This window comes from Shewanella sp. UCD-KL12 (assembly GCF_001957125.1).
GTDB lineage: Bacteria > Pseudomonadota > Gammaproteobacteria > Enterobacterales > Shewanellaceae > Shewanella.
This window is the reverse complement of sequence record NZ_MPHJ01000012.1, coordinates 1-57,671: the sequence shown is the minus strand read 5'-3', so window position 1 is coordinate 57,671 and position 57,671 is coordinate 1. Positions and strand designations below refer to the sequence as shown.

At 42.1% G+C, this 57,671-nt stretch carries 48 protein-coding genes and 1 pseudogene (1 of these 49 running past the window's edge); 27 read left to right on the top strand and 22 right to left on the bottom strand.

The window, feature by feature from the left end; all coding sequences use genetic code 11:
• The 5 genes from BM736_RS18110 to BM736_RS18090 form a co-directional block, all read left to right on the top strand.
• Nucleotides 1-92 carry the 3' portion of a NuoM family protein gene (locus tag BM736_RS18110; RefSeq protein WP_076414767.1) on the top strand. It extends 1,435 nt beyond the left edge of the window, so the window shows 92 of its 1,527 coding nt (coding positions 1,436-1,527); the start codon falls outside the window, past its left edge; it ends in the stop codon at nt 90-92.
• A complete protein-coding gene (locus BM736_RS18105) occupies nt 92-1,555 on the top strand; it encodes an NADH-quinone oxidoreductase subunit N (protein WP_076414763.1) in 1,464 nt (487 codons plus the stop codon). Before BM736_RS18110 ends, BM736_RS18105 begins: the two co-directional genes overlap by 1 nt.
• A gap of 151 nt (nt 1,556-1,706) precedes the next feature.
• Complete coding sequence (locus BM736_RS18100; RefSeq protein WP_076414761.1) at nt 1,707-2,783, top strand: class I SAM-dependent methyltransferase; 1,077 nt, start codon at nt 1,707-1,709, stop codon at nt 2,781-2,783.
• 124 nt (nt 2,784-2,907) lie between these two features.
• On the top strand, nt 2,908-3,882 hold the full coding sequence (locus tag BM736_RS18095) for a TDT family transporter (protein ID WP_076414759.1): 975 nt from the start codon (nt 2,908-2,910) through the stop codon (nt 3,880-3,882).
• A 651-nt stretch (nt 3,883-4,533) separates the two neighbouring features.
• Entirely contained in the window at nt 4,534-7,236 is a 2,703-nt protein-coding gene (locus BM736_RS18090; RefSeq protein WP_076414757.1) for a TonB-dependent receptor domain-containing protein, read from the top strand.
• A gap of 494 nt (nt 7,237-7,730) precedes the next feature.
• On the opposite strand, the gene yfcC is transcribed toward BM736_RS18090, so the two are convergent.
• On the bottom strand, nt 7,731-9,269 hold the full coding sequence (yfcC, locus tag BM736_RS18085) for a putative basic amino acid antiporter YfcC (RefSeq protein WP_076414755.1): 1,539 nt from the start codon (nt 9,267-9,269) through the stop codon (nt 7,731-7,733).
• Between the two features lie 718 nt (nt 9,270-9,987).
• On the opposite strand from yfcC, the gene focA reads away from it, so the two are divergent.
• The 3 genes from focA to pflA all read left to right on the top strand — a co-directional run bounded on the left by focA (nt 9,988) and on the right by pflA (nt 14,026).
• Nucleotides 9,988-10,866: a formate transporter FocA gene (gene focA, locus BM736_RS18080; RefSeq protein ID WP_076414753.1), complete on the top strand. Its 879-nt coding sequence runs from the start codon at nt 9,988-9,990 to the stop codon at nt 10,864-10,866.
• A 30-nt stretch (nt 10,867-10,896) separates the two neighbouring features.
• A complete protein-coding gene (gene pflB, locus BM736_RS18075; RefSeq protein WP_076414751.1) occupies nt 10,897-13,179 on the top strand; it encodes a formate C-acetyltransferase in 2,283 nt (760 codons plus the stop codon).
• Nucleotides 13,180-13,285: 106 nt separating this feature from the next.
• Complete coding sequence (pflA, locus tag BM736_RS18070) at nt 13,286-14,026, top strand: pyruvate formate lyase 1-activating protein (RefSeq protein WP_076414749.1); 741 nt, start codon at nt 13,286-13,288, stop codon at nt 14,024-14,026.
• Nucleotides 14,027-14,077: 51 nt separating this feature from the next.
• Here the strand turns inward: pflA and yfbV are convergent, their stop codons facing one another.
• Entirely contained in the window at nt 14,078-14,521 is a 444-nt protein-coding gene (gene yfbV, locus BM736_RS18065; protein ID WP_076414747.1) for a terminus macrodomain insulation protein YfbV, read from the bottom strand.
• Nucleotides 14,522-14,700: 179 nt separating this feature from the next.
• On the opposite strand from yfbV, the gene ackA reads away from it, so the two are divergent.
• From ackA to BM736_RS18040, 4 genes are all read left to right on the top strand, one after another.
• Entirely contained in the window at nt 14,701-15,897 is a 1,197-nt protein-coding gene (gene ackA, locus BM736_RS18060) for an acetate kinase (RefSeq protein ID WP_076414745.1), read from the top strand.
• Nucleotides 15,898-16,023: 126 nt separating this feature from the next.
• Nucleotides 16,024-18,165, top strand: coding sequence for a phosphate acetyltransferase (pta, locus tag BM736_RS18055; protein ID WP_076414743.1), 2,142 nt, complete (start codon nt 16,024-16,026; stop codon nt 18,163-18,165).
• Nucleotides 18,166-18,955: 790 nt separating this feature from the next.
• Nucleotides 18,956-19,387 (top strand): hypothetical protein, encoded by a 432-nt coding sequence (locus BM736_RS18045; protein WP_076414741.1) that lies wholly within the window; start codon nt 18,956-18,958, stop codon nt 19,385-19,387.
• Nucleotides 19,388-19,975: 588 nt separating this feature from the next.
• Nucleotides 19,976-20,200: a hypothetical protein gene (locus tag BM736_RS18040; protein ID WP_076414739.1), complete on the top strand. Its 225-nt coding sequence runs from the start codon at nt 19,976-19,978 to the stop codon at nt 20,198-20,200.
• Between the two features lie 73 nt (nt 20,201-20,273).
• On the opposite strand, the gene BM736_RS18035 is transcribed toward BM736_RS18040, so the two are convergent.
• Nucleotides 20,274-21,185 (bottom strand): class I SAM-dependent methyltransferase, encoded by a 912-nt coding sequence (locus tag BM736_RS18035; RefSeq protein ID WP_076414737.1) that lies wholly within the window; start codon nt 21,183-21,185, stop codon nt 20,274-20,276.
• An 82-nt stretch (nt 21,186-21,267) separates the two neighbouring features.
• The gene (locus tag BM736_RS18030) at nt 21,268-22,344 is read right to left on the bottom strand and encodes an AI-2E family transporter (RefSeq protein WP_076414735.1); all 1,077 of its coding nucleotides are present in this window, start codon (nt 22,342-22,344) and stop codon (nt 21,268-21,270) included.
• A gap of 104 nt (nt 22,345-22,448) precedes the next feature.
• On the opposite strand from BM736_RS18030, the gene folX reads away from it, so the two are divergent.
• A complete protein-coding gene (gene folX / locus BM736_RS18025; RefSeq protein ID WP_076414733.1) occupies nt 22,449-22,823 on the top strand; it encodes a dihydroneopterin triphosphate 2'-epimerase in 375 nt (124 codons plus the stop codon).
• Between the two features lie 117 nt (nt 22,824-22,940).
• A complete protein-coding gene (locus BM736_RS18020; RefSeq protein WP_076414731.1) occupies nt 22,941-23,855 on the top strand; it encodes a TIGR01777 family oxidoreductase in 915 nt (304 codons plus the stop codon).
• Between the two features lie 4 nt (nt 23,856-23,859).
• Here the strand turns inward: BM736_RS18020 and BM736_RS18015 are convergent, their stop codons facing one another.
• The 3 genes from BM736_RS18015 to BM736_RS18005 all read right to left on the bottom strand — a co-directional run bounded on the left by BM736_RS18015 (nt 23,860) and on the right by BM736_RS18005 (nt 27,919).
• Nucleotides 23,860-24,540 (bottom strand): START domain-containing protein, encoded by a 681-nt coding sequence (locus tag BM736_RS18015; protein WP_256717964.1) that lies wholly within the window; start codon nt 24,538-24,540, stop codon nt 23,860-23,862.
• Nucleotides 24,541-24,722: 182 nt separating this feature from the next.
• On the bottom strand, nt 24,723-27,173 hold the full coding sequence (locus tag BM736_RS18010) for an ABC transporter permease (protein ID WP_076414729.1): 2,451 nt from the start codon (nt 27,171-27,173) through the stop codon (nt 24,723-24,725).
• Nucleotides 27,173-27,919 (bottom strand): ABC transporter ATP-binding protein, encoded by a 747-nt coding sequence (locus BM736_RS18005; protein WP_076414864.1) that lies wholly within the window; start codon nt 27,917-27,919, stop codon nt 27,173-27,175. The genes BM736_RS18010 and BM736_RS18005 overlap by 1 nt, the downstream gene beginning before the upstream one ends.
• A gap of 58 nt (nt 27,920-27,977) precedes the next feature.
• On the opposite strand from BM736_RS18005, the gene BM736_RS18000 reads away from it, so the two are divergent.
• The 5 genes from BM736_RS18000 to BM736_RS17980 all read left to right on the top strand — a co-directional run bounded on the left by BM736_RS18000 (nt 27,978) and on the right by BM736_RS17980 (nt 36,089).
• Nucleotides 27,978-28,580, top strand: coding sequence for an arylesterase (locus BM736_RS18000; protein ID WP_076414727.1), 603 nt, complete (start codon nt 27,978-27,980; stop codon nt 28,578-28,580).
• Between the two features lie 201 nt (nt 28,581-28,781).
• Nucleotides 28,782-29,900: a YdiY family protein gene (locus tag BM736_RS17995; protein WP_076414725.1), complete on the top strand. Its 1,119-nt coding sequence runs from the start codon at nt 28,782-28,784 to the stop codon at nt 29,898-29,900.
• 243 nt (nt 29,901-30,143) lie between these two features.
• On the top strand, nt 30,144-31,925 hold the full coding sequence (locus BM736_RS17990) for an EAL domain-containing protein (RefSeq protein ID WP_076414723.1): 1,782 nt from the start codon (nt 30,144-30,146) through the stop codon (nt 31,923-31,925).
• Between the two features lie 268 nt (nt 31,926-32,193).
• Nucleotides 32,194-34,845 carry a parallel beta-helix domain-containing protein gene (locus BM736_RS17985; protein ID WP_076414721.1) on the top strand — a complete coding sequence of 884 codons (2,652 nt, stop codon included), beginning with the start codon at nt 32,194-32,196 and terminating at the stop codon, nt 34,843-34,845.
• 80 nt (nt 34,846-34,925) lie between these two features.
• Nucleotides 34,926-36,089 carry an SO2930 family diheme c-type cytochrome gene (locus BM736_RS17980; protein ID WP_076414719.1) on the top strand — a complete coding sequence of 388 codons (1,164 nt, stop codon included), beginning with the start codon at nt 34,926-34,928 and terminating at the stop codon, nt 36,087-36,089.
• A gap of 97 nt (nt 36,090-36,186) precedes the next feature.
• On the opposite strand, the gene BM736_RS17975 is transcribed toward BM736_RS17980, so the two are convergent.
• The 13 genes from BM736_RS17975 to trmJ form a co-directional block, all read right to left on the bottom strand.
• A complete protein-coding gene (locus BM736_RS17975) occupies nt 36,187-37,206 on the bottom strand; it encodes a helix-turn-helix domain-containing protein (protein WP_076414717.1) in 1,020 nt (339 codons plus the stop codon).
• A 198-nt stretch (nt 37,207-37,404) separates the two neighbouring features.
• Entirely contained in the window at nt 37,405-40,098 is a 2,694-nt protein-coding gene (locus BM736_RS17970) for a TonB-dependent receptor (RefSeq protein ID WP_076414715.1), read from the bottom strand.
• A gap of 1,475 nt (nt 40,099-41,573) precedes the next feature.
• Complete coding sequence (ndk, locus tag BM736_RS17965; RefSeq protein ID WP_076414713.1) at nt 41,574-42,005, bottom strand: nucleoside-diphosphate kinase; 432 nt, start codon at nt 42,003-42,005, stop codon at nt 41,574-41,576.
• Nucleotides 42,006-42,158: 153 nt separating this feature from the next.
• Nucleotides 42,159-42,356 (bottom strand): Fe-S cluster assembly protein IscX, encoded by a 198-nt coding sequence (iscX, locus tag BM736_RS17960; protein WP_076414711.1) that lies wholly within the window; start codon nt 42,354-42,356, stop codon nt 42,159-42,161.
• 144 nt (nt 42,357-42,500) lie between these two features.
• On the bottom strand, nt 42,501-42,836 hold the full coding sequence (gene fdx / locus BM736_RS17955; protein ID WP_076414709.1) for an ISC system 2Fe-2S type ferredoxin: 336 nt from the start codon (nt 42,834-42,836) through the stop codon (nt 42,501-42,503).
• Nucleotides 42,837-42,853: 17 nt separating this feature from the next.
• Nucleotides 42,854-44,716 (bottom strand): Fe-S protein assembly chaperone HscA, encoded by a 1,863-nt coding sequence (hscA, locus tag BM736_RS17950; RefSeq protein ID WP_076414707.1) that lies wholly within the window; start codon nt 44,714-44,716, stop codon nt 42,854-42,856.
• Between the two features lie 77 nt (nt 44,717-44,793).
• Complete coding sequence (gene hscB, locus BM736_RS17945) at nt 44,794-45,318, bottom strand: co-chaperone HscB (protein ID WP_076414705.1); 525 nt, start codon at nt 45,316-45,318, stop codon at nt 44,794-44,796.
• Between the two features lie 18 nt (nt 45,319-45,336).
• Nucleotides 45,337-45,660: an iron-sulfur cluster assembly protein IscA gene (iscA, locus tag BM736_RS17940; protein ID WP_076414703.1), complete on the bottom strand. Its 324-nt coding sequence runs from the start codon at nt 45,658-45,660 to the stop codon at nt 45,337-45,339.
• A 14-nt stretch (nt 45,661-45,674) separates the two neighbouring features.
• A complete protein-coding gene (gene iscU, locus BM736_RS17935) occupies nt 45,675-46,058 on the bottom strand; it encodes a Fe-S cluster assembly scaffold IscU (protein WP_076414701.1) in 384 nt (127 codons plus the stop codon).
• A gap of 37 nt (nt 46,059-46,095) precedes the next feature.
• On the bottom strand, nt 46,096-47,310 hold the full coding sequence (locus BM736_RS17930; protein ID WP_076414699.1) for an IscS subfamily cysteine desulfurase: 1,215 nt from the start codon (nt 47,308-47,310) through the stop codon (nt 46,096-46,098).
• A 72-nt stretch (nt 47,311-47,382) separates the two neighbouring features.
• The gene (gene iscR, locus BM736_RS17925; protein WP_076414863.1) at nt 47,383-47,844 is read right to left on the bottom strand and encodes a Fe-S cluster assembly transcriptional regulator IscR; all 462 of its coding nucleotides are present in this window, start codon (nt 47,842-47,844) and stop codon (nt 47,383-47,385) included.
• Between the two features lie 196 nt (nt 47,845-48,040).
• A complete protein-coding gene (gene cysE, locus BM736_RS17920) occupies nt 48,041-48,862 on the bottom strand; it encodes a serine O-acetyltransferase (protein WP_076414697.1) in 822 nt (273 codons plus the stop codon).
• 14 nt (nt 48,863-48,876) lie between these two features.
• Nucleotides 48,877-49,641 carry a tRNA (cytosine(32)/uridine(32)-2'-O)-methyltransferase TrmJ gene (gene trmJ, locus BM736_RS17915; protein ID WP_076414861.1) on the bottom strand — a complete coding sequence of 255 codons (765 nt, stop codon included), beginning with the start codon at nt 49,639-49,641 and terminating at the stop codon, nt 48,877-48,879.
• 155 nt (nt 49,642-49,796) lie between these two features.
• Between trmJ and suhB the strand changes: the two genes are divergently transcribed.
• From suhB to BM736_RS17890, 5 genes are all read left to right on the top strand, one after another.
• On the top strand, nt 49,797-50,600 hold the full coding sequence (suhB, locus tag BM736_RS17910; protein ID WP_076414859.1) for an inositol-1-monophosphatase: 804 nt from the start codon (nt 49,797-49,799) through the stop codon (nt 50,598-50,600).
• Nucleotides 50,601-50,824: 224 nt separating this feature from the next.
• The gene (locus BM736_RS17905) at nt 50,825-51,229 is read left to right on the top strand and encodes a phosphate-starvation-inducible protein PsiE (RefSeq protein ID WP_076414695.1); all 405 of its coding nucleotides are present in this window, start codon (nt 50,825-50,827) and stop codon (nt 51,227-51,229) included.
• A gap of 237 nt (nt 51,230-51,466) precedes the next feature.
• Nucleotides 51,467-51,778 (top strand): PilZ domain-containing protein, encoded by a 312-nt coding sequence (locus BM736_RS17900; protein ID WP_076414693.1) that lies wholly within the window; start codon nt 51,467-51,469, stop codon nt 51,776-51,778.
• A 113-nt stretch (nt 51,779-51,891) separates the two neighbouring features.
• On the top strand, nt 51,892-52,560 hold the full coding sequence (locus tag BM736_RS17895) for an AAA family ATPase (protein WP_076414691.1): 669 nt from the start codon (nt 51,892-51,894) through the stop codon (nt 52,558-52,560).
• Nucleotides 52,547-52,894 carry a replication protein RepA gene (locus BM736_RS17890; protein WP_076414689.1) on the top strand — a complete coding sequence of 116 codons (348 nt, stop codon included), beginning with the start codon at nt 52,547-52,549 and terminating at the stop codon, nt 52,892-52,894. Before BM736_RS17895 ends, BM736_RS17890 begins: the two co-directional genes overlap by 14 nt.
• Before the next feature lie 62 nt (nt 52,895-52,956).
• Here BM736_RS17890 and BM736_RS17885 read toward each other — a convergent pair whose 3' ends face one another.
• Nucleotides 52,957-53,199, bottom strand: a complete 243-nt coding sequence (locus tag BM736_RS17885) for a YecH family metal-binding protein (protein WP_076414687.1) — start codon at nt 53,197-53,199, stop codon at nt 52,957-52,959.
• Between the two features lie 169 nt (nt 53,200-53,368).
• On the opposite strand from BM736_RS17885, the gene BM736_RS17880 reads away from it, so the two are divergent.
• From BM736_RS17880 to BM736_RS17870, 3 genes are all read left to right on the top strand, one after another.
• Nucleotides 53,369-55,045, top strand: coding sequence for a sensor histidine kinase (locus BM736_RS17880; RefSeq protein ID WP_076414685.1), 1,677 nt, complete (start codon nt 53,369-53,371; stop codon nt 55,043-55,045).
• Complete coding sequence (gene btsR / locus BM736_RS17875; protein WP_076414683.1) at nt 55,042-55,752, top strand: two-component system response regulator BtsR; 711 nt, start codon at nt 55,042-55,044, stop codon at nt 55,750-55,752. Before BM736_RS17880 ends, btsR begins: the two co-directional genes overlap by 4 nt.
• A gap of 141 nt (nt 55,753-55,893) precedes the next feature.
• Nucleotides 55,894-57,330, top strand: a complete 1,437-nt coding sequence (locus BM736_RS17870) for a carbon starvation protein A (protein WP_076414858.1) — start codon at nt 55,894-55,896, stop codon at nt 57,328-57,330.
• A gap of 58 nt (nt 57,331-57,388) precedes the next feature.
• Here the strand turns inward: BM736_RS17870 and BM736_RS17865 are convergent.
• Nucleotides 57,389-57,671: pseudogene (locus BM736_RS17865) on the bottom strand (IS4 family transposase); the annotation flags it as partial.

The following is a 57,671-nucleotide window of genomic DNA, read 5'->3' as shown; positions in this document are numbered from 1 at the left end:
TAATTGGCATATATCCGCAGCCAATTCTGGATCTGTTACAGCAACCTTTAATGCAAATATTAGCGGTAACGCGTATTGAAGGGGTGACATAATGACTAGCCATTATCTTCCTACACTTATCTTACTGACTGCCATACTTACCTTATTGATAAGCATTGCATTGAAGCGAAACCATCAACACGCATTTTGGATATCTGGTCTGGCATTGATTGGGGCTGCTTTAGTTCAATGTTATTTAATTGATGCTGCAACCCTTTCCCTGCCACTATTTATTTTTAACTCTGTAAATGCCTTTATCTCAACCAGTATTTTAATTTTTATAATAGCATTATGGAGTCAGCTCTATCAGTGGCTAAAGCTCAATAGCAACAGCAATGAAGAATTTTACTTGCTGGTTTTAACACTTGCTATAGGCGCTACCTCACTGACTTCTAGCCAACACTTCGCAAGTTTTTTCATATCACTAGAGATAATGAGCCTCTCATTTGTAGGCATGATTGCTTACTCTAAAACAGATAGTAGTAATCATGAGGCGGGGGTAAAGTATCTTGTGTTGTCGGCTGTGGCCTCAGCGTTAATCTTGATGGGAATGGCCCTCATATATTTACAAACAGGCAGCTTATCATTTGAAACCGTATTCACAGGTAACATCCATCAAACAAACATAGCGAGCTTAAGCCCAACCACTCTGATGGCCTTTGAGGGTGGTCAGCTTCTCTTACCGATTGGCGGTACTTTCATCTTTATTGGTCTCTGCTTTAAACTTTCACTGGTGCCTTGTCATCTTTGGGTTGCGGACATATTTGAAGGAGCTCCACTCCCTAGTACAGCCCTGCTAGCGATTATCTCGAAATTTGCTGCATTTATCGTTTTATGGCGACTCTTTAGCTTCGCACAATGGCAGCAATACCACACTCTTGTCGACAGCATTACCCTTGTAGCTGTGTGCTCTATGCTGATGGGTAACCTACTCGCATTACAGCAACAGAGGATAATGCGGATCTTGGCTTTTTCTTCAATTTCCCATTTCGGCTATCTATTGATAATTTTACTGCTGGTCAATCATGACGTTAATTTGCTGAATGATGATATTTTCACTACTGAAGCTATGCTGTTTTATCTATTGGCCTACCTCATCACACTGACAGGCACTTTCCTCATTTTGATGCAACTGGGTGCTAAATCCTCAATCTCGCAATTAACCGGCCTTTTTTGGTTGCAACCTTTGCAGGCTAGTTGTTTAAGTCTCCTAATGCTATCCCTAGCCGGTATTCCATTAACGGTGGGATTTATGGGCAAGTTTTATCTTATTACTGCAGCAATTGCTGGCGAGATCTGGTGGCCATTGAGCATGTTGGTTGTTGCGAGTGTAATTGGGCTCTACTTTTACCTCAGAGTTGTTGTGATCATGTTTTATCAACCTAGCGCTTCAGCACATTTGAGCCCGCTAATCCTTAAAGATAAGCTCACCTCTTGGATGATCATCGCCACAATTGTGGGTATTGGAACATTCCCAGGAGCATTTGCAGAGGTACTCAAGCGAGTGACACATTAGGTACCATCAAGATATCCCTCTCAACTAAAGTCCGAGTTCATCACAAGTTTTCATAATAGAATCCTAAAAACAATTATTTCATACCGTTCTTTCTGCTCATCATGATAGAGTAAGTTGCGTTTTTACTTATATATATGAGCCTTTTTTCATTATGCCTTTTTACCAATCTCCACAGGATGTCAGTGCTTTCGATGCAAAATTTGAAGCACAAAAGATTGCTTTTGCTCCAATTACCTTTCAGGTTGCTCGCTGCCTATTAAAGTTTGGTATTTTAGAACTGATAGATGCCGCCGGTGAAGAAGGTTGCTCACTGGAGCAAGTTAAGGATAAAACCTCACTTTCAGAATACGCTATAAGCGTACTGATCGACATGGGACTCAGCATGGGTCTTTTATGGCAAAACGATTCACAATACCGTCTCGATAAAATTGGCTACTTTTTACTCCATGATGATATGGCAAAAGTGAACCTTAACTTTGTTCATGACGTTTGCTATCAAGGCATGTTTGAATTGGAGTCTTCGCTACTAGAGGGCAAACCAAATGGTCTGAAAGTCTTTGGTGATTGGGAAACCATATATCCGACCCTTAGCGAGCTTCCTGAACAGGTAAAACAGAGTTGGTTTGAGTTCGACCACTACTATTCAGATCATGCTTTTGGTCAGCTATTACCACTTATTTTCAAAAGTGACCCTCAACATATCATCGATGTTGGTGGTAATACTGGAAAATGGGCACTTGCTTGCACTGGCTACAATACTGACGTCAAGATAACCATTATGGATCTACCTGGACAACTCAAGGTGGCGTTAAAAAATGCACAGGAAAAAGGCGTTGGTCAACGAGTTAATGGCTTTCCCTGCGATCTACTCGATGAAAGCCAGTCATTTTGCAACGGTGGCGATCTCTATTGGATGAGCCAATTTTTAGATTGCTTTTCAAAACCACAAATATTGAGCATTTTAAAGCGAACAGCTAAAAGTATGACTTCAGCGAGTGAGCTCTGCATTTTAGAAACTTACTGGGACAGACAGCCCTTTGAGGCTGGGGCTTATTGTGTTAATGCAACATCTATCTATTTCACCGCTATGGCAAATGGCGACAGTAGAATGTATCACTCGAAAGATATGCTAAGCCTCATCTCTGAAGCGGGCTTATATGTTGATGAAGATATAGATGAAATTGGATTAGGGCATACTTTATTACGCTGCAAACTCAAACCCATTTAAGCAAACTTTATCTGAACTACTCAATTGTTAAATTTAATTTAACTATTGAGTAAGTACAATCAAATATTCTTACTCACTCTACTCCCTTAACATAGTGATATCACTTATTACCTAGGGAGTAGAGATGAAATCTACCTTTCAGCACCTTTCACATAGAGCTTCACGTTTACCCAGTCCAATGGCTGGTTTAGCACTTGCTATTGCAAGCTTAGGCTGGGCTTGGGAGAGTATGTTGCCTAGTATGAATGGCCTCGGACAGATGTTTAGTGCAGGTATAGCGGCTGTAATGCTAAGTACGCTTGTCATTAAATTTGCGCTTCATCCGAATATACTCAAAGATGAGTTAACCCACCCTGTCGTTGGCAGTGTTATACCTACATTTGCCATGGCCCTTATGGTCGTTTCCAATGCGATTGGAAGTATATATGCACTGACAGGCCAAATTATCTGGGTCGTTGCTATTATAATCCACCTAGTTTTTCTCAGTATGTTTGTGTACTTCAGGGCAATTGATTTTAAACTGGAACATATGGTACCGAGCTGGTTCGTTCCTCCAATTGGCATTATTGTCGCTGCAGTAAGCTTTCCATCAAACCAATTAGATCTTCAATGGATAGCGCAAGCGACACTTAACTTTGGTATGGCATGTTACTTAGTGATGTTACCCATTATGTTATACCGCTTAATATTTTGTGCCCCTATTCCAGACGCGGCAAAACCAACAATTGCAATTATGGCAGCGCCGGCAAGCCTATCTTTGGCAGGTTACTTGACGATAAGTAACCACCCTTCGGTAGTCATAGTGGCACTATTACTAAGTATTGCCATCCTAATGACGAGTGTTATCTATCTCGCCTTCTTTCACTTAATGAGACTGCCCTTTTCACCAGGCTACGCAGCGTTTACTTTCCCTATGGTGATAGGAGCTACAGCATTAACGAAAACATATTACTGGCTTACTGAGGTATATGGGTCAAGTGATCTTAGCCACTTAATACAACAAGCTGCTGCTGGCGAACTCTTCATAGCGACATTAGTTGTGCTTTATGTCACCTATCGATACTTGACGCACTATACTCTCGGAGCAAAAGCGGCATAAAGTTAACTCGCTTACGGTTAAATGTAAAAACTAGAGCTTACTGTTCGATAATACCTTAGCCACTGTAACTCAGTGGCTAAGATCTATTACTTAACTCCCTATCATTCTCTCCTCTCATAATCCAATTAGTTAAACTTGATATTTACAATCAAATCCAACTTGTAAACAGCGGTCATTTTTTAAACTCTTTAGATATATTCTTAGTTTTAAAACTAATGATCTAAATCACGTTTCTATCAATTTTGTTTCGAAGTTACATATTTATATAAAAAAACTTATTGCTCAGTTGTTATCAATGTTAATAGATTTAAACATACAAAAACAGTTGAACGCACAATAAAACATCAAATATTAACATTTAACTGAAATGCATATTCCCACAACAAACCTAACCCCATGATTAACAATCTCGCAACCAATGAAACATTAAAACTTATGAGCAACTTGGTTGCAAAAAAGTTAACTTGAATTCATTTCCTCTAACAATACAAGCTATTGCAGATGTTATCACTACGTGCTTATATCCCCACCCTAGCGATTTTAATTAATAAGCACCAATGGTTTTTAACAACTGTGTAGATGTTTATATTTTTGCTATGAATATAAAAATTAATTATTAAAAAATCATAATAAGTGTCAGGGAGAAACAAAATGCTGCCAAGTTCAAAAATGGCTAACGCTGTGCGTTTTGCATTAATAAGTGGTGCTGCTACTGCAGCTCTAGCGGCTCCAGCCGTATTTGCTGCAAATGAAGATGAGTCTGTTGAAAGAATTGAAGTTACCGGTTCGCGTATTAAACGTACTGATATGGAAACAGCTACGCCTGTTACAGTATTAAGTGCTGATGATATGGCTAAGCAAGGTTTTACCAACATTCAAGATGCACTACAAAGCCTAACATCAACCACTAGCGCTATGACCACTCAGTCAGTGCATGGTTTCACACCAGCAGCATCTTCTATCAGTTTACGTAATGCAGGGGCTAACCGTACTCTGACATTAATCGACGGTAAACGTCTTAATCAATACCCTAAGCCTTCTGGCGGTACTGATAACTTCGTCGATACAGCGAACCTTCCAATGGAAGCTGTGGCGAGAATCGAAGTATTAAAATCTGGTGGTTCAGCAATTTATGGTGCTGATGCTGTTGGTGGTGTAATTAACATCATCCTAAAGAAAGATTTTGAAGGCGTTGCACTTAAATATCGCCACGGTAACACCACTGAAGGTGGTGGCGCGAGTAACCGCGTAGCACTTTCTCTTGGCGCATCATCTGATCGCGGTAACGTATCTACATTTATCGAATTTACTGATAATGAACAGTTAAAAGCCACTGATCGTGAGAACTTTGGTCTTCATACCGATAAAGTACCTCATAGCGAATTCTCTCAATACAGCTCTTACGGCGCTCGTATAGCAAATGCAAGTTCAGGTGCAAGTGGTGCTCGTGCACTAACTCCTGAAGAGTGTACTGCTGGTGGTTTCTTCTGGGATGCTGCTCGTAGTATCTGTGGATTTGATCGCTCACAATGGCGTGATCTACAGCCAGAAAGCACACGCTTTATCAGCTCAACAAACTTTAATTATGAACTCGCTGATGATGTTACCTTTGTCGGTCGTTTAGATTTTGCAGAAGCTAAATCTACAACTCGCATCGAGCCTATGGCAATCAATGATTACGACATCAATGTCGATGGTAGCAATGTTACGGTTTCAGGTGGCGGTCTAAGCAAAACATTTAACGACAAGTCTACTGCACTTGGTGGCGATTTTGCCAATGCAACCGATGGCGACTACTACTATGTTCGCCGTCTGCATGAGTTTGGCAACCGCATGGGTGAAACTAAAACCCGTAACTACTTCTTCACTGCTGGCCTTGAAGGTGTTGTTTTTGAAGATTACAACTGGGACGCGTCTGTAAATTACGGCCGTACAAACGTTGATGTTTTCCGTGGTGGTTATGCAACTGTTGGTGGCATGTTTGATTACATCACTGCAGGTGAAAATGGTAACTCACTACTCAAAAATATGAATGCTGCTGATGTTGAAGCTGCTTCATACACACCATTTGAGCAAGCTCAATCTACTCAGAAAAACGTACAAGCTAATATCTCTGGTGACGCATTCGAAATGCCAGCTGGTGCAGCTATGTTCGCTTTCGGTGCTGAATACACTGAGCAAGGATATCAGTCTGAGTCTGATTCTGAATCAGCTAAAGGCAACATTCTAACCACTGGTGGTTCATCAGGTGCTGGCGAGCGTTCATACTGGGCAACTTATGCTGAACTTAGCATGCCTGTACTTGAAGAGCTGACAGTTGATGTCGCTTTACGTTACGATGATTACAGTGATTTTGGTGGTAACGTATCTCCACAAATTACTGTTCAATACCGTCCAATGGCTGAACTACTTGTTCGAGCATCTGCGACAAGTGTATTCCGTGCACCAGATATGCACCGCGTATATGGTGATGCTACTGAAGGCTTTAACCAAGTTATTGACTTCAAGCAGTGCCAATCTATGGGTGGAACACCAGGTCAGCCACACTCTGATCCAAAGATCCATGAAGTTTGTAACGAACTGCATATTGATACAACAACAGGTGCTAACGAAGATCTACAAGCTGAAACAGGTTACACAGCTAACATAGGCGCGGTATGGGGCGGTGACTCACTTAACGCTTCATTCGATCTATGGGAGTGGAAACTTGATGATATGGTCAGCGATATCAGCGCTGATAAAGCAGCTCGTGAATATGATACATATGAAGATATGATCACACGTGATGCTGACGGTACTATTACACATATCAACGCAGTCGCTATGAACCTTGCTTACCAGAAAGTTCGTGGTATCGATATGACAGCAGGATACGGCTGGGATCTAAACGATCTTGGTGAGTTAAAGCTTAACTTCAGCGGTACTTACATCCTACTGTCTGAAGGACAAACAGATCCAACCGCTTCTGTAGATGATGATATCGATGATGGCGGACTACCTCAGTACCGTGCAAACTTAGTATTGGGTTACTACATCGAAGATTTCGAAACAACACTTGGTGCTTACCACACTGCACGTATGCATGGTATGTCTTACAAGTCATTCAAGAAGTCAGCTGAAGATGCTGGTGAAGCTTTTGATGAAAGTGCACATGAAGTTGCTTCTCAAACAAAGTGGAACCTAACTGCAGGTTACAACATCACTGATGCAATCAAGATTCAAGCTGGTGTTATGAACTTATTTGATGCGGGTCCTAACTTCGATCCAACTGCAACTTCTTGGCCTCATTACCAGCGTTCAGTCTATGACGCACGCGGACGTGAATACTTCCTAGAAGGTGAAGTGAAGTTCTAAATCTCTAACTTAGTTAAGTGGATTAAAAACCTAAACAACGGCATCTGATGATGCCGTTTTTTTATCTCCAAATAACATTAAAACCAGTACACCTTAGGTTCACTGAAGCTGTTATTGTTTGGTGGCACTACGACCAAGTCAGCATAACAAATTATAGATAGCACACCTCCCACAAACCAACATGACTAATATCAAAGGCTCTCATCAAAGGCTGTTAACAAAAGCAGTTAACAAAAGTTCTGATGTAGGTTATTAAGTACTTAACTCTCTCCCAAACTCAAAGCCAATACAGGTGCTTACCTCATCATCCTGTAATCATGATCTAATCACCCTCGAATCACTATGAGCACAGCTATATCACCGATTAGCGGATCTATTTTGAGCCATTTAATCTTATGGATGAAGTGATGTTTTGTTCTTTTCCCTGTTATGCAAAACAAAAAGCGGCATCATTTGATGCCGCTTTTTAATTCATTCCAAACACGATATAACGCTTAACTAAACCCTAAATAATGCGCACTCACCACGACAATACTAGAGATAACAAACAGAGCGACCATAAAGCGCCAGATGAACTTAAGCCAATCCCCCCAATCAACTCGGCAAACACCTAAGGTTGCCATCAGTGATGCCGATGTCGGTACCAAAATGTTAGTGAAACCGTCACCCAGCTGAAAAGCTAAAACAGCCACCTGCCGAGTCACACCGACAATGTCCGCTAGCGGCGCCATCAATGGCATAGTCAGCGCCGCTTGACCTGAGCCTGAGGTCACAAAGAAGTTAAACACTGATTGAAACAGCAACATAAACCAGGCAGAAAGCGCATTAGGAAGCTGGCCAATCACATTGCCAGCACTGTTTAAGATGGAGTTAAGAACACTAGGCTCTGTCGGCCCACCTCCCCCAAGCAAAATGAGAATACCTGAAGCACAACCAACTAAAACCGCAGGCTCTAACATAGTAGCCGCCCCCTGCTTGAAACTGGTCGCCACCTTGTTAACCGTCATTCCATTAAGCTTAAACACAACACCAATTGCGCCAATGACAATTCCCATGGTAAAAAACTGGCTAGCTATTTCTGGAATAAACCATGCGCGAGTCACAACTCCCCAGATCACCCAAGCAATAGTGGCAACAATACTGGTTAACACTAATATATCACCGAGGTTGAAACGGCTATCAAGGCTAGCTTTACTTTGATTTTCTCTAAAGTAAGCATCAGAGTGAAAGCTATAGGAAAGTGAGGGAGTGCGCTTCACCTTATTGGCATAACGCATGGTAAAGGCAAGACCGATTAACGTAAAACCTAGCCACATAACGACCCTTACACCAGAGCCAGATAATACTGGCACTCCTGCTATCCCCTGCGCTATCGCAACACTAAAGGGATTCATCCAGGAGCTAGCAAAGCCGACTTGCGTGGCTACATAGGTGACCATCACAGTCGTGATCCCATCATAACCAAGCCTTATCATCAAAGGACAGATGATAATGGCGAATGCGATGGCCTCCTCGCCCATACCAAATACAGCTCCCCCTAATGAAAACAGCGAGAAGATGACTGGAATAAATAACACCTCATTCCCTCGGGTTTTATCAATCAGGCGTAAAATGCCATTATCTATGGTCCCTGTTGCCATAACGACACCAAATGAGCCACCGATCACCAGCATAAACATGATGACACCAATGGCGCTGCCCCATTTAGAGCCTGACACCAATCCTTCAAAAGCAAAATTAAAAAAACCTGCTCCGCCATCCCCTTCAAACAGTGCTACTGGCTGTAATTTAGGCGTACCATCTACGTCATATTGATACTCGAAAGAGCTTGGGTCGACAACAACACGCGACTTTTCAATGCCATCAGATACATAGCTGACCTCTTGAGTCTCGAATGCACCGATGGGAATAAAATAGGTCATAATCGCCGCAGCTAAAGCGACAAAAAAAATAATGACTAAAGTGTCTGGCATCTGCCAACTTGATGATTGTGTTGATGCTAAGGTTTTATTGTCTGACGTACTGATTTCCATTACGGCTGCCATAGTTCTTATAATATGGGCGCAAATATAAACTAATTTTACACTTCACTCAAAGTAACAACATAAACTCACACTTAAGATCGATTTCAACTCATTTCTAACCCTGCCTTATGTCAGTCAAATTCTCAGTCAATATTGATTTATATTTAACCAAACCTTTTTATCCTCTGCTAAATTTTATTTTATATCTGACAAACGCTGAATCTATCGCTAAGACAATGACTAACAACAGAGAGGTTAATTGACTGAACTATCAGCAATTATATTTTGATTCTTATGGTTAACTCCTGATTCTCATTTATATATATAAATGAGATAAAAATACAACAGCAATTTACATGCCTAAAGTTTCCCTTAATTAGAGTTAGCTATACAATTGTTATCTTGCTCCCAAAGTTCGTATGTTCCTCAGTGACAGCCTGATGATCATGTGCCGATAAATTCAGATTGTGTTAATATTATTACGGTAAATTGGTCTTACCAATTTAGATGTTCAACAATTGGAAACCTTTGGAGTATAGATTCTGCAAGTTTATTACAGAACACTTAGCTTTAAGACAGTAAATTGACTAAGATCACGTAATTTTATTACAATGTTTTTATACTAGCTTTATAGTGAACCCATTTACACAGATTAAGGTTCCTTTAACTGCTAATCGAATTTATATTGGTGCTTATCACCAGCAGCAAAGGTAAATAAAGGTCATAAATGAAAAACACAGCTAGCCTAGTTGATGCTAATACGCCCTTAGCCACCGCATTGAAAGTAGAAGATGCTGCAGTAGTTAAGGTCAACAGAGATACGCTATCGACATTGATACTCGCGACCACTGCCGGTGTATTTATTGGTTTAGCCTTTATTTTTTACATTGTTGTCACTGCTGGCGGTAATGTTCTGCCTTACGGATTAAATAAACTGATTGGCGGTTTATGCTTTAGCTTAGGGTTGATGTTAGTAGTAATTTTAGGTGGCGAGTTATTTACCTCTACCGTTTTAACGATTACAGCCAGAGCAAGTAAACGAATCACAACCCAAGCATTGCTGAAGAACTGGGGTTTAGTTTATTTAGGTAACTTTATCGGCGCTATGCTTTTAGTTGGTATCATGATTATGGCAAAGCACTATGAAGGTGCCCACGGTTTACTCGGGCTAGGCTATATGCAAACAGCTCAAGCCAAACTACAACATACATTCGGGCAGGCCTTTGCTTTAGGCATCATGTGTAACATCATGGTCTGTCTCGCAGTATGGATGGCTTATGCTGGTCGCACTGTGGTTGATAAATTGCTCGCCGTCATCTTACCCGTCGCCATGTTTGTTGCTGCCGGATTTGAACACTGTATTGCCAATATGTTCCTTATTCCAATGGCTATTATCACTAAACATGTTGCACCCTCAGAATTTTGGGCAAATGCGGGCATAGCGCCTAGCCAGTTTGCCGATCTTACTTGGAGTCAATTCCTACTTAATAACCTCGTTCCAGTTACCTTAGGTAACATTGTTGGCGGCGCTATTTTTGTAGGACTCACTTATTGGTTTGTTTATCGTCGTCCGCAGCTTAACAGCGCAAACAACGATAACCAGTAACCCTATTTTTTAACAAAAGGTATTTGTGCTATGACCGAAAAAACTGAACAATTTTCCTCTGCGTGGGAAGGTTTTATCGCCGGTGATTGGAAAACAGAAGTCAATGTTCGTGACTTTATCCAAGCAAACTACACCCCTTATGAAGGTGATGAGTCATTTTTAGCAGAAGCAACCGAAGCAACCACTACGCTTTGGGATAAAGTGATGGTTGGTATCAAGCAGGAAAACAGCACTCACGCACCTGTTGATTTCGATACTAAAAAAGTATCTACCATTACATCTCACGAAGCGGGTTACATAGAGCAAGAACTTGAGACTATTGTTGGCCTACAAACCGAAGCACCACTAAAACGCGCTATGCTACCAAATGGTGGTGTGCGTATGGTTGAAGGCTCATGTAAAGCCTATGGCCGTGAACTGGATGCTGATGTTAAATATGTCTATTCAGAACTTCGCAAAACCCATAACCAAGGTGTATTCGATATCTATACCCCTGAGATTATGCGTTGTCGTAAGTCTGGCATATTGACTGGTTTACCAGATGCTTATGGCCGTGGCCGTATTATTGGTGATTACCGTCGTATCGCTCTGTATGGTATCGATTATCTGATGGCAGATAAGTTTGCTCAGTTTGGCTCACTTCAAGCCGATTTTGAAACGGGTAATGATCTGTCATACACCATGCAACTTCGTGAAGAGATTGCAGAGCAGCATCGTGCGCTTGGTCAAATGAAAGAGATGGCTGCAAGTTATGGCTTCGATATCTCTAAGCCTGCAACTAATGCAAAAGAAGCGATTCAATGGACCTACTTCGGTTACCTAGCCGCAGTTAAGAGCCAAAATGGCGCAGCAATGTCCCTTGGCCGTACATCAAGCTTTATCGATATCTTTATCGAAAGAGATATTCAAGCTGGCGTACTCACTGAGCAGCAAGCTCAGGAGATGGTTGATCATTTCGTGATGAAACTACGTATGGTTCGTTTCCTACGTACGCCTGAATATGATGAGCTTTTCTCTGGCGACCCAATTTGGGCGACTGAGTCTATCGCAGGTATGGGTGTAGATGGCAGAACGTTGGTTACTAAGTCTAGCTTCCGTTTCTTACACACTCTATACAACATGGGCCCGAGCCCTGAGCCAAACATCACTGTGTTATGGTCTGAAAAACTACCATTAGCATTTAAAAAGTACTGTGCAAAAGTATCAATTGATACAAGCTCAATCCAGTACGAAAATGATGACCTAATGCGTCCTGATTTTGAATCTGACGATTACGCCATCGCATGTTGTGTCAGCCCAATGGTTGTCGGTAAGCACATGCAGTTCTTTGGTGCTCGCGCTAACTTAGCTAAAACCATGCTATACGCCATCAACGGCGGTGTTGATGAGAAACTGAAGACTCAAATGGGTCCAAAGATCGCACCGATCACATCTGAAGTGCTTGACTTTGATGATGTCATGGGTCACCTAGACACTATGATGGACTGGTTAGCAACACAATATGTGACTGCACTTAACTCCATTCATTACATGCATGACAAGTACTCATATGAAGCGGCACTTATGGCCCTTCATGACCGTGATGTGCGTCGTACTATGGCGTGTGGTATTGCAGGTCTATCGATTGCGGCTGATTCTCTATCTGCAATCAAATTCGCAACCGTGAAGCCAATTCGTGATGAAAATGGTATTGCTGTAGATTTCGATATCGAAGGTGATTACCCTAAATTTGGTAATAACGATGCCCGTGTTGATGACCTAGCAACTGAACTTGTTGAGCGCTTCATGGCTAAGATCCGTACCCTGAAGATGTACCGCAATGCGATACCGACTCAGTCTATTCTTACTATTACCTCTAACGTGGTTTACGGTAAGAAAACAGGTACTACACCAGATGGTCGTCCAGCTGGCGCACCGTTTGCTCCAGGTGCTAACCCGATGCACGGACGTGATGAAAAAGGTGCTGTGGCTTCGTTAACCTCTGTCGCCAAGCTGCCATTTGCTCATGCACAGGACGGTATCTCATATACCTTCTCTATCGTACCAAATGCATTGGGTAAAGATGAAAACGGTAGACGTGCAAACTTAGCGGCACTCATGGATGGCTATTTCGCGCATAATGATTCTCGAGAAGGTGGTCAGCACTTGAACGTGAACGTGATGAATCGCGAAATGCTTGAAGATGCGATAGTTAACCCGGATAAGTACCCACAACTTACTATTCGTGTTTCGGGCTATGCAGTACGTTTCAACGCACTGACTCCTGAACAGCAGCAAGATGTGATCACACGTACTTTTACTCAAGGTATGTAACTCAACCATTAATCTCAAGCTTTGGGATTAATTAGAGCATTTAAAGTGATAAAGTTAGACTTGCTACTCAGCTAACAAGTCTAACTTTGAAAAATTTGGAGCGATAATGACAGTAAAAGGCCGGATCCACTCCTTGGAATCCTTTGGAACCGTAGATGGTCCAGGCATAAGGTTTATTACTTTTATGCAGGGGTGCTTGATGCGTTGCCAGTACTGTCATAATCGCGATACTTGGGATCTGCATGGTGGTCGTGAAGTTGAAGTTAACGAACTCATGGAGCAGATCATCAGTTATCGCCCATTTTTAGAAGCCAGTGGCGGTGGCGTTACAGCAAGTGGTGGTGAAGCCATTTTGCAAGCTGATTTTGTCTCCGCACTATTTGCCGCATGTAAAAAAGAGGGAATACACACTTGCCTCGATACCAACGGCTTTGTACGTAAATATACCCCTATCATAGATGAGCTAATAGATAACACAGATCTTGTACTACTCGATATAAAGCATATCGATGACCAACAGCATATTGACCTCACTCAGGTCAGCAATCACCGCACCTTAGATTTTGCCAAGTACCTGCATAAGAAACAACAAAAAACATGGATACGCTATGTCGTTGTGGGTGGTTTTACAGATGATGTTGATTCAGCAAAACGCTTAGCTGAATTTGTAAAGCCGATGACTAATGTCGAGAAAATAGAGCTGCTTCCCTACCATGAGTTAGGTAAGCACAAGTGGGAAGCGATGGGCGAAGAGTATCAACTCAATAAAATATCTCCGCCATCAAGTGAAACAATGGAACAGATTAAACAAGTTTTTCTAGAGGCGGGACTGAACGCTATCTACTAAGTTTGATAATGCTGCTTGGTGAAAGAGTCGCTGCTAGAATAACTAAAACAATTATAGCTCTTCCCAATAAGTATTATCTAACTGCTCGAAAGCGGCCTTTAAGATGAGAGCCATATCGAGATAACAGGCTTTTGGGCCCAGCGGACGACAGTTGATCCCCATGCTGCTCAATTTGGTGGTGAGCTGTTCGCACCACTCAAATAGCGATAAAGGTAATGGGTGTCGAGCCCGCCAACCTAACCAAAGCAGACCTTGAACAGGCAAGCTAATAAAAAACAAAGCAATTGTGATCGCTTGAGGCAAAAAGTTCCAGCCATGAATTTGCAATTGGCTCACCGCGGCAAGTAAAGCAAGAAGCGGCATGACGGGTATAGCGATTTGAGTCGCACGAATAACGCGATACTCAGGAAAAAAGAGACTAAGTTGTCTGACCATAGGCCAGGTCTTCATATAACGACGACCATCACCTAACGTTTTGAGAACTTGTATACTCAATTACAACACCTATTTTTACGGATACTGCTTTTACAATAGCACATGCAGCAGCCCTGCTGGTGCTTAATTTGCGGTTCCAGCTCTAATATAGAGCAGCTCTCACGGCTTCGACAGCAAACAGTCATGAAGTTAATATTGTTCAGTGATAAATAGTCACTACATTTTAAAAGGTTTTAAACATGTCAAACAAACTGGTATTGGTACTGAATTGTGGTAGTTCTTCACTCAAGTTTGCGATTATCGACGCCGTAACGGGTGATGACCAGATCTCTGGACTTGCTGAATGTTTTGGACTGGAAGATGCTCGAATCAAATGGAAAGTAAACGGCCAAAAAAGTGAAGCGAGCTTAGGAGCATTTACCGCTCACCGTGAAGCAGTTGAATACATAGTTACCTCTATCTTGGGCGATCATCCGCTTATTGCTGAGCAGATCCAAGCTATAGGACATCGTGTTGTACATGGCGGAGAGAAGTTTACTCACTCAGTGGTTATTGACGAGACTGTTGTACAGGGAATTGAAGATTGTGCCGCACTCGCACCTCTACATAACCCAGCGCACCTTATCGGTATTAGAGCTGCACAAGCCGCCTTTCCAGCGCTTCCACAAGTTGCGGTATTCGACACAGCCTTTCATCAGACAATGCCAGAAAAAGCATTCATCTACGCCCTGCCTTACAAGTTGTATCGTGAGAACAGTATCCGTCGCTATGGCATGCATGGTACGAGTCACCTTTTTGTTAGCCGAGAAGCCGCTAAAGCTATCGGTAAAGATATTGAAGAGACCAATGTTATCTGTGCCCATTTAGGTAATGGCGCGTCAGTGACAGCGATAAAAGGTGGCAAGAGCGTAGATACCTCAATGGGTTTAACACCTCTTGAAGGACTCGTAATGGGCACTCGTTGTGGTGATCTTGACCCATCAATCATTCATCACCTGGTTAGCCGTCTTGGTTATACACTTGATGAGGTGAATAACCTGATGAACAAGCAAAGTGGCTTACTTGGTATTTCTGAATTAACGAATGATTGCCGTGGTATTGAAGAAGGTTATGAGAATGGCCATAAAGGTGCAACTTTAGCATTAGATATTTTCTGCTACCGTCTCGCTAAGTATATCGCTTCTTACACGGTTCCTCTCGGCCGCTTAGATGCCTTAGTATTCACTGGCGGTATCGGTGAAAACTCTGATCTTATTCGTGCAAAAGTGCTTAATATGCTAGAGATATTCAATTTCGAAGTTGATAGTGAACGTAATGCAGCAGCACGCTTTGGTAAGCAAGGTCAGATCACTACTGATAACGGCCCTATCGCTTTAGTCATTCCAACTAACGAAGAGTGGGTTATTGCCGAAGATGCAATGGCGCTTATCAAGTAACCCCCTATTAGATTCTTAGTGGCTTGAAGTAACATTCAAGCCACTGCTCAACCATTGAGTAAGCTTATTTTTTGGTATAAGTGCTTATCGTCACAATATCAAGCAAAGCACCACAAAGAGGTTTTTATGTCTCGCAATATTATGTTAATCCCTATTGGTACAGGTGTAGGCCTTACCTCTATCAGCTTGGGCCTAGTACGCGCCTTCGAGCACCACGGTGTTAAAGTTCGCTTTTTTAAACCTATTGCTCAGCAGCGCCCACAAGACACTGGGCCTGAACGTTCAACTACCATCTTGAGTAAGTCACCGACTGTCAATCCTCTAGAACCCTTTGAGATGGAGCATGCCGAGAATTTAATTCGCGCTGAAAAAACTGACGTGTTGATGGAGCAGATCATTGCTCGTGTCACTGAATTTGCAAGTAATACTGAAACATTGGTCGTTGAAGGTCTAGTTCAAACACGCAATCACCCGTTCTCTAGCGACATTAACTATGCGATTGCTAAAGCACTCGATGCAGATATCATTTTTGTCGCAACACCTGGCAATGAAACAGCCACAGCCTTGATGAATAGACTCGAGATCGCTCATAAATCATGGGGTGGAACCAAGAATAAACGCATCATAGGCGCCATTATCAACAAAATTGGTGCGCCAGTTGATAATGAAGGCCGTGCTCGTCCTGATCTATCTGAAGTATTTGACCATCAAGATATCCAACGTCCTGATGCCGCCAATATGTTCCAACTTCCAGGCAAGAGCTCTCTGCGAATTCTAGGTAGCGTGCCGTATAATTTAGATCTAGTTGCACCTAGAGCCTCAGATCTTGCTAAACACCTCAGTGCAAAAATCATTAATGCTGGCGAGATGAATGTACGACGTCTTCGTAAAGTGACGTTCTGTGCCCGCAGTATTCCAAATATGGTTACCCATATAAAGACTGACTCTTTGCTAGTGACCTCAGGTGATCGCTCTGATGTTATTGTCTCAGCTTGTTTAGCTGCGATGAATGGTGTGAAGGTCGGCGCCCTGTTATTAACAGGAAGCTATGAACCTGAGCCAGAGATTATGACGCTTTGTGAACAAGCTTTTGAAACTGGTCTACCTGTATTTCTCATTGATACTAACACTTGGCAAACCTCGTTAAATATCCAACGATTCGATCATGAAGTGCCTGTCGATGATGCAGTACGCATTGAGGAAGTTCAGGAGTTTGTTGCTAGCCATATCGATCAACACTGGATTGAGAATGTCACTAAAAATTCTCCTCGTGAACACCGTCTATCGCCTCCAGCATTTAGATATAAGCTGACAGAGCTCGCTCGTGCAGCTCATAAACGAGTAGTACTGCCTGAAGGTAATGAGCCTAGAACCATCGAAGCTGCTAGCATCTGTGCTGAACGCGGTATCGCAAATTGTGTGCTAATTGGTAACAGAGAAGAGATTGAGCGCATTGCAATTCAGCAAGGTGTGGTATTAGGCGAAGGCGTTGAGATTGTCGATCCTATCGCAGCTCGAGACCGATATGTTGAGCCTATGCTAGAGCTAAGACGCCACAAAGGGCTAACTGAGGTTGTCGCACGCGAGCAGCTAGAAGATAACATGGTGCTCGGTACTATGATGGTTGCTCAAGGTGAAGTCGACGGTATCGTATCTGGTGCAGTTAACACCACAGCCAATACCATTCGTCCTCCGCTTCAGTTAATAAAAACTGCACCAGGTTCAAGCCTAGTATCGTCAATTTTCTTCATGTTGATGCCAGATCAGGTGCTTGTATATGGTGACTGTGCCATCAACCCAGATCCTAATGCAGAACAGCTAGCCGATATTGCAATTCAGTCGGCAGAGTCTGCAGCCGCTTTTGGTATTGAGCCTAAAGTTGCGATGATTAGCTATTCAACAGGAAGCTCAGGTACTGGTTCAGATGTTGATAAAGTCCGTGAAGCCACACGTATCGCCAAAGAGAAACGTCCAGATTTAATTATTGATGGACCGCTGCAATACGATGCTGCTGTAATGCCAAATGTCGCTCAATCTAAAGCGCCAAACAGCCCTGTAGCGGGTCAAGCGACGGTATTTGTATTCCCAGACCTAAACACAGGTAATACGACCTACAAAGCTGTTCAACGAAGTGCAGATTTGATCAGCATAGGTCCAATGCTGCAGGGAATGCGTAAACCAGTGAATGATCTTTCACGTGGTGCGCTAGTTGATGATATTGTTTACACAATCGCATTGACGGCTATTCAAGCCTCTCAAAATGGCTAAGTTCGATTGAACCACACAAAACCTCTGCTATTTCAGCGGAGGTTTTTTTTGCCTTTAATTTTTCATTGCACACGATTTACCAGGCTTTCTTAACATTCTCTAAAGTTATAATACCAATCGGTATAAGAAAGTGGTCAGTTCAGAGTTATTTTTGGCAGCATAATTCAAGGCGAATGAGTGAGGGAATGGTGATCCCTTTTGAACTTATTTAACACAGAAGTAGGCAGCCAAAAACACTCCTTTTAGGCGAGTTTTAGCGCTTCTGATACGGCGTTAACGAGCTTAAACGTAGAATAACTATGTTTCTCACTCGTTGCAAAGAACATGGATGTTCTGAATGTCGTTAATGCAGGAGCAATTAATGACCTTGTTTCACAATCGCTAAACTCTCGCTGAATGGCCACACCTTTATACCGATTGGTGTAATGTCGAAAGCTGAAGTGGATAACTATTTATAAAAGCTAACAATCAGGAGAAAGGGTGAAGAGATCTGTGATAATAGGCTAAGTTAGCTGAATGGATGCTGTAAAAACAACGGAAAAACACAAGCTGTCACTTTTTAACCACCAATTTAAATGCATAATAAACAGCAAGTTAAAAGTTATGCATCTAGTCTTCAACATACTTGTCCACAGATTCTGTGGATAACAGTTAAAAGTTATTCATTCAGATATGCCCTATTTTATGCTTTAGGTCAAGTGATAATAATCATTTTGTGCTATCTGTCTTGCCAAGCGCTAGCATAATAGGGATACTGAACAAATACATACCTCACCCTAAAAAATATTATATGAGAATACTGATTTTGATCAGTTTGGCCTTTTTGGTTGCATGTAGCCCCGATGGCTCAAATAGTGAAGCAACTCGCACACCAGAGCAGGTTTCTCTTGGTTTTTTTAACGCAATCTATGTTGACCGTGACGTAGAAAAAGCCAAGCAGTTTGTCAGCGAGCCCATGCAAGAGGTATTAGCCCATTACTACATTGCCTCAGCCGTACAGAGACACGTCCTCAACTTATCCATGACACAGGTTACGATGGAGATTGAAGAGATTGATATCGATTTTTTCAGAAAGTTTACTGATGATGTCACAGTGATCATTAAAATGCATGGGTTGAAAGGTGGACAACCTTGGATTGACGATAGAACAATAAGATTACATAAAGACGGCCCACGTTGGGTCATTGTTGAAGTTTTACCAGAGAAAGGTAATTTGAACTAATCCCTTTTTAAAGACCCCTTTTGAATGATTCTTGACACAAAAAAGAGCAACATAATGTTGCTCTTTTTTATTCTGGGTTCGACCCAGTTTAACTCATGAATTGAGGATTATTCCCTAATCCAAAAACGCCTCTTCATCCTTCTCTACAGGTAAAGACTCAATAACTTCATCTTGTACTTGGTAGTATGCGCTTTCGTATTCTTGAACTTCCATAACAACTCCGAATTACTTGTTTGTAAGGTCTGAGGCATGTCATTACATAGATGACATTTTGCCAAGATAGGAAGTGGCAGATGTTCTACTAACTTCTTAGGGTTGATTATATCAGCAACAAACCAAAAGTTACACAAAACTTTCAGTTTAGTTTCACTCGAAACTTAAAATCGGCCTAAAACCGCCTAACCCACCAATCAAACTGTAACCAAAACAGAAAGAGTTACATAACATTATTCATATTGATGACTAAAAACTATTTTTTGCTACCAAATAATCTAGGTTTCAGCCATTGAGCTGCTATCAATTAAGGTAGCCATCAAAAAAATGGTCATTTGGGGCAGTTCGTCAAAGTGATACGCGGAGGACACTGATATGAATGCGCTTGTAGAATTTGAAGCTGGAAGGCTTGTGGATCTGTTTGGAGAAGGAGATACCCTTAATATCTTTATGTTTATGGATATGATGAATATGCCCATCGATGTACAAGATAGACTCTTTAATGAAATTTCAGCACTGAAGTATATCGATAGAGCTAAAGTTGAGCATATTATTGAGTCCCACGGGCAATCAACAATACATGAACGTCTGGGATACTAACGAAAACATCTGACCTATCACCTATAAAACCAGATACCAACTTCAGTCAGTATCGGCTTTATCATGGGTAACACTAATCAGTACGTCTATACCTTAGTACTTTTAGCGATTTATCAGGACTTATATCTGCAAAAATAGCAGGGTTAGCCAGTCGATCAACAAACGTTAGCTTAGGGCTATACTCATTGACCTGTTCCATCAGAAAGTCTACGCTCAGCTCTGGAGCATTCAGGCATAAAAGCACCTCACCTTGAGGTGCTAACAGCTCAGGTAAACGCTTTAAAAGTCGTGAGTAATCTTTTGTGGCAACAAAGCTACCTTTCTGATTACTTGGCGGATCGGCGATAATCATTTCGTAGGGGCCAAGCTTGGTCAGTTTCCCCCAAGACTTAAAAATATCATGGCCGAAAAAGCGAGCACCTGTTGAAAAGCCATTGAGCAGATGATTCTGTTTGCCAATAGATAAAGCCCCTTTGCTCATATCTATATTAACCACACTGTCTGCACCGCCCTGAAGAGCGGCAACGGAAAATCCACAGGTATAAGAGAACAGGTTGAGTATCTTTTTATTGACTGCATTTTCTCTTACCCATTGACGGCCATTTTTCATATCAAGGAATAAGCCATGATTCTGACCTTTGAGCAGATGAACCTGATAGGTTGCCCCATTTTCTCTTACGGTGTGCTTTTCAGGCACAGCCCCCTCAAGGAGTTCCGTTTGAGTTTGGCCACCACTGCGATATTGAAAAACAAGGTTCAAGGTTTGTTCACCATTAAGCGCTTGCCACCTTTGTTTAATATTTTCAACTGATAGCGCCAGCTCATCGGCTGCTAATGGCTTAAAACTGGTTAACAATAACACGGGAGGAAACCAATCAAGGCTGATATGCTCTGCGCCTTGATATAAGCCACCACGACCATGGAAGAGTCGACTAACCTCCCCCCCTAATGTGACTTTCCCTAACTCATCAAAAAATAACTGCATTTCACCTACTTGTTGCAAATTCACAATAAAAACAACAAAACCACATCAGGTGTGGTTTTGTTCAATAATCCATAAAGCGCTGTTATGCCGCTTGGGTGGTATCATCCTCTTCACTTTTAGGTCCCACGTCATCGACATCGTCAGCAAGTAATATTGCCAACCAACTTCCGCCTTTGCTTGACTCTAACGCAATTTTCACGATCATAGTGAGCGGCACTGATAATAACATGCCTACAGAGCCTAGTAGCCAGCCCCAAAATATTAATGATAAAAACACAACTAAGGTCGATAAACCTAAGCCTTTGCCCATATATCTTGGCTCAACAACATTCCCCATAACCATATTCGTTCCCAAGTAGAGTAATGCTGTCCCACCAGCAGCTGCAGGGCCGAGCTGGATGAACGCTAACAAGACCGAAGGTATTGCCGCGATGATTGAGCCAATGTTAGGGATATAGTTAAACAGAAAGGCAATCACTCCCCAAAGTAAGGCGTAATCAACACCAATAATAAACAAGCCAGTACTGACAATTAACCCTGTTGCTAAACTGACTAATGTCTTGATCACCATGTACTGATTGACTGAGTGCAGAAACTTATCAATCTGCTGCATTCTCATATCAGGATCATCGAGGGCAAAGTGAAGCTTCTTTGGCAAAGATTGGGACTCAAATAACATAAAGACAACAGTCAAAATGATAAGAAACAGGTTAGCCATCACGCCGCCAACACCTGTCAGCATGTTCGTTGTCATGGATAATGCTATACCAGGATCAAAATAAGCCAGTATCTGCTCTTTAGTAATAATAATATTAAATGCCTGCAGCTTTTCCACAATCCAACCAAACTGATCTATCAGTTGATCACGATAATGGGGTAACTGAGTCGAAAACTCATTAATTGAGCTTCCCACAATTTGTGCTAACCACAGGCCCATCATAACAATAAACACCATCAGCAAGAGTACCGCTAGCCCCCGTGGGACTTTAAAGCGAGTCATTCCGCCAATAACTGGATTACAGATCACTGCGATAAAAGCCGAAAGCACAAATGGGACGACTATAGGGCTAGCAGCCTTTATTCCCGCTAAAATTATGACGATAAATGCCATTATCGCAAATCCCTTATACGCGACTGATTGTGTATCAATTCTCGGCATATGAATAAATTCCTTCAAGATTAACAAATAGATTGGTAGGCTTAATACTCAATAACTAAACCAAAAGCTAAACCAAAAAACTTCAGCATGGAGCAAAGATTAGCATGAGAGCAGAAATCGCGATAATACGCATCAAAAATCTTCGACTAAGAACATTTATTGGTATTAAGGATGACGAAATCCAAAATAAGCAGGATGTCTTAATTAATGCTGAAATTCACTATTGCGCCAACAAGGCTCGTAATAGTGACAATATGGATGACGCTTTGAATTATCGCACGATTACTAAAAAAATCATCGAATTAGTTGAACATAACCGATTTAATTTATTAGAAAATCTCACAGGGCAAGTACTTGATATTGCAAGTGAGCATCCTTGGGTTGAGTTTGCAAACGTTGAAATTGACAAACCTCACGCCTTACGTTTTGCCGACTCGGTTTCATTGTCACTGTGTTACCAGAAGACTAATAACTATTAAAACAATTAATTAAGAAGCACTTCGTCAACTTTAAATCCATGTTCTCACTTTTAGCTTTGCTTTTTACTCTGCTACAATTGAGAACATGGCTCTCTTTGATGCAGATAATACTCACTGATGAAAATATTGATCACTGGCGCTACAGGCTTTATAGGCCACCAGCTAGTAAGGGCCTTGAGTCATGAAAACAAACTGACCATTCTTACTCGCTCTCCAGCCTCAGCTCACCACCAACTAGGGGCAGAACATCAATATCTAGCTAGCCTTTCTTCACTCTCGAACTTTAATGAATTTGATGCTGTCATTAACTTAGCTGGTGAGCCTATTGCCAACAAACGTTGGTCTGACAAACAAAAGCAAAAGATTTGTAACAGTCGATGGGATCTAACTTCAAGGATCGCTGAATTAATAAATGCCAGTCAACAGCCTCCAAGCGTTTTCATCAGTTCATCTGCTATTGGCATCTATGGCGCCCAAGATACATCCCCCATTGATGAGTCTTACATATTTTCCTCCACGGACAAAAGTAGTTTTCCTTTTCGGGTTTGCAGTCGATGGGAAGAGCTTGCTTTACAGGCAGCGTCTCCTAATACCAGAGTGTGCATTTTACGAACAGGGCTTGTCTTGGGGCTGTCAGGCGGTGCACTTGCAAAAATGTTACTCCCCTTCAAGATAGCTTTGGGTGGTCCCATAGGCAATGGACAGCAAGGTATGAGTTGGATACATCAAGATGATCATATTGGTCTCATGCTATTTTTATTAGCTTCACCTGCCTGCAGCGGTATATTCAATGCGACAGCGCCACACCCTGTTAGTAACTACCGATACAGTAAGCTTTTAGGGAAATCACTGTCTCGCCCCGCTTTGATGCCAATGCCAGCCACTTTACTAAAACTTATCTTAGGCGAGATGTCTGAACTACTGACTCAAGGGCAATACGTCATCCCTCAGCGCGCACTTGAAGCAGGTTACCAATTTAAATATCCGCAACTAGAAGGCGCATTTGCAGCATTACTGCACAAAGACTTGTAAACGGTCATTGCCAGCTCTTATCTTGAGCACGCTTTTCGATGGCAAACACAATATCGTATAAACCAGAACGATTTGCCTTATTAGCGAGCCATGAGGGTATGCTGCCCCCTGGATCGGTATATAACCAATATGTCACGCGAGTTCCTCCATCCTCGGTCGCAGTGAGCTCCCAGCTGCCATCGCAGATAGTTAACCGGACGACACCGTCTATGGGAGCGGGACCAAACTCATTTTTCTGTGTCCAATATCGATAGTAATGTCCCTGCTCACTATTCACCTCATTGGCAATAAGCAAGGTATAGTCCCTTTGGCTAACAATAGGCGGATTGACCCTATGATAAACATATTGATTGTCACTGCCTTTATCATCAAATACAGTGATTTCATCGACATAAGGCATAAACTGAGTGTAATGCTCAACCTGACTTACAGTTCGCCATACTTGCTCTACGGGCGCATCAATGACCGCTTCAAGCTTAACCTCCTTGACTGAAGTGCCTGCCACCTCCCTTGTCCATACGCTTGCATCCCGTTTAGTAGACGCTTTCACCCACCCCTCACCAGAGGATGGCATCACTCTCGTTTGTTCGGCTTTAGCGGGTGATAAAAGCAGACAAAAAAGAATTAATACGGCAAAACATTGAGTAATAAAGTCTTTATGTTGAAATCTCTCACTAGGCAGCATCTGTTCGCTCTTTTCTGATCTATCAATGACCGACAAGGCAATTGATAGATGGTAAATATGTATCAAAGGGGCATAAAAAAGGCGAAGCCATATAACTTCGCCTTTTAATCAATATATTAGCTTATGAAACCTGTAGATAACCTTAATAGCCAAATAGTAATAATCAAAATAGATGGTCATTGTTAGCCAGCCTTCAGTAGCTCTCCACAGGACTTACTCAACAGTTGACGGCAACGCCAAACACCGAGTAAAGCGACGGTAACAGCGCCACAAACAGGCGCAATGCCCCACCAAGGCCAGTGCATGTATACATTGAGCTCAAATACTTGTGTCTTGAGTAGGTACAAAATAAATTCTGCTACGATCACCGCAAGCAGGCCTGCTATCAAACCTAACAGTGCAAACTCTAAACCTGTTGCCATCCTCAGTAACCAACCTGATGCGCCGAATGTTCTTAATACCGCCAACTCTCTTTGTCTGGTCGCCATACCAGCTTCAGTTTGGGCTATCATCACCAAGCTGCTCGCCAACAATACCAATACTAATACCAGTGTTAGAGATAATGAGACTTGATCTATTATCTGCCTAAGCTGCTTTATCATATTACCAACATCGATAATCGACACTGTAGGGTATTGCTTAATAATATCGAGAATGATGGACGACTTCCCCTCATCAAGGTAAAAGCTTGCCATCGAGGTATAAGCGAAGGGCGCTAACGCCTCCTTGGTAAAGATCATAAAAAAGTTTGGCTGTAAGGTTTCCCAATGAACGGCTCGTATGCTTGCAACATTTACCACTAACTTTTGATTGTCGATAACATAGGTTAGGCTATCACCTATCTTTAGATTTAAGCGCTCAGCGACGCCTGATTCAACTGAAACATCATCAGCATTAACGTTAAACTGACCTTCCAGTATCTCATTATTAGGCGGCACACTATTACGCCATGTTAAATTAAGTTCTCTTGAGATCCCTCTTCTGCCCTCAGCTCCTGCTTCAATCTCTTCACCAGAAAGTAACGCTTCACCATTGATCTCAATCAGTCTGCCTCGGATCACAGGGTAAATATCAGTTGTTTTAACCGTATTTTCCTTAAGGTAGGCTTCTAAAGGCTCACTCTCATCTGGAGCAATATTAACGAGAAAGTAGTTAGGGGCGTTTTCCGGTAGCTGCTTCTGCCATTCATTGAGCAGATCTTGCCGAAGAGCAAATATCGTCAGTAATAAAACTAAAGCACTGCTGAAGCCAACCAATTGCACCGCATTTTGTTTTGCACGCCTGCGTAAACCAGCTAACGCCAACTGCAAAGGATTGGTGGTTTTCATCCCTACACTATGACCTAGCCTTATCATGAAAAAGCCTAAGATACTGAGCAATAACCCAAGTAGCAGTACGCCAGCGACTACCGTTAAGGTGAGCGGTAAGCTTCCTGAATAGAGGTAACCAAGAATAGCCATAGCAGCTAGGCTCAGTATCAAATGCAGCCACGTACCCAGCTGTATACCCTCTAATTGGCGTTGTAAGACCCTAAGTGGCGGGATAGACAACAAACGCATCAATGGGTAGGCGGAAAACATAAAAGCACTAATAAAACCTGTAGCAAGCCCAAGTAAGATAGGCCTTGTGAAAGGCGGTGAGTAGGCAGCGATTTCAGCAGGCAAAAAAGCGGTAATGCTGGCATCTAAGGCAAAGCCCCCCATCAAACCTAATACCACTCCGAGTAGTGTTACTAGCATTAGATGTAAGCCAAAAAGGGTACGGATCTGTTTCCCTGAAGCACCAAACGTTTTAAGCATGGCAACCACATCATAATGGCGATGACAGTACCGCTGCGCTGCAATACCTATCGCCGCACAGGCTAAGGCTATCCCCAATAAACTGGCCAGCAATAAAAATCGCTCGGCGCGCTTTACTGCATCAGCTATCGGCGAATCCCCAGACTGTACATCAATCCAGCGCTGACTATTATTGAGTAATGGCTTTGCAAACGCTTCAAAAGCACTTAGCTGGGACTCGTCACCAGTAAATTGTGCTAAGTATGTCACTCGACTACCAGGCTGAATAATTCCCGTAGACGCAACATCCGCTAAGCGCATTAATACGACTGGCGATGATGCAAAAGGATTAAAACCTGCATCAGGCAAGCGTAAAATTTCTTCACTTAATGAAAATTGGCTATTACCTAACTCAAGTGCCTGTGGGTATCCTAACAATCCCCCTAACCGAGTCTCATACCAAAGCTCTCCTCGTTGAGGCAAGCCCCTAGCCGATGATTTAAGCTCGATAACACCTTTAAGGGGATAAGCGTCACCCACAGCTCTAACTGTGACTAATTGAAACTTATCATCAGCAAAAACCATTGAGTTAAACTGCATACTAGAGACGCTGTTTAACCCCAATTCATTCGCTTTTTGTAGAATACTTGGATCAATTTTAACGGGCGAATTGATAATTCTATCAGCGGCAATAAATTTAGAGGCTTGACCGTTTATCGCAATCTGTAATCGCTCACTCACACGAGCTAATCCAGTAACAGACAATACAGCTAATGTAATGGCTAATACGATAAGCAGCAGCTGACCTTGCATTAACTCCCGCTTAAACAACCTCCATGCTAAACTCAGCTCCATTAGCTCGCCTCCGCTTCAGCTTGCGGGCAGGCTGCAACATGCTCTTGTTCATCACTGACTTCGCAGCTTAGAGACTCCGTTAACACTCCACTGTCCATTAGAAGCTGTCGCTCGCAGCGGTTTGCAAGCACTAAGTCATGGGTCACTAATACTAATGTGGTATCACTCTCTCGATTTAGCTCAAACAACATATCAGCGACTTTATCGCTATTTTTGGCATCTAAGTTACCAGTGGGCTCATCAGCAAACAGTACCTTAGGCTCGCAAATAAAGGCTCTGGCAATGGCAACTCTTTGCTGTTCACCACCTGAGAGTTGATTAGGGAAATGAGTCAGTCGATGACTTAGCCCCACCCTTTCGAGCATGGCTTGGGCTTTCTCTTTTGCTTTTGAAATACCTGCAAGCTCAGCTGGCAACATGACATTTTCAAGCGCATTAAGCGTATCGACTAACATAAAAGATTGAAAAATGAAGCTGACTTTTTGTTTTCTTAGCGCCGCTTTCTTTTCCTCATTTAATGATTCAATAGCAACACCGTCAAGTACGATATGACCTGAGCTAGGTGAGTCCAGTGCGGCAAGCAAACCAAGTAAAGTTGACTTACCTGAGCCTGAAGGACCTAAGATAGCCACACTCTCTCCCTGCTTGACATCCATATTGATGCCGTTGAGGATAGTAAGCTCTCCCTCTTGGGTAGCCACTGACTTAACGAGATTGTTTACTGTGATAGCACTGATATCTGACATAAAATCCTTCTTCTCTCTGTTTCTTAAAGGTGCACTGGGCTTATTCTGCCTCACTTGCATGATTTTTAGCACACAATTATACGCTGCCCCTATATTAATCCTAGGTGATAGCCTAAGTGCAAGTTATGGTGTCGATGAAGATAAAGGTTGGGTCAACTTATTAAGAGAAAAATTACCTCATCACCAGATAGTAAATGGCTCAGTGAGTGGAGAAACAACCGCAGGCGGATTACGTAGACTCCCCGCCCTGCTTGACTCTACAAGCCCATCAGTCATATTTGTTGAGCTTGGAGGCAATGATGGTCTACGTGGTTTTTCACCCGTACAGCTGAAAGAAAATCTTACAAAAATAATCACCTTGGCGAAACAGGCAAACGTTAAAGTATTGCTCAGTGAAGTGATGGTTCCACCTAATTACGGGGCGCGTTATGCAACTATGTTTGAGGGCGTTTATAGGGAGCTTGCAGTGGAACATGACGTTATATTAATGCCATTTTTCATGAAGGAGATCGCCATACATCCAGAATTAATGCAACGAGATGGTATCCACCCCAACACAAAAGCCCAAGCCCAAATCGCTGAATTTATGCTTCCCTGGATGAACCAAGTTATCGAAACAGTAAGCTTGGCTAGTGAAAATAAATTAGATCTTAAGAAGTAAGTGGCTCTTGAAAACTAGATAGCCTATCTAGATCACACCTAACACCTTGATGATATGGGTTAAGCGATATAATGAAACAAAACCTAACTCAGTTCGCAAAATGAGTAAACTTTGTGGCTGAAGTTTGCTGAAAATACTCTCAGTAGATAAAATAGCGGCTTTCGTCATACATTTAGAATTAGTTTATTCAGGGAGCGGCTTATGAAAAGCCAACGAAATAAGATGACTGTAGCGCTTACTGCTGCAGGTCTATATATGCCTTTGCTTGTCAGTTGTAGTGTTTATGCGACTAGCCCACAAAAACCTCAACCAGTGCAACTCACCCCTAACCATCTCACTATACCAGTAGATAGTCAGTTTGACTGGATTCAATTAACTTCACTTGAGCTGCTTAAGGGTGAAATTAAAAATCTATATGATGATAAGTTAGAATTTGAAAGTGATGAACTCGATACGCTCTTTATCGATTGGGAAGATATTAAAGCACTACAAAGCCACTCACTTGTGAGTGTAGGCTTTACAGATCTAACCACTAAAACAGGTCAACTCATTGTCGAAGATGGGAAAACCCTGATCGATGGTGAGGAGTTTGATCGCAACCGCATAATGACCATTATCGCCGGTGGGCAAACGGAAGCAAACTACTGGTCGAGCAAAATATCTCTAGGTGCCAACCTCCGCTCAGGCAACACTGATCAGGTAGATTATAGTGCGATAGCTAATGCCCATCGACGCACCACAGAGTCTAGGTATAATTTAGATTATATTGGTAACTACTCAAAAACAGACGGTGACAATACCATTAATAATCACCGTATCAATACAAACTTTGATTGGTATCTCTCCAAACAATTTTACCTACGTCCTGTTTTTGCAGAAATATATATCGATCCTTTTTTAAACTATGAATATCGAGCGACTGTCGGTTTTGGTATAGGTTACGACATCATAGATACCTCGAAAACAAACTGGAGCATAAGTGGTGGTCCAGCCTACACTTACACAAAGTTTGACAATGTAGCCCAAGACCAAGTAGATGATGATAGTAGTGCCGCCTTTGTGATAGATACTGTATATGATGTAGAGATAACATCAGATATTGACTTTAACGCGCTCTACCGTATCAACTACGGAAGCGATGCATCGGGTGGCTATACTCATCATGCCTTAGCTGGGTTCTCCATTGAGTTAACGGATATGTTTGATCTTGACTTGTCATTAGTTTGGGATCATATCAACAAGCCGCAGCCAAATTCTGATAACAGCTTTCCAAAACAGGATGACTATCAGTTCATTATCGGTTTCGGAATTGATATTTAATGCCAACCACTCTCAATTGATAATCCCACATAATTAATACTGATTAATGTAAGGCTGCTATGCAGCCTTTTTTATGCTCTGTTGTTATCACATGCTGGATAACTAGATTATTTTAGTTAAACTCGCTTTAGACTTGTCTACTATTTGGCCAAATATAACAAAATTGACTATCTTAAGCGCTATATATATTTTAAGTGCTAGTCAAAATACATTTTAAGTGCTAGTCAAAAAAAGGACTTTTTGATGAATTCAATTCATTCCCCTCTTAAAATCCTGCTTGTTGAAGATAACCGAACCATGAGTGCGGTGATCCAAGAGTTATCAGCCCACACCCAACTCGCTATCAATATCACCACGACCCAAACCGGTAAAGGTGCCTTTGAGCAACTTAACTCGAGCGAATTTGATTGCGTATTACTTGATTATGAACTGCCCGACTGCAATGCCTGCCAACTCTTAAAAAAGCTACAAACTAGCCTGCTCCTGAAAAGCCCTATTATCATTTTAACTGGTCATACTCAGGATATGTTGGCCAAGAACCTCCTGTCATTAGGCGCCACTGACTTTATCACTAAGTCTGAGTGCTCTCCTGAGAAACTACATAGGGCGATCACCTATGCCATCTCAAGAGTAGAGTTTAGAAACCTTCAAGTCGAAAATGAAAAAGCCATTATTTATAAAAAGCTTGATAGTGCAACCGCTGAGGCAGACTACCTACTTAAATATGACCAATTAACTAAATTGCCTAATCGAGAGTTGTTTAAGACATCTGTAAATCAGGGGATAGCACGAGCTAGACGGCATAAACTGAATGTCTGTTTGCTCTACATTGATATCGATAATTTTAAATCAATCAATGACACTTTTGGTCATCGAACGGGCGATCAAGCATTAATAGCGATCAGCCAAAAATTGGAATCGACGATAAGAACCAATGACGCCCTGTGCCGAATAGGAGAAGATGAATTTGCCATCTATTTAGATTTTACTCAACATGAAAATGGTGCTGCTATTGTTGCAGAAAAAATTCTCAAAGAAACGAAGAGCCCACTCCATATAAATGGCAATGAGCTCTATATCAGCTGTAGCATCGGCATCACTTATCACAGTGAGTTTACAGGAGATAGCGACACCTTAATTGCCCATGCGCAAACAGCTATGCTTTCAGTGAAAAAAAGGGGAAAAAACAGCTATTCCTATTATTCCCAAGAGATGACGATAAAAGCTAAAAAGCGTCTTTTTTTAGAAAATGAGATGCGTTTAGCCATAGAGAACGATGATTTTAAAATGTTATATCAACCAAAGGTCGATGCAAAGACAGGCATTATCGTAGGTGCAGAGGCTCTAATCCGCTGGGTACATCATAAAGAAGGGGTTATCTCACCCAGTGATTTCATTCCAATTTCAGAGAAGAGTGATCTTATTCTAGATCTAGATAAGTACATACTAAACAAGGTGATAAGCCAAATTAGTTTTTGGCAAAGAAGTGGGTTAGATGTACCGGTAATTTCAATCAATATCCCAAGCCGAGAATTTCAAAGAGGTGATTTAGTTACTGGCATACAAACAGTATTACAGAAATATCAAGTCGCAGGCAGTAAGCTTGAGATAGAGATAACAGAGCGACTACTCATGGATCACTGCGATGACAATATTAAAATTTTAAATAAACTTAAAGATCTTAATATCCACGTCTCCGTGGATGATTTCGGCACTGGCTACTCCTCATTGAGTTATTTAGTCCAACTACCATGTGACGCGTTGAAAATAGACAAGTCATTTATCGACATGCTCCCTCAAAGTAAAGAAAACAGCCAAATAGTAGAAGCTATTATCATGTTAGCCCATAAACTGGGTAAAATTGTCGTAGCGGAAGGTGTAGAAACAGAAGCGCAGTTTAGGTACCTTTCTGCATTAAATTGCGATCAAATCCAAGGTTACTATTTTGATAAGCCACTCGAAGCAGCCACTTTTGCGAACAAGCTAGTGAGAGTCAGAAATATAAAGAAATTAATTGCTTCTTAATCATCTTCACCCAATCGCCTCGTATCAGCGTAACAAAGCGATACATCTATGAATATTTATCACCAGCCAATAGCTAGCTCACTAACCGTTTAATTATTTGTTGTTTCATACTGTTTTATAACGTTTTTTACCCCTCTCCCTGTTTGACCTCATTCACCGACCCTAATGATAGCGAGTTGTTAAAAAGTTGTTGGCCGGATTTCACATTGAATATAAATGAGGTCAGTGCAATCTAAGAGAGGAATAATAAAAATAAGCAGGAGACGCTATGTTCAACAAGAAACCTTCTTGGTTAATCCCAAGCCTCGTGGCCAGTGCTGTCGCGTTGAGTATGTCTGCATGTTCATCTGATGATGACGACCCGGTTGTAGAGCAAGATGAAGGGACTGTTACACCAGCCCCTGAGCCTAGCCCAACATTTCCTGAAGGTGCTATCATCATTGAGGATGGGGAAAACTTAACCACCCGTATTCAAGAAGCGCTGATCAATGCTCAAACTAATGATGTGATTGTCTTACCGAAAGGTAATTTTAAAATTGCATCGACCCTACTTTTCGATGGTGATGTTGACGGTGATGGGACTTACGCATCTAATATCACCATTATGGGGCACGGCATGGATGACACTGTGCTCGACTTCTCTGAATCTATCTCTGGTGATGGCATCTTCGTTCAAAATGCCGCCAACATTATTATTCAGGATCTATCTGTCAATGAAGCAAAAAATAATGGCATAAAACTAAAAAATACAAACGGCATTATTCTTCGAAGACTCGCAACGGTTTGGGAAGGAGAGCTTGATGAAGGCAATGGTGCCTATGGCCTCTACCCTGTTGAATGCGAAAATATCCTTATTGAAGATACCTATGTCCGTGGTAGCGCCGATGCAGGTATTTATGTCGGCCAATCTCAATATATTGTGGTCAGAAACAATATCGCTAAAGAGAACGTTGCCGGGATTGAAATTGAAAACTCCAAGTATGCCGATGTCTATGGTAACGAAGCGATGGGCAATACTGGCGGGATCTTAGTATTCGATCTGCCTATCAACAACCACAGATACGGCTCAAGCGTTCGAATATTCAATAACAAGATCTATGACAATAACACGCAGAACTTTGCAAATGCATCAGCAAACCCAGCAGGAGTTCACATCGTTCCACCCGGAACAGGCATGATCATTCTTTCAACCGATGATGTTGAGATCTTTAATAACGAGATAACCAACCACGACACCATGGGTGTCACAATCTCAAGCTTCTTTATCGCTGAACCTGATATGAGTGCTTTTGTCGCCAACTATGGTCAAGAGAACCAACCGATAGAAGATGGCTGGAGACCCACTCCACGTAATATCTATCTACACGATAATGTTATTACCGATTATGGTAAAAAGCCTAACGGTTATTTGATTGATGACATCATCAAAGCTTACCTGTTTACTCATGGTAAGTTTCCTGGCGTCCTCTATGACGGCTTAGGAGAGATGCTCTCTAATAATGGCACTGCGGCTTATTTAGGCTTGCAAGAGATGCCATTTGCAGATGATGGCAGCGATAATATCTGTGCCAGCGATAATGGTGATGTCTCTTTTGGTCGCCTTTATGCCAACGATAATACCGACATGAATATTGCTGATGTCCTTTATGAGGAGCAGCAAACTGACCTAATGAAATGTGCTCAAGTTAGCTTGCCGGTACATACCGTTACGTTCGGTGATGAGATCTTCGGTTGTGGTGTAGATGATGACGTCGCTGGTTGCGATGGTGGTAACCTGATTGGCGGCGGTGGAAGTATCGGTGAAGGCGAAGGTGGTCTCGTCGGCGATGGTGATTTAGCGTTATGTGAATCAACGAGCTCAGACGTCAACTGGCCAGCTTTATTAGGTGCAAACTGCCCTAATCTATCTGATTACAATTTGTTTGCCGATACAGCAAACCCAACAGCTGCGCCAAATTCTGATGGTTTACCTTACGATATGAATACCCAGTTATTTACTGATTACGCCAGTAAATACCGCTTTGTATTTGTCCCAGAAGGTAAAGTTGCAAACTATTCAGCCCAAGAGAGTATGGACTTCCCAGTCGGTACCGTGATCAGTAAAACGTTCGCCTTACCTGCTGATACCGCACAAAGAGGTTTTGGCAATGAAGATATGGTGGAAACCCGCCTTCTTATCCGTCGCGCCACAGGCTGGTCGGCACTTCCATACATTTTCAATGCTGACAAATCTGATGCTGTACTTGCAAAAGCTGGAGCGATTCAGGCAAAACAAGTCACTCATAACGGGGAGACATTTGATTTTGACTATGTTGTACCTAGCATGAACAACTGTAAGCAGTGTCATCAGTTTAAAGCCGACCCAAGTAGCCCTGCTGTATTTGTCCCTATTGGGCCAAAAGCGAGACATCTGAATAAAGATTACGCTTACGCAGACGGTACTATGAATCAGCTGATGAAATGGCAAGCAGCTGGCATTTTACAAGGCGTGCCAGATGTCGCAACTATCGACACCGTGCCTACATTTTCAGATGGTGATGAGGCTAACCTCAACAGTATGACTGACGAGCTCTTAATGCGTACTGCAAAAGGCTATTTAGATGTCAATTGTGCTCACTGTCATCGCCCTGAAGGTAATGCATCTAACACAGGCCTTAAACTTGAGTACTTCAGATCTTACAGTGAAGACGGTGGTTTCTCCCACGGTACCTGTAAATCACCAGTGGCTTATGGTGGCGGAAACTTGAGCTTTGATGTAGTTCCAACAGCACCAGAACGTTCCATCCTGCACTTCAGAATGGAAACGAATCTACCAGGTGACCGCATGCCAGAAATTGGTCGTAGCCTGTCTCATGGAGAGGGTGTTGAACTTATCTATGAGTGGATAAAACGTTTACCTGTCGCAAGCTGCTCTCAATAGCAAGCATATGTAAGCTTTGAGCAAACAATAGAGGCCGGTTTTACCGGCCTCTTTGCCTCTATCAGCATAAAAGGTGAAGTATGCGCAATTTATTCCTTTTACTCCTAGTCACGCTATTAACCGCTTGTGGTGGCTCTGATGATAATAGCCAACAAGAAGTCGCTCAGCCCCCTGTCACTCCCACACCTCCTTCCGCTATATCACTGTGTGATCAATCAACATCGAGCGTGAACTGGGAAGCTTTAATGAGTGAGGATTGTGACAACTTAGCCAGTTATGGATTATTTATCGATCCTACGACCCCGACATCTGATGCTGTAGAGCCTGGTTTGCACTATGAACTGTCCAGTCAGCTATTTACCAATTATGCAGCCAAATACCGCTTCTTGTTTATTCCTGATGGTGGACAAATAACGTTTAATTTAACTGATACCTTTGAATTTCCCACAGGAACAGTGCTAACAAAAACCTTCTCTATGCCCTATGACACGCAGATTAAAGATGCAGAAAATCAGGTGCTGATAGAGACGAGACTATTAATAAAAAGAGAAGCAGGTTGGACGACCTTGCCCTACCAATGGCAAGATGGTGAAGCAAAACTGGCTCAAGCTGGTGCAGATATCCCCCATACGTTAAACCATCAAGGTCAAGTAGAAACATTTAACTACCATGTACCGAGTCGAGTGGAATGCAAACTCTGCCATCAGCTAAACCGAAATGGTAGCAGTAACATAAGTCCAATCGGCCTTAAGGCTCACCTACTTAATCATGATATTAACTATCGAGGTGAAACAATTAACCAACTGACACTGTGGCAAAGACTCAATATTCTAACTGGCTTACCAAACCTGCAAGAGATAGCTCACGCCCCCTCTCTGTTTGATAGCCAAAGTAACTTAACTCAGAGAGTCAAAGGTTATCTCGATATTAACTGTGCTCACTGCCATAGGGCGGAAGGTTTTGCGAGTATTTCAGGACTTAGACTTGGTTTTCATATTAATCATACCAGTTATCAATATGGAGTTTGTAAACAACCTCCTGGCTGGGATGGAGGCCCTAAAGGGCTTTCATACGATATCGTACCGGGTAATGGTGAACACTCAATTTTATTATATAGACAAGAGTTGAATGAACCGAAAGACAGAATGCCGCCTTTGGGTAGAAGCTTAATTCACACTGAAGCTGTTGAGCTCATAAAACATTGGATAGATTCACTACCTCCAAGCCTAGGTAGTTGCCAGTAATAGGTGAAACGGTGATTGTATGCTATAAAAATCCATCGTTAGTACATAGCAAGGCTAGCTTGTTATGTACTCACGACGAGCTTAGCTCAAAAGAGACTTACGTTTCATTTAACCGCAAAAAATGGCCCGGCGGATGCCCAAGCCAATGTTTAAAACTCTGCCGAAAATGGCTTACTTCCCCAAACCCCATCACCTCAGCAATCTCTTCAATACTCTTTTCTTGAGACAAGATCAAAGCTATTGCAGCTTGACACCTAACTTGGTCCATCAGTTTTTGATAACTTGTACCCGCTTGAGAGATCCTACGCCGTAAAGTCCTACTGCTCATATTTTGACTGCTGGCCATCTGCTCCATGTTAGGGCAATCAGGAAATGTTTTACGGATCTCTTCCAGCAGTACCTGAATAAAAGAGGCTTGCTGGTTTGAGATGGTATTGACTTTATCTTCATCAAATTTGTATCTAACTGGAAGTGAGAGGTATTTTTTATCAATTGACCACTCATTAAATTCGGCATTACACAATATATCAGCACCAGTGATCGAAGCTAAAGACTCTGTGCTTCTATCTGGTTCTGCCAACAATATTTTATCAGCAAGTATGGCTTGACCAGCCAAGCCGCTCCCGATTGTCAGTAGACCACATACACTGTGCTGAAACTGACATGAGTAACGCGCTAAACTAATCTTGCCAGTGTTTAACCAACGAATATGTAGCTTATCATCCTGCTCTATAATCAAGGTATCGGTAAAGCTCCCTACAAGCTCAGGGTGAGATAGCACGAACTGCAGGCAATCACCAATCGTATCGCATTGATTAAAAAAACTCAGTAAGAAGTCTAAATCTTCTACCGCATACTGTTGGCCAACTTTTGCACCGACTTCCATGTCCCCCGTGTAGGACTGAAGAAAATCCATAGCAAAATCAGCTTGCCACACATAGATGACCTGCAGGTGTTCCAACTCTTTAAGCCCGACTCCAATTTGCGAACAGAGTAACTCAACAACCTCTTCGCCATGATGGTGGCGAAGGTAAGCCAATAAATTTCTGAGTTGGTAGGCTGGATAAGACTGATCCCCTACCATCAAGTTCGGCTTATAACTTTGAGCCTGCTTCATCCACACCCTACTTCATTTATTATCATGAGTTATTTTGTATAAGAATTAGCATCTTTTGGAAAGGGATATTTGCGAATTTGACGAATAAACTTTAGCTTCAGATTGAACATCATGTATAAACTCGCTTAATTCTCGCATAAAAAAACCTCCGACTAGCGGAGGTTTTTTTGTCTTAATCAATTAATCTAAATCTCTAGATTAGAACTTCTGGTTAAGGCGTAGGTAGTAAGTACGACCTAGTACGTCATATAGACCCGTGTTCACATCACGGTAGCCTGGGTCTTCATACCAAGTTGGTGCTGTTTCATCAAACAGGTTATTCACACCAACTGTTAATGAACCATTCCAATCATGTGCATAAGTCACCTGGAAATTATGCTTAAAGTAGTGTGGTGTATCTACGATATAGTCATAACCAAGATCTCTCCAGTACTCACCAGACTGCGAACCGATATAAACGGTAGTCCATGCAGCGCTGAAGTCATTGTAGTACCAAGCTGCGGCAAAGTTACCACGCCAATCAGGGTAATCCTGCAGACCAGCCAATTCGTTAACTTCTGACTCCGCATCAGCTTGTTCATCAAAAGCGAGAATATGAGTTAAATCAACCTTAAAGTTGAAATCACCTAAGCCGGTTTCTAAGTTATATGATGTTGCAAAGTCAAAACCTGAAGTTTCAACAGATGACATATTGACATAACCACTTTCAATATATTCAATCTTGCCATCAGCACCACGGGTTATGAAGTCTGAGCTACCGTTAATCTTCTCATCACGAATAAGATCATCAGCGCCTACCGACTCAATCTTGTTATCATAGGTAATTGAGTAGTATGAAAGCTCCATACTCCACGCATCAGTGACATTCCACACACCACCTAGGGTTAAAGAGTTGCCCTCTTCAGCTTCAAGGTCTGGATTACCACCGAACCAAGTCTTATGTTGATTGCTTGATGTACAGTATGTCGCATCTGAATCATTGTTTGCTTCACACCAAACTGAATCGTAGGCTTTCTCGAAACTAAGAGACTGAGAAGAGAACATCTCGCCCATGTTAGGAGCACGGAATGAATCACCATAACTTGCACGAAGCAGTAAAGAATCAACTGGACGCCAGCTTAGACCAAACTTAGGCACTACCGCATCAAATGTAGACTCGTTAGTTACCTGACCTTCTGCACCTGTTAATGTACCTTCTTGATCATAACGCTCGTATCGTACCGCTGCAGAGATTTCAAAGTTTGCTGGTAAACCCATCTGAATTTCTGTGTATGCAGATTGACGTGTACGCTCAGCGTCAACATCATCCCCACCTGAACCACCTGAGATAATACCTGAAGCAGATTCTGGATCAGATGTCTGCTTGAAGTTGATCATCTCATATTCAATTCCGCCAACGATGGCTAGCGTAAAGTCACCCTCTTCAACAAGTAATGTACTCGCTAGACCATCAAACTGAGTGCTATCAAACTTACCTTGATAAACACCGGTATGGTTTGCTGCACTGTAAAGCTGGTTCATCTGCTGATCCCACGCTTCATAGCTCATGCCTGAAGTGTTAAAGATGTCGTAGATATTGTTGCCATCTGCATCAACACGATCCAATTCACTTTGAATGATATTATCGTTAATGAGGTTATAATTAAATGAGTTGGTCGTCGATGCAGAGTGCTGCATATTGAGTTCCCAATCAACGCCTTTGCCAATATCAGCAAAACCGACGAAACCACCTAAGATATCGAAGTTATTTGTCTCAGTTAAAGTATCTCGCTCACCAATTTGAACTGAGCGCATATATACAGTCATATCTTCGCCAGTTGGATTATAAGTGTTATCAGCACTCATTACTGGGTAGTTAGTAGATACAGGTGTTCCAGCATAACGTGTATAAGTGTCACTTAATGACGCTGTACCGCGACCACGGAACTGAATATTATCAGTGATCTCATAGTTAAAGTTGGTCATGAATGAGTTACGAGTCAGATCACCAAACAGCTTAGTCACTTCACCATAACTGTATAGACAGCGGCCATTGTTAGCACCATCTGTACCATCTGCAACATTTTCAGTCTGCTCACACATCTCTGAGTTTGAATAGAAGCCATAGATGTCATCACCATCAGCATTTTTTTCACCGGTATTATAATAACCGTTAGGTACTGAACTAAATGAGCTGAAATCTGCATAGTCTGGGTGATTAGTTTGCCAAACTTCATTATCCATCACAGCTTTTGTATCGTAATATTCATACGTAAAGGTAATGTTGCCTTTATCTGTATTAAAGCCTGAAGAGATAGAGAATCGGTTAGCGTCACCACCTTCAATACTTGGTTGTTCAGTACTGAAATCTAGCTGGAAACCATCGAAATCTTTTTTAGTAATGATGTTAATTACACCTGCAACCGCATCAGAACCGTATACAGCTGATGCACCATCACGGAGGATTTCAATGCGCTCAACAATTGCAATTGGAATTTGAGAAGTATCCGCTGTAGCACCAGAGCTAGAGCTCGTACCAGGCATGCGGCGACCATCAAGTAATACTAATGTCGCTTGTGAACCAAGACCACGCATATTGACGGTACTTGTTGCACTGCCACCTGAGCCATACCCTGACATACCACGCCATGAACCGAATGCATTTATCGCAGAGTTGTTAAGTACATCTGCAACCGTTTTTTCACCTGTCATCGCAATATCTGCTGCACTTAATACTGTGATTGGAGACGTTGTTTCCATATCAACTTGCTTAATGCGAGAACCAGTTACTTCAATGCGTTCAACTTTTTCATCTTGCTCTTCAGCAATCGCAAAGCCTGAAAACGCAACTGATGATGCTGCGGCTAATAATCCAAACCGTACTGCTTTTGCTGTTAAGGTCAAAGAGTTCATATTTTCTCCCTCATCATTCACACCTAAAATTAAAACTCAAAGTTCAAGCTAAAAACTCTAAAAGTTTATATCGAGTCTAAAAGCCTTCAGATGTCATGATAAATTATTGTTTTATTGTTTTATAAATCGCTTATTGATTAACGTGAACGTTAATAGTTATTTCCCTCGATATAGATATTGTAAAAACACAGCATTTTAGTCAACAGTCATCACAATTAAATAACCTGAATGATAATAATTGATACATTCATAAATAAACCAACAGACAAATTCGCTTTAAACCACCCCTTAAACACGATAAAAAACAACAAGATACGAAACAAACTTAATTTGTAAAACAATATCTCAATTATGTTGCAACCAAAAACAAATCAAGGATACAACTTGATACCTAGGTTGCAACTAATGAGGGGTGACAACCATTGAATTTACATATTCAATTCAAACTACAATTAAACAGATAATAAAAACAATCACACCACCAGCATAGGCTTTCAGAATAAAGATTAAACACTAAGGCAAACACCAAAAAGCAATATAAAAAACCAAACAAAATAAATAAAGCACCGCATAAACACCATCGCAACATTTAAGCCGCAAAACAAAAAAGCAATACAGGCTTTATAACAACATTAATTTATAAATTAATACGAATGATTTATTTGTGATCAATTTTCAAACAGGAGGTTTATTCAGGTGTGACGTAAATATTGGTGACAGGCTATAAACTAGAAGAAAGCAATTTAAACTATGGTGTAAAAAAATGACCTGAATATCCACAAAAATATTTGTCAAAGCCATTTCAGAATTTGTTTAAGTATTTGACCGCTCTAAGTACGGTTTCCCAAATTGAGATGAACGATTATTTAGGTCTCAATAACAGCCCCTTTTTGCATCCATACTATCAATCAATAATGACATTCATACACCAAATAAATAGCAAAATACGCTTAGCGAAAGCCTCAGCTGTCATATCAGTTAGATTAAGCTCGACTAAACAGTACCAGTTCCATTAAACATGTGATCAATCCAGTGCTTTTTCAGGGGTTTCGGTCCAAGACGCATCCCCTCGAATAGTGGGGCGATGCAACGCAAGAGTGGAAGCCCTGAAAAGCTCACTAAGTACGGCTATCTTATAAAACATGGGAAAATTACTTTATGCTGTGAATGTGTCTTGCGAAATATGACTGCGCGGATGCAGGAAGAGGAGCAACGCAGAAACCGTTGCCGTGAACAACTATTAGCTTCAATCCACTTAAAGCCACGAGGATGTGGTGAATGTCTATATTGCCCTTGCTTACAGCGATTTTAACTCCCGCTAAATGATCAACGCTAGTAATGGAATGAGTAAAACGACAATGCTTGGTTAGAACTAACTATAGTTGGGACGAGTTTGAGTATAGCTAGATTTACTTCAAAATAGGGATCAAAAAAAGGAGCCAAAAGGCTCCTTTTTTTAATGCACAGGACTCAAATTAACGAGTGCGTGGGCATAGCTCTTCAGTGCTGAAGAAGTAAGCAACTTCACGCTCAGCAGAAGCAACTGAATCTGAACCGTGAGCAGCGTTCTCATCGATGCTTTCAGCGAAATCTGCACGGATAGTACCTGGAGCAGCTTCAGCTGGGTTAGTAGCGCCTAAGATATCACGATGAGCAAGAACTGCGTTCTCACCTTCTAGCGTCTGAACCATGATAGGACCAGAAGTCATGAATGCAACTAGAGCACCAAAGAAAGGACGCTCGCTGTGCTCAGCGTAGAAGCCTTCAGCTTGCTCTTGGCTCAAGTGAACCATTTTAGAAGCGATGATTTTCAGGCCAGCAGTTTCAAAACGGTTGTAGATTGCGCCAATGTGGTTTTTTGCAACAGCATCGGGCTTAATGATAGAAAAAGTACGTTCGATAGCCATGAGAAGCTTCCTTCATAATAAACAGGTTTTAATTTTCGCGCGGATTATACGAAATTCTAAGCAAAAATCCTACCTTTATAGCATTATGAATGAGATATCTATCCAGTTTTAATCATTTTAACTGAGATCTAAGCCAGATTTTTAACAAATCAGCTAGCGTTCATCTATCCAACCAGCTTGCACGGCTTCGAGTACTCGCTCATTACAATGCTCAGGATCATCATCAAAAGCTTCAAGTGCCAATATCCACTCTCTTAAATCGGTAAACCTGATACTTTGTGGTTCTATCTCTGGGTATACCTCGAGTAACTCTAACGCGATATCTTGTGAGTCTATCCATTTCAATGACATGGTGAGTTCTTGGTTAAGAGTGATGGTTTGAGTATAGCGCTAATACCAATCACTACAAAAAGTGGTCAATTCTGATGGCACAAAAAAGCCAGTCTAAGAAGACTGGCTTTTGGTATCAGTTCAAGCTCGAAAGCGCGCTATTATCTATCCTTCACTGACCATGTTGACGGTATACTTGGGAATATCAACCACAAGATCACAGCTAGGCACTTTTGTCTGACAGGACAAACGACTCTCAGGCTCAAGCCCCCAAGCTTTATCTAACATGTCATCTTCTAGCTCATCACTCTCTTCTAGCTCATCAAAGCCTTCACGTACAACAACATGACAAGTTGTACACGCACATACTTTTTCACATGCATGTTCAATATGAATACCATTTTTTAATGCAACATTTAAAACGGTTTCGCCTTCATTGGCTTCAACAACGGCCCCATCTGGGCATAGCTCTTCATGGGGTAAAAATACAATTTGCGGCATTGGGTTACCTATTTTATCTAAATACTGTCAACAGACTGACCTTTAAGGGCCAGTTTAATTGAATTATCCATGCGCTTGGCCGCAAAATCTTGCGTACAAGCATCTAACGCTTCAATTGCCTTTTCAATGGCATCGGGATCATCTTCACTACCAACTTGCGCAAGGCTGGCCATACTCAGCTCTATATGATTACGTTCATCATCTGATAAAAGCGCAGCATCTTTAGCTAACGCAGCAGATAGTGTCTCTAATACTCGCGCAGCTTCAACTTGCTGCTCTGCAAGCATTCGACGTGTAATATCCTCTTTGGCATTTGCCATAGAGTCTTTGAGCATAGCGCCAATCTCTGTGTCCGTTAAACCGAAAGAAGGTTTAACCTGAATACTTGACTGCACGCCTGTTGATTTCTCCATCGCAGTGACGTTGAGTAAGCCATCAGCGTCGACTTGGAACGTCACCCTAATATGGGCAGCTCCTGCAGCCAATGCCGGAATACCTTTCAAGGTAAACTTAGCAAGGGAGCGGCAATCGTCAACCAGTTCACGCTCACCTTGTACTACATGAAACGCCATTGCTGTTTGACCATCTTTAAAAGTGGTGAACTCTTGTGCTTTAGCAACAGGGATAGTGGTATTACGCGATACAACCTTCTCAACAAGGCCGCCCATCGTCTCTATTCCAAGAGATAACGGCAGCACATCAAGCAGTAAGAGATCTGAGTCAGGCTTGTTGCCAACTAAGATATCAGCTTGAATTGAAGCCCCTATGGCAACGACGCGATCTGGATCAATCGAAGTCAAAGGAGTCTTGCCAAAAAAGTTCTCAACCTGTTCTCTCACTAAAGGAACACGCGTTGAACCACCAACCATCACGGTTTCAAGCACCTCATCACTGGTCACACCGGCATCTCGTAATGCACGACGACAACTGGCAACCGTTTTCTTAACCAAAGCGCTTATCAAGGAATCAAAGTCAGTCTTAGTGATTATGTGAGACAACTGAGTCCCAACTTCAAGGTTTAACTTGGCCACCACTTCGGTCTCTGAAGTCAGTGCTTCTTTTACGCGTCTCGACTCAATCAATAGTTGACGACTTTCTTTCGCTGATAAAGACGTAACATCCCACTGTTTTAGCAAGTGATGGTGTAATAGATGATCAAAGTCATCGCCACCTAAAGCTGAATCACCGCCTGTCGCCAACACCTCAAACACACCTTTATTAAGGCGTAAAATTGAGATATCAAAAGTACCACCACCCAGATCGTAAACGGCAATAACACCTTCTTGGCCTGAATCTAACCCATAGGCAATTGCAGCAGCTGTTGGCTCATTCAATAACCTAAGCACTTTAACTCCAAGCAACGCCGAAGCATCCTTAGTTCCTTGTCGCTGAGCATCATCAAAATAAGCTGGGACTGTGATCACAACCCCTTCAAGATCGCCACCAAGGCTCTTTTCAGCACGTGCAATAAGCGGTCTTAAAATTTCAGCTGAGATCTGAATGGGATTGACTTGACCTTGCTTAGTTACAAACAGAGGTAAACCATTTTCACTGGCTTCAAATTGGTAGGGAAGATCTTGGATACCTGACTGTATATCCTCTAAGCTTCTGCCCATATAACGCTTAACTGACATGATAGTATTTTGGGGGTCAGAGGCTGAACTTGCTTCAGCATCCAGGCCAACCTCTACACTGGTCTGTGTATATCGGACAACAGACGGAAGCGAGTGACGACCACTTTCATCAGCTAATGTATTCGCTTCGCCACTGCGAACTGCAGCAACTAATGAGTTTGTAGTACCTAAGTCGATACCAACGGCGAGGCGGTGTTGGTGTGGTGCAGCTGTTTGTCCAGGCTCTGCAATCTGCAAAAGGGCCATAAAAGTTTAACCTATCTGTTAGTCTATATAGCTAATCAAATAAAAAAACTGATAAGCCATAGTATGCTTATTTATTATTAATCGAGTAGCGCATCTTCAGCACGTTCAAGTTCGAGCTGTAATTTAGCCATAAACTTAAGTTTACGGATAAGATCGGCTGACTCGATAAGTTCAGACTCACCGCACACTAGCAGTAACTCATGCAAACGTTGCTTTTGTTGTTTATCATACCCGGTAAATGAATCATATAGCTCAGCAATATGTGCATCAGGATCTTCCGAGTGAGCAATCTCTTCCAGAGACTCTCTCCACTCCATCTGCTGCATTAAGAATTGAGTATCTTTTACCGTAGTAGACTCATGACTCAAATCAATCCCGTGTAACGACAGGATATGTTCTGCCCTAGATATAGGATGTTTTAACGTCGCAAAGCCATCATTAATTTGTGCAGTTCGCTGTACGGCAATGCGCTTATCTTGCTCACTGGCATTAGCAAACTTATCAGGATGTGCCGCACGTTGCAGAACGTGGTAACGTTCTGCAAGTAGGGCGGTATCGATATCGAAGGAAGGTGTAAAACTAAACAACTCAAAATAGTTCATGGTTAACTCTTTTGACAGCTAGACTGTGAAGCTCTCACCACAGCCACACTCTCCTTTAGCATTAGGGTTGTTGAACTGAAAGCCTTCATTAAGGCCCTCTTTTACAAAATCAAGCTCGATACCTTGAAGATAGATAAAGCTTTTAGCATCTATGATGATTTTGACATCAGCAATTTCATATACTTCATCATCATCATTAAGATCGTCGACAAACTCTAAAATATACGCCATGCCTGAGCAACCAGAGGTTTTAAGGCCCAATCTGAGCCCTAAACCAGTACCGCGATTATCCAAAAAGCTCTTCACACGTTCTGCAGCAGCCGGAGTCATTGTTATAGCCATATTAACTCCGAAAACTACTTATCTTGCTTAGACTTATAATCATCAATTGCAGCTTTAATTGCATCTTCTGCTAAAATCGAGCAATGGATCTTAACAGGAGGTAGTGCAAGCTCTTCAGCAATATCAGTGTTCTTGATCGCTGCAGCTTCTTCAATGCTCTTGCCTTTAACCCACTCAGTCACTAATGAGCTAGAAGCAATTGCACTTCCACAACCATAAGTTTTGAATTTAGCATCTTCGATTAAACCATTATCGTCAATCTTAAGCTGCAGCTTCATCACATCACCACATGCTGGTGCACCGACCATGCCGGTGACAACTGATGGATCACTTTTATCAAATGAACCTACGTTACGTGGGTTCTCATAATGATCGATTACTTTTTCACTGTAAGCCATGGTACTGCTCCAAACTGTATCTAATTATTTTAACGGATTAATGGTGTGCCCACTCGACTTTATCGAGATCTACACCGTCTTTAAACATCTCCCAAAGTGGAGACATCTCCCGCAAGTCATCAATTGACTTATTAATTGTTTCAATAGCATGATCTATCTCTTCTTCAGTCGTGAAACGACCAATAGAGAAGCGGATAGAGCTATGCGCCATCTCGTCATTTAAACCCAAAGCGCGTAACACATAGCTAGGCTCTAAGCTTGCTGAAGTACATGCAGAACCTGAAGATACCGCTAAGTCCTTTAATGCCATCATCAAGGATTCACCCTCAACGAAATTAAAGCTAACATTGAGGCTGCCGCAGTAACGTTGTTCTACATCACCGTTAATATAAGTCTCTTCAATTCCTTTAACGCCATTCCACAAACGATCACGTAGTGTCTTAATGCGTGCATTATCGGTATCCATATCAGCTTTCGCGATCGCTGCAGCTTCACCCATACCAACAATCTGGTGAGTTGCTAAGGTACCACTTCGCATACCGCGCTCATGCCCACCGCCATGCATTGTCGCTTCGAGGCGAATACGAGGTTTACGGCTTACATAAAGTGCACCAATGCCTTTTGGACCATACATTTTATGGGCAGAGATAGAGATAAGGTCAACTTTGGTTGTCTGTACATCTATCGGCAATTTGCCAGCACTTTGAGCGGCATCCACATGGAAAACAATCTTTTTATTACGGCAAAGCTCACCAATGGCGTCGATATCATGAATCACACCAATTTCATTGTTCACATGCATGATGCTCACAAGAATAGTATCTTCACGCATTGCAGCTTCAATCGCTGACAATGGGATGATGCCGTTAGCTTCAGGTGCAAGATAAGAGACCTCATAACCTTCACGCTCTAACTGGCGGCAAGTATCAAGTACCGCTTTATGTTCAGTTTTGCTGGTGATGATGTGCTTGCCTTTCTTATTATAGAAATGAGCAACACCCTTAATAGCAAGGTTATCAGACTCTGTAGCACCCGATGTGAAGACAATTTCACGGGGATCGGCATTAATTAGATCAGCGACTTGGTTACGAGCAATATCTACAGCTTCTTCAGCTTGCCAACCATAACGATGAGAACGCGAGGCTGGGTTACCAAAAATGCCGTCCATAGTCATGCACTGCATCATTTTCTCTGCGACACGAGGGTCAACCGGCGTCGTCGCAGCATAATCTAAATAGATAGGAAGCTTCATCACACACTCCGTACTACGCAGCCTTTAGTGGCAAAACGAAGCACAAAAAAATTATAAAATAACAAAGTTAACTTATGCTGTTACTCTTTGTTCCTGTTGCATTGTGTCCTGCTTTATTGAGATAAACTGTACATCTCGTTTAGTCATCAAACCGGCAAGACTGATCCCATTTAAGAAATCGGAAATTTGTTTACTCAAGTCACCCCACAGTGAATGAGTGAGGCAACGGGAACCACTTTGGCAATTCCCCTGCCCTTGGCAACGAGTCGCATCGACGGACTCATCAACAGCACGAACAACCATACCGACTGAAATTTCGCCAGCATCAGCACCAAGGCGATAACCCCCACCGGGTCCCCTTACGCTTGAAACAAGTCCATGTTTTCTGAGTTTTGCAAAAAGTTGTTCTAGATATGAAAGTGATATTCCCTGTCGTTCAGAAATATCGGCCAGAGGTACTGGTCCAGCGGTAGAGTGCATAGCAACATCTAGCATTGCTGTAACAGCATACCGACCTTTTGATGTAAGTTTCATAGTAACCATGGCTCCCAATAATGCATAGGGGAATTCAAACATACCCGACTATTTTAGTCAAGTATTTAACCTAGTAAAAAGCTCAGGTATTTTTTCACATTTATCAAACAGGATAATACCCTGCCATTTGGCTGGGGTATTTAACCCGTTTATGCCCAAAGTTTCAATGGGAGTTTATCTTTTAGGTCACTAAAAATCATATAATGGGATCAAACTCATCTATTGCCCGCTTACGTTGTTCTGCAGCGGCTAATTCAGCCTCACTGAATTCATCAACATCCAACTCGGGGAGTTTATCAGTACACACACTGCCACCAAGAGTTTGTACCGCTTGGCATACCTCTTGGACTTTAGAGTCCATCAGGTGCATATGATCCAACATTTGGCCAATAGCATTCGCGACTGGGTCAGGATTATCAGGTGAAACGGCATAGGCGTCGAAACCATATTTCTCCGCCATCGCACTGCGCCTTTTGGTTTGCTCTTTCGCATCGACACTAGGTGTTGAAACGATACGGCCAGGAATTCCTACAACAGTTGTATCTTTAGGAACATCTTTTACTACTACGGAGTTGGATCCAACCCGAGCACCGTCATTCATAGTGATCGGACCCAATACTTGAGCGCCAGCACCAATAACGACATTATTTCCCAATGTTGGGTGACGTTTGCCTGCTTGCCAAGTCGTTCCACCCAGCGTTACGCCATGATAGAGCGTACAATCATCACCTATTTCAGCTGTCTCACCAATGACAACGCCCATACCGTGATCAATGAAAAACCTATCGCCAATCGTCGCACCAGGGTGAATCTCGATACCAGTAAACCAGCGTGAAAGAGTAGACAAACACCTTGAGAGTAACCGCCACTTTCGCTTCCAAAGTTTATGACTCACCCTGTGAATCCATATGGCATGCATTCCAGGGTAATTCAGTAGAACTTCTAAAGTGCCATGCGCCGCTGGATCTCGATGATAAATTGAGTTGATATCATCTTTTAATCTAGCTATCACTCCCATAGTGCTTATGTTCCCTATTTAGTCGTATCGTCTTTTGAAACCATCTTTTTATCGATAGAGGTCAACATACCACGGAGGATATTCATCTCTTGTCTTTCTAATCTTGCCCGACTAAACAAACGACGAAGCTTAGTCATCACTTGGCCAGGATGCTGTTTAACAATAAAGCCTGTGCCTAATAAGGTCTGCTCAAGATGCTCAAAGAAGTTCTCTCGCTCTTTAGCGAAAGGATACTCAGGCTTTGTTTCAACATAGTCAGGCGAACGCCCTTTTTCAAATTCACGCTTCTCATGAGCAAGGTGGGCTACACGAGCTTCATAGCAGATGATTTGAACGGCTTGGGCAAGATTCAATGACGTATATTCAGGATTTGCAGGAATCGATACGTGATAATTACACTTTTGTAGCTCTTCGTTAGATAACCCATTATTTTCTCGTCCGAAAACGATTGCCACTGGGCCGTCTAAAGCTGAAGAGACTAACTTTTCTCCCGCCTCTCTTGGTTCTAACATAGGCCAATCAAGTGTTCTACTGCGGGCGCTGGTTGCGATAACGAGACTACAATCTGCGATTGCTTCTGCAACACTATCGACGATAACAGCATGTTTTAAGATATCTGACGCGCCTGCAGCAAGTGCTACAGAGTGACCGTCTGGTTGAACTTTTGGTTCTGCTAGATATAAAGTGGAAAGTCCCATGGTTTTCATTGCACGGGCAGTTGAACCGATATTACCTGGATGAGATGTGCCAACAAGCACGACGCGAATATTGCTGAGCATGAAACTACTAACTTTTGTGAAGTAACAGATACCCATATGTTACCACAGCCAAGTTTAATTCTTTAATACAAAAAACTGGATTTGATATAATTCCCAAATGGCGTATAATGCGCGGCGATTATTTATATCTGTTCTTTAACATCCAGGGGATTGTAATGCATCCGATGCAGACTATTGCTGTGCGCGCTGCCCGCGCTGCCGGCCAAACGATTATACGTGCTTTTGCTGAACTCGACAAAGTCGAAGTAACAGCGAAAGGAATGAATGACTACGTGACTAACGTAGATAAAGAAGCAGAAGCTGCCATTACTTACCAGATCCGCAAGTCTTACCCTGATCACACTATTATTGGTGAAGAAGAGGGCGAGAACAAAGGCGATAATAAAGACTATATCTGGATCATTGACCCTCTGGATGGCACTAACAACTTTGTTAGAGGCATTCCTCACTTTGCAGTTTCTATTGCCGTACAATACAAGGGCAAAACTGAAGTTGCTGTCGTTTACGATCCTATCCGTGACGAGCTGTTTTCAGCAGTACGTGGTAAAGGCGCAAAGTTCAACGACTTCCGTATGCGTGTAACTAAGCACAATGACCTTAGTGAAACAATTCTTGCTACAGGCTTCCCATTCAAAGCTAAACAGCACACTGAAACCTATATGAAGATATTCAGCTCATTGTTCTCACAATGTGCCGATGTTCGTCGTGCAGGCTCTGCAGCACTCGATCTCGCCTATGTTGGCGCTGGTCGTATGGATGGTTTCTTTGAGATTGGTTTAAAGCCATGGGATATCGCTGCTGGTGAACTTATTGTTCGCGAAGCGGGCGGAACAGTTACAGACTTCACTGGCAACCACGGTTATATGACGAGTGGCAATATTATTGCTGGTGCACCTAAAACAACTTCTGCAATAGTAAAAGCGGCTCGTCCATTACTGAGCGACGCACTAAAACGCTAAAGTCCCTCTTGTAAGAACAGATATATCAAGCCATCTATATGATGGCTTTTTTTATGCCTATTATTCAGCCTAAAAGAGCTCGCATCGCCTCTCCCTAACACCATCAAACACTTATTTCTGATTAAAAAATAGCTGACTTACTATAATGTGAGTGGTATCACAAAGATAATTGAGCATAGTTTTGAATTATTGATACCATTGAAAAAAAACAACTAGAGGCCCCTATGGGAAAGTTATATAACCGTTACGGTTCAAAAAGCCTTAAAGCTGTCGAACATTTCGTACTCATCCTTATTGCTATCGCTACAATCATTGCTATTGGCCAAGAGATTGTCCATATCATCACCAATGCTCGTGTGGATTTAGCAGACCTTTTACTCTTGTTTATCTATTTAGAAGTGCTCGCTATGGTAGCCAACTATGCTGAGTCGGGTAAACTGCCAGTACGAATGCCCATTTATATTGCAATCGTAGCCTTAGCCCGTTACTTAATCCTAGATATAAAAGGCATGGATGATTGGCGCGTTATTACCATTGCCGTTTCAATGCTTCTTCTTGCTACAACGGTTATTGTTATCCGTTGGGGGCAGTTAAAACTCCCCTATCCACGCAATGATGATCAAGGGTAGCTACCCTTTTAAGTAATGATGACTGTGCTCAGGTAACTAAACTTGAGCACTTTTTAGTAGACTCTTCAATAAATTTACCACTGACATTTTCTCCCTTAGCGCTAATGTTATTGCACGCAAAAGCTCATAACCCCAGCCTTTACTCCTCTATAAAAATCCATAATGATTTTTGTTTTTAGCTGAAAAAATATGCTACTTTTAAAAGGCTTAATAATTAATCTATTATAGGGATTTTTGATGGTAGACATTACTGAAGAGATAGATGAACGACGCTCCTCTCTCAGAGTTGATATGGAAGCTGAGCGGATCACACTCGCTTGGATTGACCAGAATAATCAGGAGCAAGTTGATGACGGGATCTGTATCGATCTATCCAGAAGAGGCGTACTTGTTGAGTATAAGCAAGGTTTTAAAGTGGGTGAGTTATTAGCGATAACCTTTAACCCCGATAATGACAAAAAGCACACAGTTAAAGGCCAGGTTTGTAGAAGCACGAGCGGTCAGCCTAAAAGTTATCATATCGCAGTTCAGTTAATCTCAACGGAATAAACCAATAAACAATTATTACTGATGAGTTTTCAGCAACGTTTGAGAGTCTGTTCTATACTTAACGCACTTAATAATCGAAGGTAATTGGTGCTTATAGAGATGGAGATACTTTTATGATCTTGCTTGTGGGCGGAGAAAAAGGGGGAGCAGGGAAAAGCTGCATGGCCCAAAATCTAGCTGTTCATATCACTCAAAAATTTAACGCTAATGTGTTAATGGTTGACTGTGATCCACAGAGAACCACCTCAGACTGGATCCAGGCTCGTAATGAAGATCCAACACTTTCGACAATCAACTGTATTCAACTCTATGGAAAAATTCGTAACGACCTTCTCAGTCAAAACAAACACTTTGACTTTGTCATTGTCGATTGTGGCGGTCAAGATAATCTAGCAATGCGTGCAGCTATGTCTGTGGCGACTTATGTCGTCCTACCGCTTCGTCCCAAGCGCCGAGATCTCAAGACCTTGCCACACATGGAAGATATGCTCAGCACTTGTAAAATGGTCAACCCTAAAATGGTTGCAACGATTGTTATGACGCAGTGTCCTTCCCTCCCTAGCCAGTATAAAAGGATCCTTGAAGCCAAAGAGGTTGTAGAGTCTTTTGGCTTACGTGTATTAGACAACGTTACTTTTAGCAGAAATATCTATGACGATAGTGAGGAGCAAGGTTCATCAGTCATAGAGATTGAGCCCGACGGAAAGGCTGCTAATGAGATACGTGCAATCGCAGATGAACTGTTCGCAATCGAGCCTGAAAATTGTTATGAGCTTAACTGATCTAAAACGTAGGAAGAAGAAAACACCGAAAACTCAAGTTTCAATTGAGGATTTCATTGAAGACGCTAATAACTATGCCTTTGGGCAACCTAGTGTTGTTAGTCAAACCAGGAAAAAGCTGACCGCCGCGAAACATAAAGGGTTAGATAAACACTCAACCAAAATTTATAAGCATGCGACCTTTTCTCTCACAGAGGAAGCTATCGCAAAATTAGATCTAATATCCTCAAAATCGAAAATTGCGAAATCCAGATTAATTAGAATTTTAATCAATGAATTTGCACAAAAAACTGAAGCAATACAAAGCCAGATCATAGAGAGTAATGATGACTGATTAGAGAGTTTTCACTCTCCAATCAACATTCTCTACGAGTTGGCGCGCATATTTTTTTAAAATTAGTGCGCACAGATACGATCAGCCGCTGTTTCTATCCCTTCTGCAGACTCAATAAATTTACCCTTTTTTTCCAAGAATAAAATTAACTCATCAGCATTCATCCCGCTTGCCGAGCAGGTATGGTAATGTGCTGTTGCACCAAACTGCTCATGCATGTGCTGCTTCAGCTGTGCTTTAGTGACAGCCTTGCCTAATTCCAGCATTAGCTCCATAACTTGATGACCATGAATTGATTCAGACATACAACTTCCAGTAATAAATTAATTAATCACTCTTTATAGGCGATTTGTTCGAGGTAAACTTTGATCTGAAGCCCACCCTAGTATAATTCGACACGATTTATTATGTTCAACTTAGGTATTCCTCCTAGGCTCTGGCAATATAGGCCTAATTGACTTTGGAGTTAAACAGATGTCACTGATCTTACTTTTGACCCAACAAATGTGCCTCTATCTAGTGATCGTTTACCTCGTTAGTAAAACGCCTCTATTTAAAGTGCTTGCAGAAACAGCGAGTCGACTACCCCATAAAATTTTCCTGTATTTCATATTCTCTAGCTTTTGTATTATGGCCACCTACTTCGGTGAGCAAACTAACGATGCGATAGCTAACACCAGAGCTATGGGCGCTGTATTAGGTGGGTTGTTAGGCGGGCCTGTAACTGGCTTTTTAGTTGGACTCACAGGTGGGTTACATCGCTACAGTATGGGTGGATTTACCGACCTTGCCTGTGCAATATCAACCACCCTTGAGGGACTATCTGCAGGATTTATCAGTCTATACCTTCGCAGGCAAGGCAAAGGTGAGCTCATCTACGCACCTCTACTCGTTTGCCTAGTGACCTTTTCAGCTGAGATGATGCAGATGGGTATTATCTTACTTGTTGCTCAGCCATTTGATGAAGCATGGGACTTAGTCAAACAAATAGCACTTCCGATGTTGGTCGTTAACTCTATTGGTGCAGCTCTGTTTATGAGTATGGTGCGCGATCAAAAAACCATGTTCGATAAATTATCATCATCATTTTCCACCAAGGCACTGAAGATTGCCGAACGTAGCGTTGGGTTGTTATCAAAAGGCTTTGACCAACAAAGCAGTACTCAAGTCGCTCAAATTATCCTAGAGGAAACGCATGTTGGTGCCGTTGCAATAACTGATACAGAAAAGTTACTGGCATTTATCGGTACAGGTGCTGATCACCACATACCTGGAACACCTATATCTTCAACAATAACCCAAGAGGCAATAGATAATAACTGTGTCATGTTTGCAGATGGCGTTGAGCTCGCTTATTCATGCTCTATCTCATCGCAATGCCCTCTTGGCTCAAGCTTAGTGATCCCTTTAAGATGTGAAAGTGAAGTCATTGGTACGATCAAGTTGTATGAGCCTAAAAATAAACTGTTTCTTAATATCAATAAGACCCTAGGTGAAGGGATCGCAAGATTGCTTTCCAACCAAATATTATTTGGCCGCTTTGAACAGCAACAAGTGCTCTTGACACAAGCAGAGCTTAAACTGCTTCAAGCTCAAGTGAACCCTCACTTTTTATTTAATGCGCTTAATACCATTGCGGCAATAATAAAAAGGGATCCACTCAAAGCAAGGCAACTTATTCAACAGCTTGCTCAATTTCTAAGGATTAACCTCAAGCGGACAACAGGTTTGGTGACACTGAGTGATGAGTTAGAGCATATCGAGTCATACCTTACTATTGAAAAAGCCCGCTTTATAGACAAGTTAACGGTAGATATTGCGATTCCAGAGGAGTTACATCAGTACCGCCTCCCCGCGTTTACTCTACAACCTATTATTGAAAATGCAGTAAAACACGGTACCTCTCACATGTTAGAGCCCGGAGTCATTAAGGTTACTGGCATCATAAGCAATGATTTATTACAATTAGAAGTTACGGATAATGCTGGTTTATATCATGTAAAACAGCAATCAGAAGGTTTAGGCATGAACTTAGTTCATAAACGGATACAAAATCAGTTTGGCTCTGAATATGGAGTTCAAGTTAAGTGCGAGAAAAATAAATTCACTCGAGTTAGCATTCACTTACCCCTTCAGGATCGCCTATCGTGATTTCCTGTTTAATCATCGATGATGAGCCATTTGCCCGCGAAGAGCTTGCGGACCTCTTAGAAGCCAGTTCAGGATTTGAAGTTATCGGACAGTGCGGAAATGCTATTGAAGCACTACAACAGATAGCTCAACTCAAACCCCAATTAATCTTTTTAGACATCCAGATGCCAAAGATCACAGGGCTGGAAATGATTGGTATGCTAGACCCTGAAACCATGCCGCGAGTTGTCTTTATTACCGCCTATGATGAGTATGCAATTAAAGCTTTTGAAAGCCATGCCTTCGACTATTTGCTTAAGCCAATAGATGAGCAACGACTTAAAAAGACCCTTGATAGGCTCAGAAAGGATATACAGCCAAAGTCTGTGGAGGTCATCGCTCCAGAGTCACTGTCTCACCTTCCCTGCTACAGTGGAAATAAACTCAAGGTTATCTCCCTATCTGAGGTTGAATACATCTACAGTGATGTCGGTGGGGTTCACGTCGCAACAAATAAAGAGCAAGTTCATACTCAACTCACTCTCAAGCTACTAGAGGAGAAAACGGGGTTAATTCGATGCCATCGCCAGTACCTTATAAAACCTGAAGCTATCTCAGAGATTGAACTGCAAGACACAGGAGCTGAGGTCACGACTTTAACAGGTGCAAAAGTACCAGTGTCTCGTCGATACCTAAAACCGCTAAAACAACTATTTGGTTTTCAATAATCCATTATTTTGTCAAAGTGCCTGCCGCTTAATCTCGTATAAAACCGCTTACCTGCCATTTTCGACCTCTTACTGATCCATTTGTCGCTTAATTGTATCTTTCTTTACAATGTCACCAATTCAAAATGGGAGATGATGATTATGATGTGGTTTCTAATGTGTGTCGGCCTGCTAATTGGCGGATATTTTGTCTACGGCGTTTTCGTCGAAAAGGTGTTTGGCATAAATGAAAAACGCCAAACCCCGGCATTCACAAAAACCGACGGTGTTGACTATGTCCCTATGTCAAAGGGCAAGGTTTACCTCATTCAATTACTGAACATTGCAGGTGTTGGTCCGATTTTTGGCCCTATTTTAGGTGCCCTATACGGCCCTGCCGCTATGTTATGGATAGTTTTTGGTTGTATCTTCGCAGGTGCGGTTCATGATTACTTCTCTGGCATGCTTTCAATCAGAAACAATGGCCAATCTGTCCCTAACCTTGCTGGTAAGTACCTAGGTAAAGGCGCGAAACACTTCATGAATGTGTTTGCAATTATCTTACTACTACTCGTAGGTGTGGTATTTATCTCAGCGCCTGCTGGCCTATTAGGTAAATTAACGGGCTGGGATGTATCTATCTTCCTTGGCTGTATCTTTGCTTATTACTTAATCGCAACGATTGTTCCAGTAGATAAAATCATAGGTCGCCTCTACCCATTTTTCGGTGCTTTGCTGCTGTTTATGTCTTTTGGCCTTACAATCGCGTTAATCGTATCAAGTGAGCATACTATGCTACCTGGCTTTGAGATGAGTGATTTCCTTACTAACTTAAATCCAAATGACATGCCATTATGGCCTGCCCTATTCATTACAATTGCTTGCGGTGCGGTATCTGGTTTCCACGCAACGCAATCTCCATTGATGGCGCGTTGTGTTGAAAATGAATCCAATGGTAGATTCGTATTCTATGGCGCTATGATTGGTGAGGGCATTATCGCTATTATCTGGTGTGCAATTGCACTTTCTTTCTTCGGCGGCGTACAAGGGCTAAATGAAGGCATGGGTGGTAACCCTGCAAATGTCGTTTATGAAGCTTCTACTGGTCTGCTTGGTGTTGTAGGTGGGTTCCTGGCCATCTTAGGTGTGATTATTCTGCCTATCACTTCAGGCGACACCGCATTTCGTTCAGCACGTTTGATTCTATCTGAGTTTTTTAAGATGCCACAAACGGAACTACCAAAACGTTTAATGCTCGCTGTTCCACTATTTATAATGGGCGCAATACTTACCCAAGTTGATTTTGGCGTCATCTGGCGTTACTTCGGTGTAGCAAATCAAACAACTGCAGTGATGATGCTTTGGACAGCATCTGCATACCTACTGCGTCACAATAAACTTCACTGGATCTGTACGATTCCAGCAATGTTTATGACAACGGTGGTCGTTAGTTTCCTACTAAGCTCGCAAACCTTAGGTGCAGGTTTACCAATGACGATATCCACTATTGCAGGTATTATCAGCACACTTGTTATTACTGCATTGGTTATTACTAAAACCAAAGGTAAAGGTGAAAAGCCTCTTATAGAAGAGTCTTAAGCTGCAAAAACTGAATCAAAAAAGCCAGTCTTGAGACTTAATGCTATTCGGATAAGCACTACTGCTTATATTTAAGTGGATAGCGGCTGGGTATATAGAGCACTGAACGTGGATATGTTCGGTGCTTTCTTTTATCTGGAAGGATAAAGTGTTTTATATCGGCCCGCATTTGCTTCAGCTTAGCTGGCAACTTCCCATCAGGTGATAAAGCAAGCCATCTTAATTGAGTGTCTATCAAGCTTATCGCTGCGGTAAAGCTAATACGGGTGGGTGCAACTTTGGCTTCTTTTGCTATCGCTACCATTTCTAAGCGAACCAGATTATAAGCGATAAGCATAAGC

Coding starts and splice junctions, on each gene's coding strand:
- BM736_RS18000 (WP_076414727.1), top strand. CDS start 27,978: ATGATTTTTAGCACACAATTATACGCTGCCCCTATATTAATCCTAGGT.
- BM736_RS18090 (WP_076414757.1), top strand. CDS start 4,534: ATGCTGCCAAGTTCAAAAATGGCTAACGCTGTGCGTTTTGCATTAATA.
- pta (WP_076414743.1), top strand. CDS start 16,024: ATGTCTCGCAATATTATGTTAATCCCTATTGGTACAGGTGTAGGCCTT.
- BM736_RS17890 (WP_076414689.1), top strand. CDS start 52,547: ATGAGCTTAACTGATCTAAAACGTAGGAAGAAGAAAACACCGAAAACT.
- iscA (WP_076414703.1), bottom strand. CDS start 45,660: ATGGCTATAACAATGACTCCGGCTGCTGCAGAACGTGTGAAGAGCTTT.
- BM736_RS17980 (WP_076414719.1), top strand. CDS start 34,926: ATGCGCAATTTATTCCTTTTACTCCTAGTCACGCTATTAACCGCTTGT.
- BM736_RS17970 (WP_076414715.1), bottom strand. CDS start 40,098: ATGAACTCTTTGACCTTAACAGCAAAAGCAGTACGGTTTGGATTATTA.
- focA (WP_076414753.1), top strand. CDS start 9,988: ATGAAAAACACAGCTAGCCTAGTTGATGCTAATACGCCCTTAGCCACC.
- BM736_RS18035 (WP_076414737.1), bottom strand. CDS start 21,185: ATGCAGTTATTTTTTGATGAGTTAGGGAAAGTCACATTAGGGGGGGAG.
- BM736_RS18030 (WP_076414735.1), bottom strand. CDS start 22,344: ATGCCGAGAATTGATACACAATCAGTCGCGTATAAGGGATTTGCGATA.
- suhB (WP_076414859.1), top strand. CDS start 49,797: ATGCATCCGATGCAGACTATTGCTGTGCGCGCTGCCCGCGCTGCCGGC.
- BM736_RS17885 (WP_076414687.1), bottom strand. CDS start 53,199: ATGTCTGAATCAATTCATGGTCATCAAGTTATGGAGCTAATGCTGGAA.
- trmJ (WP_076414861.1), bottom strand. CDS start 49,641: ATGCTCAGCAATATTCGCGTCGTGCTTGTTGGCACATCTCATCCAGGT.
- BM736_RS18005 (WP_076414864.1), bottom strand. CDS start 27,919: ATGTCAGATATCAGTGCTATCACAGTAAACAATCTCGTTAAGTCAGTG.
- BM736_RS17930 (WP_076414699.1), bottom strand. CDS start 47,310: ATGAAGCTTCCTATCTATTTAGATTATGCTGCGACGACGCCGGTTGAC.
- BM736_RS17975 (WP_076414717.1), bottom strand. CDS start 37,206: ATGAAGCAGGCTCAAAGTTATAAGCCGAACTTGATGGTAGGGGATCAG.
- fdx (WP_076414709.1), bottom strand. CDS start 42,836: ATGCCGCAAATTGTATTTTTACCCCATGAAGAGCTATGCCCAGATGGG.
- BM736_RS18095 (WP_076414759.1), top strand. CDS start 2,908: ATGAAATCTACCTTTCAGCACCTTTCACATAGAGCTTCACGTTTACCC.
- BM736_RS18045 (WP_076414741.1), top strand. CDS start 18,956: ATGAGAATACTGATTTTGATCAGTTTGGCCTTTTTGGTTGCATGTAGC.
- yfcC (WP_076414755.1), bottom strand. CDS start 9,269: ATGGAAATCAGTACGTCAGACAATAAAACCTTAGCATCAACACAATCA.
- cysE (WP_076414697.1), bottom strand. CDS start 48,862: ATGGGAGTGATAGCTAGATTAAAAGATGATATCAACTCAATTTATCAT.
- BM736_RS18010 (WP_076414729.1), bottom strand. CDS start 27,173: ATGGAGCTGAGTTTAGCATGGAGGTTGTTTAAGCGGGAGTTAATGCAA.
- iscR (WP_076414863.1), bottom strand. CDS start 47,844: ATGAAACTTACATCAAAAGGTCGGTATGCTGTTACAGCAATGCTAGAT.
- BM736_RS17905 (WP_076414695.1), top strand. CDS start 50,825: ATGGGAAAGTTATATAACCGTTACGGTTCAAAAAGCCTTAAAGCTGTC.
- hscA (WP_076414707.1), bottom strand. CDS start 44,716: ATGGCCCTTTTGCAGATTGCAGAGCCTGGACAAACAGCTGCACCACAC.
- pflB (WP_076414751.1), top strand. CDS start 10,897: ATGACCGAAAAAACTGAACAATTTTCCTCTGCGTGGGAAGGTTTTATC.
- iscU (WP_076414701.1), bottom strand. CDS start 46,058: ATGGCTTACAGTGAAAAAGTAATCGATCATTATGAGAACCCACGTAAC.
- BM736_RS17985 (WP_076414721.1), top strand. CDS start 32,194: ATGTTCAACAAGAAACCTTCTTGGTTAATCCCAAGCCTCGTGGCCAGT.
- BM736_RS18040 (WP_076414739.1), top strand. CDS start 19,976: ATGAATGCGCTTGTAGAATTTGAAGCTGGAAGGCTTGTGGATCTGTTT.
- BM736_RS17990 (WP_076414723.1), top strand. CDS start 30,144: ATGAATTCAATTCATTCCCCTCTTAAAATCCTGCTTGTTGAAGATAAC.
- BM736_RS17870 (WP_076414858.1), top strand. CDS start 55,894: ATGATGTGGTTTCTAATGTGTGTCGGCCTGCTAATTGGCGGATATTTT.
- iscX (WP_076414711.1), bottom strand. CDS start 42,356: ATGTCATTGAAATGGATAGACTCACAAGATATCGCGTTAGAGTTACTC.
- BM736_RS18100 (WP_076414761.1), top strand. CDS start 1,707: ATGCCTTTTTACCAATCTCCACAGGATGTCAGTGCTTTCGATGCAAAA.
- ndk (WP_076414713.1), bottom strand. CDS start 42,005: ATGGCTATCGAACGTACTTTTTCTATCATTAAGCCCGATGCTGTTGCA.
- folX (WP_076414733.1), top strand. CDS start 22,449: ATGAGAGCAGAAATCGCGATAATACGCATCAAAAATCTTCGACTAAGA.
- BM736_RS17880 (WP_076414685.1), top strand. CDS start 53,369: ATGTCACTGATCTTACTTTTGACCCAACAAATGTGCCTCTATCTAGTG.
- BM736_RS17900 (WP_076414693.1), top strand. CDS start 51,467: ATGGTAGACATTACTGAAGAGATAGATGAACGACGCTCCTCTCTCAGA.
- pflA (WP_076414749.1), top strand. CDS start 13,286: ATGACAGTAAAAGGCCGGATCCACTCCTTGGAATCCTTTGGAACCGTA.
- BM736_RS18105 (WP_076414763.1), top strand. CDS start 92: ATGACTAGCCATTATCTTCCTACACTTATCTTACTGACTGCCATACTT.
- BM736_RS18015 (WP_256717964.1), bottom strand. CDS start 24,540: ATGCTGCCTAGTGAGAGATTTCAACATAAAGACTTTATTACTCAATGT.
- BM736_RS18020 (WP_076414731.1), top strand. CDS start 22,941: ATGAAAATATTGATCACTGGCGCTACAGGCTTTATAGGCCACCAGCTA.
- hscB (WP_076414705.1), bottom strand. CDS start 45,318: ATGAACTATTTTGAGTTGTTTAGTTTTACACCTTCCTTCGATATCGAT.
- ackA (WP_076414745.1), top strand. CDS start 14,701: ATGTCAAACAAACTGGTATTGGTACTGAATTGTGGTAGTTCTTCACTC.
- BM736_RS17895 (WP_076414691.1), top strand. CDS start 51,892: ATGATCTTGCTTGTGGGCGGAGAAAAAGGGGGAGCAGGGAAAAGCTGC.
- BM736_RS17995 (WP_076414725.1), top strand. CDS start 28,782: ATGAAAAGCCAACGAAATAAGATGACTGTAGCGCTTACTGCTGCAGGT.